This is a genomic window from Lysobacter antibioticus (genome assembly GCF_001442535.1).
GTDB lineage: Bacteria > Pseudomonadota > Gammaproteobacteria > Xanthomonadales > Xanthomonadaceae > Lysobacter > Lysobacter antibioticus.
In genome coordinates this window covers 2621199-2678869 of sequence record NZ_CP013141.1, presented here as the reverse complement: position 1 = coordinate 2678869, position 57671 = coordinate 2621199, and the positions used below count along the sequence as shown (strand labels likewise).

General features: G+C 66.9%; 33 protein-coding genes, 1 tRNA gene and 2 pseudogenes (2 of these 36 cut by a window edge). 13 read left to right on the top strand and 23 right to left on the bottom strand.

Annotated elements, in window-relative coordinates:
• The 4 genes in view from GLA29479_RS10805 to GLA29479_RS10790 are tightly spaced (at most 49 nt apart) and all read left to right on the top strand, a layout consistent with a single transcriptional unit that may run on beyond the window.
• Positions 1 to 1034: the 3' portion of an efflux RND transporter periplasmic adaptor subunit gene (locus GLA29479_RS10805; protein WP_057971565.1), read on the top strand. Its footprint begins 166 nt before the window's first position; 1034 of the gene's 1200 nt are visible here — the last part of the coding sequence; its start codon lies beyond the left edge, outside the window; its stop codon occupies positions 1032 to 1034.
• Positions 1031 to 4159, top strand: a complete 3129-nt coding sequence (locus GLA29479_RS10800; protein WP_057971564.1) for a multidrug efflux RND transporter permease subunit — start codon at positions 1031 to 1033, stop codon at positions 4157 to 4159. The genes GLA29479_RS10805 and GLA29479_RS10800 overlap by 4 nt, the downstream gene beginning before the upstream one ends.
• A gap of 49 nt (positions 4160 to 4208) precedes the next feature.
• Complete coding sequence (locus GLA29479_RS10795; RefSeq protein ID WP_057971563.1) at positions 4209 to 4925, top strand: heavy metal response regulator transcription factor; 717 nt, start codon at positions 4209 to 4211, stop codon at positions 4923 to 4925.
• Positions 4922 to 6316 carry a heavy metal sensor histidine kinase gene (locus GLA29479_RS10790; RefSeq protein ID WP_057918562.1) on the top strand — a complete coding sequence of 465 codons (1395 nt, stop codon included), beginning with the start codon at positions 4922 to 4924 and terminating at the stop codon, positions 6314 to 6316. Before GLA29479_RS10795 ends, GLA29479_RS10790 begins: the two co-directional genes overlap by 4 nt.
• A 358-nt stretch (positions 6317 to 6674) precedes the next feature.
• On the opposite strand, the gene rnk is transcribed toward GLA29479_RS10790, so the two are convergent.
• Complete coding sequence (gene rnk, locus GLA29479_RS10785) at positions 6675 to 7112, bottom strand: nucleoside diphosphate kinase regulator (RefSeq protein ID WP_057971562.1); 438 nt, start codon at positions 7110 to 7112, stop codon at positions 6675 to 6677.
• A 406-nt stretch (positions 7113 to 7518) separates the two neighbouring features.
• On the opposite strand from rnk, the gene GLA29479_RS10780 reads away from it, so the two are divergent.
• The 3 genes from GLA29479_RS10780 to idi all read left to right on the top strand — a co-directional run bounded on the left by GLA29479_RS10780 (position 7519) and on the right by idi (position 9300).
• Positions 7519 to 7603, top strand: a tRNA-Leu gene (locus GLA29479_RS10780).
• A 600-nt stretch (positions 7604 to 8203) separates the two neighbouring features.
• A complete protein-coding gene (locus GLA29479_RS10775; RefSeq protein ID WP_057971561.1) occupies positions 8204 to 8545 on the top strand; it encodes a hypothetical protein in 342 nt (113 codons plus the stop codon).
• A gap of 215 nt (positions 8546 to 8760) precedes the next feature.
• Entirely contained in the window at positions 8761 to 9300 is a 540-nt protein-coding gene (idi, locus tag GLA29479_RS10770; protein ID WP_057971560.1) for an isopentenyl-diphosphate Delta-isomerase, read from the top strand.
• A 39-nt stretch (positions 9301 to 9339) separates the two neighbouring features.
• Here idi and pip read toward each other — a convergent pair whose 3' ends face one another.
• From pip to GLA29479_RS10755, 3 genes are all read right to left on the bottom strand, one after another.
• Positions 9340 to 10293, bottom strand: a complete 954-nt coding sequence (gene pip / locus GLA29479_RS10765) for a prolyl aminopeptidase (RefSeq protein WP_057971559.1) — start codon at positions 10291 to 10293, stop codon at positions 9340 to 9342.
• 1436 nt (positions 10294 to 11729) lie between these two features.
• On the bottom strand, positions 11730 to 12236 hold the full coding sequence (locus tag GLA29479_RS10760; protein ID WP_057971558.1) for a hypothetical protein: 507 nt from the start codon (positions 12234 to 12236) through the stop codon (positions 11730 to 11732).
• A 94-nt stretch (positions 12237 to 12330) separates the two neighbouring features.
• Positions 12331 to 15024, bottom strand: a complete 2694-nt coding sequence (locus GLA29479_RS10755) for a PKD domain-containing protein (protein WP_169795643.1) — start codon at positions 15022 to 15024, stop codon at positions 12331 to 12333.
• A 910-nt stretch (positions 15025 to 15934) separates the two neighbouring features.
• Here GLA29479_RS10755 and GLA29479_RS10750 point away from each other — a divergent pair.
• The gene (locus GLA29479_RS10750; protein WP_057971556.1) at positions 15935 to 17596 is read left to right on the top strand and encodes a multicopper oxidase family protein; all 1662 of its coding nucleotides are present in this window, start codon (positions 15935 to 15937) and stop codon (positions 17594 to 17596) included.
• Between the two features lie 58 nt (positions 17597 to 17654).
• Entirely contained in the window at positions 17655 to 18395 is a 741-nt protein-coding gene (locus GLA29479_RS10745; protein WP_057971555.1) for an FKBP-type peptidyl-prolyl cis-trans isomerase N-terminal domain-containing protein, read from the top strand.
• 54 nt (positions 18396 to 18449) lie between these two features.
• Here the strand turns inward: GLA29479_RS10745 and GLA29479_RS10740 are convergent, their stop codons facing one another.
• The 3 genes and pseudogenes from GLA29479_RS10740 to GLA29479_RS26110 form a co-directional block, all read right to left on the bottom strand.
• Positions 18450 to 19604: a metallophosphoesterase gene (locus tag GLA29479_RS10740; RefSeq protein ID WP_082638526.1), complete on the bottom strand. Its 1155-nt coding sequence runs from the start codon at positions 19602 to 19604 to the stop codon at positions 18450 to 18452.
• 903 nt (positions 19605 to 20507) lie between these two features.
• Positions 20508 to 22151, bottom strand: a pseudogene (locus tag GLA29479_RS26115) (TonB-dependent receptor); the annotation flags it as partial.
• 636 nt (positions 22152 to 22787) lie between these two features.
• Positions 22788 to 23702: pseudogene (locus GLA29479_RS26110) on the bottom strand (TonB-dependent receptor plug domain-containing protein); the annotation flags it as partial.
• A 165-nt stretch (positions 23703 to 23867) separates the two neighbouring features.
• On the opposite strand from GLA29479_RS26110, the gene GLA29479_RS10730 reads away from it, so the two are divergent.
• Positions 23868 to 24419 (top strand): RNA polymerase sigma factor, encoded by a 552-nt coding sequence (locus GLA29479_RS10730; RefSeq protein WP_057918551.1) that lies wholly within the window; start codon positions 23868 to 23870, stop codon positions 24417 to 24419.
• Positions 24416 to 25444, top strand: a complete 1029-nt coding sequence (locus GLA29479_RS10725) for a FecR family protein (protein WP_057971553.1) — start codon at positions 24416 to 24418, stop codon at positions 25442 to 25444. Before GLA29479_RS10730 ends, GLA29479_RS10725 begins: the two co-directional genes overlap by 4 nt.
• An 854-nt stretch (positions 25445 to 26298) precedes the next feature.
• On the opposite strand, the gene GLA29479_RS10720 is transcribed toward GLA29479_RS10725, so the two are convergent.
• From GLA29479_RS10720 to GLA29479_RS10705, 4 genes are all read right to left on the bottom strand, one after another.
• Positions 26299 to 26520 carry a hypothetical protein gene (locus GLA29479_RS10720; RefSeq protein ID WP_057971552.1) on the bottom strand — a complete coding sequence of 74 codons (222 nt, stop codon included), beginning with the start codon at positions 26518 to 26520 and terminating at the stop codon, positions 26299 to 26301.
• Positions 26517 to 35261: a GH36-type glycosyl hydrolase domain-containing protein gene (locus GLA29479_RS10715; RefSeq protein ID WP_144436450.1), complete on the bottom strand. Its 8745-nt coding sequence runs from the start codon at positions 35259 to 35261 to the stop codon at positions 26517 to 26519. Before GLA29479_RS10715 ends, GLA29479_RS10720 begins: the two co-directional genes overlap by 4 nt.
• 970 nt (positions 35262 to 36231) lie before the next feature.
• Positions 36232 to 36579, bottom strand: a complete 348-nt coding sequence (locus GLA29479_RS10710) for an antibiotic biosynthesis monooxygenase family protein (RefSeq protein ID WP_057971551.1) — start codon at positions 36577 to 36579, stop codon at positions 36232 to 36234.
• Positions 36576 to 36920 (bottom strand): NIPSNAP family protein, encoded by a 345-nt coding sequence (locus GLA29479_RS10705; protein WP_057918547.1) that lies wholly within the window; start codon positions 36918 to 36920, stop codon positions 36576 to 36578. The genes GLA29479_RS10710 and GLA29479_RS10705 overlap by 4 nt, the downstream gene beginning before the upstream one ends.
• Before the next feature lie 103 nt (positions 36921 to 37023).
• Here GLA29479_RS10705 and GLA29479_RS10700 point away from each other — a divergent pair, with 103 nt between their 5' ends.
• Positions 37024 to 37713: an ArsR/SmtB family transcription factor gene (locus GLA29479_RS10700; RefSeq protein ID WP_057973157.1), complete on the top strand. Its 690-nt coding sequence runs from the start codon at positions 37024 to 37026 to the stop codon at positions 37711 to 37713.
• A gap of 28 nt (positions 37714 to 37741) precedes the next feature.
• Here GLA29479_RS10700 and GLA29479_RS10695 read toward each other — a convergent pair whose 3' ends face one another.
• The 12 genes from GLA29479_RS10695 to GLA29479_RS10640 form a co-directional block, all read right to left on the bottom strand.
• Positions 37742 to 38524 carry a YdcF family protein gene (locus tag GLA29479_RS10695; RefSeq protein ID WP_057918545.1) on the bottom strand — a complete coding sequence of 261 codons (783 nt, stop codon included), beginning with the start codon at positions 38522 to 38524 and terminating at the stop codon, positions 37742 to 37744.
• A gap of 11 nt (positions 38525 to 38535) precedes the next feature.
• Complete coding sequence (locus GLA29479_RS10690) at positions 38536 to 39789, bottom strand: glycosyltransferase family 4 protein (RefSeq protein ID WP_057971550.1); 1254 nt, start codon at positions 39787 to 39789, stop codon at positions 38536 to 38538.
• Between the two features lie 6 nt (positions 39790 to 39795).
• On the bottom strand, positions 39796 to 41448 hold the full coding sequence (locus GLA29479_RS10685; RefSeq protein WP_057918543.1) for a heparinase II/III family protein: 1653 nt from the start codon (positions 41446 to 41448) through the stop codon (positions 39796 to 39798).
• A gap of 43 nt (positions 41449 to 41491) precedes the next feature.
• Positions 41492 to 43645 (bottom strand): bi-domain-containing oxidoreductase, encoded by a 2154-nt coding sequence (locus GLA29479_RS10680; RefSeq protein ID WP_057971549.1) that lies wholly within the window; start codon positions 43643 to 43645, stop codon positions 41492 to 41494.
• Between the two features lie 115 nt (positions 43646 to 43760).
• Positions 43761 to 44858 carry a glycosyltransferase family protein gene (locus GLA29479_RS10675; RefSeq protein ID WP_057918541.1) on the bottom strand — a complete coding sequence of 366 codons (1098 nt, stop codon included), beginning with the start codon at positions 44856 to 44858 and terminating at the stop codon, positions 43761 to 43763.
• Positions 44855 to 46186, bottom strand: a complete 1332-nt coding sequence (locus GLA29479_RS10670) for a hypothetical protein (protein ID WP_057971548.1) — start codon at positions 46184 to 46186, stop codon at positions 44855 to 44857. Before GLA29479_RS10670 ends, GLA29479_RS10675 begins: the two co-directional genes overlap by 4 nt.
• 71 nt (positions 46187 to 46257) lie before the next feature.
• Positions 46258 to 46848 (bottom strand): acyltransferase, encoded by a 591-nt coding sequence (locus GLA29479_RS10665; RefSeq protein ID WP_057918539.1) that lies wholly within the window; start codon positions 46846 to 46848, stop codon positions 46258 to 46260.
• Positions 46845 to 48134 carry an oligosaccharide flippase family protein gene (locus GLA29479_RS10660; RefSeq protein WP_057971547.1) on the bottom strand — a complete coding sequence of 430 codons (1290 nt, stop codon included), beginning with the start codon at positions 48132 to 48134 and terminating at the stop codon, positions 46845 to 46847. Before GLA29479_RS10660 ends, GLA29479_RS10665 begins: the two co-directional genes overlap by 4 nt.
• Positions 48135 to 48168: 34 nt before the next feature.
• The gene (wecC, locus tag GLA29479_RS10655; RefSeq protein ID WP_057971546.1) at positions 48169 to 49425 is read right to left on the bottom strand and encodes a UDP-N-acetyl-D-mannosamine dehydrogenase; all 1257 of its coding nucleotides are present in this window, start codon (positions 49423 to 49425) and stop codon (positions 48169 to 48171) included.
• 166 nt (positions 49426 to 49591) lie between these two features.
• Entirely contained in the window at positions 49592 to 51856 is a 2265-nt protein-coding gene (wecB, locus tag GLA29479_RS26065; RefSeq protein WP_169795641.1) for a non-hydrolyzing UDP-N-acetylglucosamine 2-epimerase, read from the bottom strand.
• A 1114-nt stretch (positions 51857 to 52970) separates the two neighbouring features.
• The gene (locus tag GLA29479_RS10645; protein WP_057918536.1) at positions 52971 to 55196 is read right to left on the bottom strand and encodes a polysaccharide biosynthesis tyrosine autokinase; all 2226 of its coding nucleotides are present in this window, start codon (positions 55194 to 55196) and stop codon (positions 52971 to 52973) included.
• A 36-nt stretch (positions 55197 to 55232) separates the two neighbouring features.
• On the bottom strand, positions 55233 to 55667 hold the full coding sequence (locus tag GLA29479_RS10640; RefSeq protein ID WP_057918535.1) for a low molecular weight protein-tyrosine-phosphatase: 435 nt from the start codon (positions 55665 to 55667) through the stop codon (positions 55233 to 55235).
• A gap of 1067 nt (positions 55668 to 56734) precedes the next feature.
• Here GLA29479_RS10640 and GLA29479_RS10635 point away from each other — a divergent pair.
• Positions 56735 to 57671: the 5' portion of a polysaccharide biosynthesis/export family protein gene (locus tag GLA29479_RS10635; RefSeq protein ID WP_057918534.1), read on the top strand. It continues 170 nt past the right edge of the window; 937 of the gene's 1107 nt are visible here — the first part of the coding sequence; it begins with the start codon at positions 56735 to 56737; the stop codon falls past the right edge of the window.

The following is a 57671-nucleotide window of genomic DNA, read 5'->3' as shown; positions in this document are numbered from 1 at the left end:
GGGTCGAGCGCCGCGACGTGCCGCATTGGCAGGAGACCATCGGCACGGTGACCTCCCTGCAGAGCACGGTGCTGCGCCCGCAGGTCGATGGCGTGCTGACCCAGGTGCTGTTCCGCGAAGGCCAGCAGGTCAAGCGCGGGCAGTTGCTCGCGCGCATCGACGACCGCAGCATCGCCGCGAATCTCGACGGCGCCCAGGCCGCGCTGGCGCGCGATGCGGCGCAGTTGCGCGCGGCGAAATCCGACCTCGACCGGTTCCGCCAGTTGTCCGGCAGCCAGTTGATCGCGCGCCAGATGCTGGAGCAGCAGGCCGCCTCGGTGCAGCAGTTGCAGGCCACCGCGCAGGCCAACCAGGCGGCGATCGACGCTACTCGCGTGCAGTTGTCGCATACCCGCATCTTGTCGCCGATCGACGGCCGCGTCGGCCTGCGCCGCGTCGATCCGGGCAATGTCGTGCGCGCCGGCGACGACGACGGCCTGGTCACGGTGCAGCAGGTCGATCCGATCTCGGTGATGTTCACCCTGCCGCAGGACCAGTTGCCGGGCCTGCGCCAGGCCCAGGCCGCCGGCGCGGTCGAGGTGCAGGCGCTCGACCGCGACGCCGGCCTGGTGTTGGCGCAAGGCGAGTTGAGCGTGATCGACAACCAGATCGACGACGCCACCGGCACGGTGCGCATCCGCGCGGTGTTCAAGAATTCGCAGGACCGCCTGTGGCCCGGGCAACTGGTCAGCGTGCGCGTGCGCACCGGCACCAGCGCGGCCGCGACCGTGGTCGCGAGCGAAGCGGTGCAACGCGGCGCCGACGACAGCTTCGTCTACCGCGTCGAGGCCGGCAACAAGGTCGCGCTGGTGCCGGTGCGGATCGAGTACCAGGACGACAAACTCGCCGTGGTCAGCGGCCTGCAGGCCGGCGACGTGGTGGTGCGCGACGGCCAGTCGCGACTCAAGCCCGGCATGACCGTGGCGCCGACCGCGCCGAGCGTACGCGCCGCGCCGGGCAACGCCGTGGCGGCGCGCGTGGCGGGGGCGCCGTGAGCGGTCGCGTTTCGATCTCCGGCTGGTTCGTCCGCCATCCGGTCGCGACCACGCTGCTGACCGCGGCGGTGCTGTTGCTCGGCCTGTTCGCCTTGCCGCGGCTGCCGGTGGCGCCATTGCCGCAGGCCGAGTTCCCGACCATCCGCATCGATGCCTCGCTGCCCGGCGCCAGCGCCGAGACCATGGCCTCGGCGGTGGCGACGCCGCTGGAGACGCAGCTGACCTCGGTGCCGGGCATCAGCGAGATGACCTCGACCAGCGCCCTGGGCAGCACCTCCATCACCTTGCAGTTCGCGCTCGACAAGAGCATCGACACCGCCGCCCAGGAAGTGCAGGCGGCGCTCAACAACGTCTCCGGGCGCCTGCCGCGCGACATGCCGAGCCTGCCGCGCTGGACCAAGATCAATCCCGCCGACAGCCCGATCCTGATCCTGAGCATGCACTCGCCGCTGATGCCGCTGAGCGAGCTCAGCGATATCGCCGAGACCCGCTTCGCGCGCAGCCTGAGTCAGGTCGACGGCGTGTCGGAGGTCTTCATCGCCGGCCAGGTGCGGCCGGCCATGCGCATCCAGGCCGCGCCCGAGCGTCTGGCCGCGATCGGCCTGACCCTGGCGGACCTGCGCAACGTCGCCCAGAGCGCCAGCGTCAACCAGGCCAAGGGCGCGGTGGTCGGCGCGCGGCGCATGTCGACCCTGGAAACCAACGACCAGTTGTTCAAGGCCGAGGACTACGAGCGCCTGGTGGTGACCTACCGCAACGGCGCGCCGGTGCGCCTGGGCGACGTCGCCCGGATCAGTTTCGGCGGCGAGAACGACTACGTGCGCGCCTGGCCGAACGGCAAGGACGGGGTGATGCTGGTGGTGTTTCGCCAGCCCGGCGCCAACATCATCAAGACCACCGACGCGGTGCTCGAAGCGCTGCCGCGGTTGCGCGCCAATCTGCCGGCGAGCGTCGAGGTCGAAGTCTTCAACGACCGCACCCGCACCATTCGCGCTTCGTTGCACGACGTCGAGCTGACCCTGGTCCTGACCGTGCTGCTGGTGGTCGTGGTGATGGGCCTGTTCCTGCGCGAACTTTCCGCCACCCTGATCGTCGGCGCGGTGCTGGTGGTGGCCCTGGTGGCCACGTTCGCGGCGATGTACGCCCTGGGTTTCACTCTCAACAACCTCACGTTGGTGGCGCTGGTGATCGCGGTGGGTTTCGTCGTCGACGACGCCATCGTCGTGGTCGAGAACATTCACCGTCATCGCGAAGCCGGCATGCCGATGCTGCAGGCGGCGCTGCAGGGCGCCAGCGAGATCGGCTTCACCGTGGTGACCATCGGCGTGTCGCTGATCGCCGCCTTCATCCCCTTGTTGTTCATGGGGGGCGTGGTCGGGCGCCTGTTCGCCGAGTTCGCGCTGACCGTGACCGTGGCGATCCTGATCTCGATCGTGGCCTCGCTGACCTTGGCGCCGATGCTGGCCTCGCGCTTCATGCGCAAGTCCTCCGGCCATGCCGATGCCGCCGGCACCTGGTCGGGACGGTTGCTCGCCGGCTACGACCGCAGCCTGCAATGGGCGCTGGCCCATCAACGTCTGATGCTGGCCGGTTTCGGCCTGACCGTGGCGATCGCGGTCGCCTCCTATGCCCTGATCCCGAAAGGCTTCTTTCCCTCGCAGGACACCGCCTTCGTGTTCGCCACCACCGAGGCCGCGCAGGACATTTCCTACGAGGATATGGTCGCCAAGCACAAGCAACTGGCGCAGCTCGCCGCGCAGGACCCGGCCTTGCAGAGCTGGGGCCATTCGGTCGGCGCCACCGCCGGCAGCTCGACCATGTCCAACGGCCGGTTCTGGTTCGTGCTCAAGGACCGCGGCGACCGCGACGTGTCCGCCGACGAGTTCATCGACCGCATGCGCAGCAAGCTGTCGCAGGTGCCGGGCATCACGATCTTCATGCGTTCGGCGCAGGACATCAACATCGGCGCCGGGCCCTCGCGCACTCAGTACCTGTACGCCCTGCGCGGCGCCGACAGCGCCGAACTGGGACAGTGGGCCGACCGCCTGACCCAGCGCCTGGCGGCGCTGCCGGAGCTGCGCGATGTGTCCAACGACCAGAAGATCGGCGCCAGCATCGTGCGTCTGGCGATCGACCGCACCGCCGCGGCGCGTTTCGGCCTCAGCGCCCAGGATATCGACAACGCGCTGTACGACGCCTACGGCCAGCGCCAGATCAACGAATTCCAGACCGAGACCAACCAATACCGGGTGATCCTCGAAATCGACCCGCGCATGCGCGACAGCATCGACAGCCTGGCTTACTTCCATCTGCGTTCGGCCACCACCGGCGAGATGGTGCCGCTGTCGGCGGTGGCGCGGGTCGAGCCGCCCGGCAACGGGCCCTTGTCGATCAGCCACAACGGCCTGTCGCCGGCGGTCAACATCTCCTTCAACCTCGCCACCGGCGTCGCTCTCGGCGATGCGGTCGCCGCGCTCGAGCGGGCCCGCGCCGAGATCGGCGTGCCGAGCAGCGTCAGCGGCAATTTCCAGGGCTCGGCGCAGGCCTTCCAGGACTCGCTGGCGACCCAGCCGTTGCTGATCCTGGCCGCCTTGCTCGCGGTCTACATCATCCTCGGCGTGCTCTACGAGAGCTTCGTCCACCCGCTGACGATCCTGTCGACCCTGCCGTCGGCCGGCATCGGCGCGGTCTTGCTGCTATGGGTGTGGCGCCTGGATTTCTCGATCATGGCCCTGATCGGCATCGTGTTGCTGATCGGCATCGTCAAGAAGAACGGCATTTTGCTGGTCGACTTCGCCCTGGATGCGCAACGCCGGCGCGGCCTGTCGCCGACCGCGGCGATCCACGAGGCCTGCCTGACCCGGTTCCGCCCGATCATGATGACCACCCTGGCGGCCTTGCTCGGCGCGATCCCGCTGATGATCGGCTTCGGCACCGGCGCGGAGCTGCGCCAGCCGCTCGGCGTGGCGGTGGTCGGCGGCCTGTTGATCAGCCAGGTCCTGACCCTGTACAGCACGCCGGTGATCTATCTGGCGCTGGACCGGCTGTTCCTGCGCCGTCGCCGCGAGGCGGCGCAGGCGGCCTCGCCTGGGCCGGCCGACCCGGCCGCAGCGGCGACGGCCTGAGCGGCGGTACGATGTCGGCCCAGGTACTGCCCGCAAGCTCGGTGTCGCGATGAAGCTGCTGATCGTCGAAGACGAAGTCAAGACCGCCGATTACCTGCGCGACGGCCTGGCCGAGCAGGGCTGGGCGGTCGACGTCGCCCGCGACGGAGTGTCCGGCCTGCACCTGGCGCGCGAGCTCGATTACGACGTGATCGTGCTCGATGTGATGCTGCCCGGCATGGACGGCTTCGCGGTGCTGCGCGAGCTGCGCACGCGCAAGCAGACGCCGGTGATCATGCTGACCGCGCGCGACCGCATCGACGACCGCGTCCACGGTCTCGGCGCCGGCGCCGACGATTACCTGGTCAAGCCGTTCTCTTTCATCGAGTTGTTGGCGCGCCTGCAGGCGCTGGTGCGGCGCGGCCGTCAGCAGGAGCCGACCGAGCTGCAGATCGGCGATCTGTCGATCAACCTGATCGCGCGCCGCGCTCATCGCGACGGCTGCCGCCTCGACCTGACCGGCAAGGAATTCGCCTTGCTGGCCCTGCTGGCGCAGCGCCGCGGCCAGATCCTGTCGAAGACGGTGATTGCCGCGCAGGTCTGGGACATCAATTTCGACAGCCACACCAACGTGGTCGAGGTCGCGATCAAGCGCCTTCGCACCAAGATCGACGGCCCCTTCCGCGACAAGTTGCTGCACACCGTGCGCGGCATGGGCTACGTGCTGGAGGCGCGCGAGGGCGAGCAGGGCGAAGGACCGTCGCCGCCGGGGCGGGCATCGGCATGAGGCCTTTCAGCGACATCTCCATCGCCCAGCGCCTGGCGGCGATGTTCGCGCTTGCCGCGCTGTTGGTGTTCACCCTGGTCGGCGTCACCCTGTACCAGGTGCTGGAAAACCAGATCGTGCGTTACCAGCGCGCCGAGCTGGAGACCAAGCTGCGTTCGGTCGCCGGCAGCGTCGCCATGTGCGACAATCGCGCGCGTTGGTACAAGGTGCAGGATAAGGTCGAGAACCTGACCTCCAGCGATCGCAGCATCCGCATCTGGGCCTGGAGCGGCGATGCCGGTTTCCGCATCGGCAGCGGCGAGCCGGAGGTGGACGTGCCGCGCAAGGGCGACCACGGCATGGGCCGCCTGTGGCTGGGCGGCCACTCGGCGCCGTACCGCACCCTCAACGAATTGATTCCCGCGCATGGCGAACGGCCGGCGGTGCGGCTGTGGATCGGCATCGATTCCTGGCCTTACGTGTCGGCCTTGCGCTCGTTCGTGCTGGCGCTGGTGGTGCTCGGCGTGGTCGGCACCGCCGTGGTGGCCTTGCTCGGCCACTGGATCGCGCGGGTCGGCCTGCGGCCCTTGCAGCGTTTGTCGAGCCAGGCGCAGGCGCTGAGCCCGAGCAACCTTTCGCAACGTCTGCAGCCGGCGCAGTTGCCGCCCGAGCTCGGCCATCTGACCGGCGCCTTCAATGGCGCCCTCGACCGGCTCGAAGGCGCCTACACGCGCCTGGACGCGTTCAACGCCGACGTCGCCCACGAGTTGCGCACGCCGCTGACCAATCTGATGGGCCAGACCCAGGTAGCGCTGTCGCGCCCGCGCGAAGCCGCCCAGCTCGAGGACGTGCTGCAGTCGAACCTGGAAGAACTCGAACGCATGCGCTGCATCGTCAACGACATGCTGTTCCTGTCGCGCGCCGACCAGGGCGATATCGCCCTGGACCGGGTCTGCGTGGCGCTCGCCGACGAAGTCGCCAAGACCGGCGAGTTCCTCGAATATCTGCTGGAAGAAGCCGGTATGCGCCTGCGCATCGACGGCACCGCCGACGCCTGGATCGACACCGCGCTGTTCCGCCGCGCCATGACCAACCTGCTGCATAACGCCGTGCAGCACGCGACCCCGGGCTCGGAGATCGTGGTCGAGCTCGGCAACGGCGGCGAAGGCGCCCGCGTCGCGGTGCGCAACCAGGGCTCCTCGGTGGCCTCCGAGCATCTGGTGCGCATGTTCGATCGTTTCTATCGCGTCGACGCCGCGCGCGAACACCGCGGCGAACGCCACCACGGCCTGGGCCTGTCGATCGTCAAGGCGATTGCGGTCCTGCACGGCGGGGAAGTATTCGCCAACAGCGAAGAGGGCGCGACGACGGTGGGCTTCAGCCTCGCTGCGCCGGCGTCCTGCGCCGTCTGAGCCGGCGCGGTGCAGGGCAGGAGCGGCGCAAGCCGCGACCGCGTGGTTTCAGGCCGCCGCGTATGCAACGACGGCCGCCGTTCACGTAGCCGTTTTTCTGCCTGTCGTTGATAGCTCGCCGTCGCTGCGGTGTCGCGGTCGCGGCTCGCGCCGCTCCTACCCCTTTGCGACGCCGCTCCTGGGTAGGAGCGGCGCAAGCCGCGACCGCGGGGTTTCAGATCGCCGCGAACCTGTCGAGGACCGTCGCCCTCGCGGCCGGCGTCCTGCCGGCCGCCGATGGATCGCAAGTTGCCGCGGTATCGCAGCGACGATGGACGACCGCAGCAAATCCTTGTGGGCGCTGCTCCTGAGGCCCCGCTCAGCGGTGCAGATCGCCCGCGGCTTCGGGCTGGTAGCGCAGGGCGAGCACGCGCAGTCGTGCGCTGCGGCCGCCGGGCAGGGGCCAATCGATGCGGGCACCGACCGACAGGCCGAGCAGGGCGGTGCCGATCGGCGCCAGGATCGAGATGCGCTCGAAGCTGCCGTCGGCGTCGCGCGGATACACCAGGGTGACTTCGCGTTCTTCGCCGTTGCTCTCGTCGACGAAGCGGATCACCGAATTCATGGTGATGATGTCGGCCGGCATCTGCGCCGGTTCGACGAGGTCGGCGCGGTCGAGTTCGCGGCGCAGGCCGCGGGTGTCGAGGGCGGCGGCGATCGGCTGTTCCAGCAGGGCTTCGAGCCGGTCGCAGTCCAGGCGCGACAGGGTCAGCGGAGGAGGTAGCCCGGAGGGATGGGGCAGGTGGTTCGGGTTCATGGGTGGATCTCCAAAGCAAGAACGGGCGACGCACGATGCGCCGCCCGCGGTTCAGGATGTTCGCGGACCTTAGCCCGGCGGCGAGGGGGCATCAAGCCGCAGGCGCGGCCATGCAGCGCCGCTGCGCGGTCCCAACGCGGCTGGATCGGATGGAACCGGGCATCGGCAATGGAGCACAGCAAGCGGAGCGTTCAGCGCCGTTCGCCGGGGCTCGCGGCGGAGCGACTTCGTCGCCGCGCGGATGGCGCGGGCCTTGCGCTGCAGTCCTCGCGAGCGCGATGGCTCGGGCGCGGCCTTCCCGACCTTGCCTTAAATGCTGGTTGAAATAAGTTGTGACAAAACCGTTGACAGCCGACCCGCCGCAACGCAACATACGCGCCCCGCAGTACTGAACGTGTTGCGGCAGGCCCAGGTGGCGGAATTGGTAGACGCACTAGTTTCAGGTACTAGCGGGTAAAACCGTGGAGGTTCGAGTCCTCTCCTGGGCACCACTACATCGATCATCGCAGTCGGCACCGATGCGACGATCCAACGAAGAACCCCGCCCCGGCGGGGTTTTTTGTTGCCCGGGTTTTTACCCGAGGAGCCGTCGCGACGACCCGTCGGCCCCCGCCGGTGCGGTGGCGCCGCCCCTCATTCATCCTGCCGCGGCCGCGAGGCCTGACCGGTCCGGACCAGAGCCGCCGTATTCGTCCACATAAGTCGCCGCCTGCGAGCGTTCGGGCCGGCTGGCCGACCCACGGGTTTCGGGTGTTTGGGCGGGATCGGGCCCGCTGCCGGCGCGGAGTGGCCGGATGGTGGTATTCGGTGCGGCCCGGCGACGGGGTGCCAGGAGATCCGCCCCTGCCAGCCGGGCCGTCGTGGCCCTTGCGACAGGGCTCGGCGATAATCTTTGCAGGGGCCGGCCTTTGCCTGGCCCAGGCTCATCGGCTAGTCTTCGCCTCGAAGCTCAAGCCGTGAAGGCTGCGGCGGCAAGGGGAAGCGTAGGGCCCCGGGGGCCGATTCGAGGGTTTCGACCGCGAATCCAGGCGAGGGGAGCGACGCGCCGGTCTGCAATACAGGAAATCGAGTTCACACTAAGGAGAGGTCTCATGAAAAAGCTTTGTCTGTCGATCGTGTTGCTGATGGCGTCCTCGAGCGTCTTCGCCAACGAGTTCATTCCGTACTACGGCAACAACCCGTTCTTGTTCTGCAAGATCGGCGTGCCGCAGGACTGCTGGAGGCCGGTCAATCCCGCCACCGGCGACTACCAAGTCGTCAACCGCAAGTGCTTTAACCCCTATTCGGCCAATCTGTTCGCACGTGTGTGCAAGCAAGCGTTTCTCGACGGAAAGTTGGGTGATGCCGACTTAGGCGGCGAACCGCCGGCCCCGACCACCGACAACAAGGGCGCCAGCTCGACCAGCCGCGACCCGGCCCGCATCGACAAGTAAGCCGGCCGCGACATCGGCCGAACGCAGCGGCCCCGCCTCGGCGGGGCCGTTTGTTTTTGCGGATCCGCAACCCGCCGCAGGCACCTCGCTGCGACCGTGCCCGACGATGCCGCGCTGTGCCGATTCGGCCGGTTTCATGCCCCGCCCGTGATTGAGCGCACGTACCCGAACGCGGGGGCTGGCATAGTCGCGCTCATGCAGCGAACGAGAGCGATATGAACGAGATGCTCATCCTGGTCGACGACCAAGACCAGGCCATCGGCGTCGGCGAGAAGATGCAGGTGCACCGGCAAGGGCTGCTGCACCGCGCGTTCTCGGTGTTCGTGTTCGATGCCCAGGGGCGCTGGCTGCTGCAGCGTCGCGCCGACGGCAAATACCACTCCGGCGGTTTGTGGAGCAACAGCTGTTGCGGCCATCCGCGCGAAGGCGAGGCCACCGATGCCGCAGCACGGCGCCGCCTGCGCGAGGAGATGGGTTTCGAGTGCGAGCTCAGGCACGTGGCCCGCATCACCTACCGTCTCGACGTCTCCGACGGCCTGGTCGAACACGAGTACGACCACGTCTTTGTCGGCCGCTACGACGGCCGGCCGCAGCCCGACCCCGCGGAAGCTTCCGACTGGGCCTGGAAGCCCCTGCCGGAACTGTGGGATGCATTGGCCGGACAACCGCAGGAGTTCAGCCGCTGGCTGCGCCATATCGCCGAGCAGACCGGGCGCGCCGAGTTCGAACGCTGGCAAAGCCTGGCGACGCGATAACGCCGCCGGCTTTGCGGTCCTGCTTGCCGCCGACGGGCCTCAGCCGTAGCGATCGGCCAGCGCGTCGGTCGCGCTCACCAGCACGTCGACGATCGCCGGATCGGCGGCGCTGTGGCCGGCCAGGACCACGCGGAAATCGGCCTCGGGCCAGGCACAGGCGAGGTCGTAGGCGCTCTTGACCGGGCAGATGATGTCGTAGCGCCCGTGCACGATGGTCGCGGGGATGTGACGGATGCGCGCCACCCCCTGCAGCAACTGGTCCGGTTCCAGAAACACCCGGTTACGGAAGTAGTGCGCCTCGGCGCGCGCGACGCTGATCGCCGCATGCGGCTCCTCGAAGTTGCCGACCTCGTCGGGGTCGTGGACCAGCGTGGTGCTGCCGCCTTCCCAATAGCTCCAGGCCTGCGCCGCGGCCAGGCGCACCGCCTCGTCGTCGCTGTCGAGCCGGCGCCAATAGGCCTCGGTCATGTCGTCGCGTTCCTGCGGCGGAATATGCTCGAGATAGCGCGTCCAGCGCTCCGGGAAAATCCAGCGCGCGCCGCCGTCGAGTTCGTTGAACCAGCGCAACTCGCCGGTGCTGCCGAGGAAGATGCCGCGCAAGACCAGGCCGAGCGCACGCTCGGGGTGGCTCTGCGCATAGGCCAGCGCCAGGGTCGAACCCCAGGAACCGCCGAATACGACCCAGCGCTCGATGCCGAAATGCTCGCGGATCGCTTCGATGTCGGCGACCAGATGCCAGGTCGTGTTGTCGCGCAGTTCGGCGTGTGGCGTGGATCGGCCGGAGCCGCGCTGGTCGAACAGCACGATGCGATAGCGCTTGGGGTCGAAGAAGCGGCGGTGGTACGGCGAGACGCCGGCGCCGGGGCCGCCGTGCAGAAAGATCACCGGCAGGCCGTCGGGATTGCCGCATTCCTCGATATGCAGCTCGTGCAGCTCGTCGACCGCGAGGCGATGAGTGCGGTAAGGCTCGATTTCCGGATACAGCTCGCGCACGGACGGTCTCCTGCAGGGAATCGCCCGAGCATAGCGCCAGGGTTCCGTGCGCGTCATCAGTCGTGAAGCGTTCGCCGCAATTTTGACCGATCGGGTACGGCGTGGCGGGGGATCGCGGCGCGATCTGCATCGAGGGGCGAGATCGGGGAGTGGTGGTTGCGGCGTCGTGGTCTGGGCTTCAAAGGGTAGGAGCGGCGCGAGCCGCGACCGCGCTCTGTCAGCCTCGCGGCGTATCCGTAAAGCAATATCGGGATCAAACGCATGAAGCTTCCACTCGTGTAGGAGCGACGTGAGTCGCGACCGTGTTGTTTCGGTCTCGCGATCTATCCATCAGGCAAGCTGAAGCAAGTGCAAAGCTTCCGTCCGCTGGCGCGGCCGGGTTACTTTCTTTTGCTAAGCCCAAAAGTCCGCCTGGATCCCTTCGGTCAAAGGTAACCAAAGAGCGGGCTCTCCTTGCAAGGGCACAGGCCACGAGTGCGATGCCCGCGCCGGGATTTTTCGATAGGACATCCTTGTCCTATCGAAAAACGGCGCACGTCCTGTGCGCCGCCCTCCGGGGCTCCGATCGCATCGCGAGATCGGAGCTGCGCCAAGCTTTCACAGCAACAGCAACAGCAACAGCAACAGCAACGGGTGCGGGTTCGTGCCTGCTCTTGGGTAGGAGCGGCGCGAGCCGCGACCACACTGCGCCGGTCTCGCGATGTATCCATCAAGCAAGATCAAGCAAGAGCAAAGCTTCCGTCCGCTATCGCGGCCGGGTTACTTTCTTTTGCTGGCCCAAAAGAAAAGTAACCAAAGAAAAGGGCTTTCCTTGACGAAGCTCCCCTGCGAGTACGCAGCTCGCGCCGGGATTTTCCGATAAGACATCCTTGTCTTATCGGAAAACGGCGCACGTCCTGTGCGCCGCCCTCCGGGTCTACGGTCGCATCGCGAGATCGGAGCTGCGCCAAGCTTTCACGGCAACAGCAACAGCAACAGCAACAGCAACCGCCTGGCTACGATTGCTGTTGCTGTTGCGGTTGCCGTAAAGATGTTGCTGTTGCTGTTGCTGTTGCTGTGCGTCGCCTCGCACTAGCGAAGGCAATAGAAGACCCAGAGGGCGGCCCGCAGGGATGCGGGCCGTTTTTCATCGGGACAGGGATGTCCCGTATGAAAAATCCCTGCGTCGGCATCGAACGTGCGGGCCTGTGATTCAAAGAAAAGCAACTTCTTTGGTTACCTTTCTTTTGTTGCTTATGACAAAAGAAAGTAACCCGCCGCTTTAGTGGCGGAAGCTTTTGGCGTTTGATCCAGATCCAGATCCAGATCCAGATCCAGATCCAGATCCAGATCCAGATCTTGGTCTTGCTTGAGCGTTGCGCCGCAAGACCATCACAGCGCGGTCGCGGCTCGCGCCGCTCCTACCCTGGAGCCCCGGGACTCCAATCGACGCAAGCCTAATGAACGAAGAATCCATCCTGCACCACCGGCCCATCATCGACCGACACTTCGACGCGGTAGTTGCCCAACTTCCATCCCATCGGCTCGGCGACACGGAAATCGTCGACGCCGGCGCCGTTGAAGGTCACCGGCTTGGCTTCTTCATTGAAGACCTTGCCCGCCGGGTCGATCCAGCGCACCTTCAAGCGGCCGGGGACGCGCGCCTGCGGGTCGCGGGTCGCGGTCTTGATCGTCACCACCACGGTGTCGCCGGTGGTGAAGGTCTTCTGCCGTTTGGGCAGGTCCTGCGGCCGCATCGGCGCGCTGCCGAGTTCGACACCGGTGATCGATACCGCCGGCGAGGTCGATACCGCCATGACCGTATTGTCCTTGCGCGGCACGGCGGCCGGCGAGGGTGCCGCGGCTCGGCCTTGCGGCGCGGCGTCCTGGCGTTCGCAAGCGGCCAGCAAACAGGCCGCGACGATGAGGGATGCGATGGCCAGGCGGTAAGCGTTGTGGTTCATTCGAGTCTCTCTGTCGCGAGGACGCAGGCGACGTCGCCTGCGTCGGTCGAGCATAGAACGGCCCGGATCGCCGGCGGCGACCCGGGCCTGCGCTTTACTGCGTCGTGCCGATGAGATCGAAGGGTAGCTCCTGGGCGACGTCCGGCGCGGAGGACGGGTTGCCGACATCGATCAGGGAACTCCAGGTGCCGGCCGACACATCGTACTGGCGGGCGTTGGCGCCGGAGCGGCCGCGCGCGCCGACTACGGTCATCGGCGGAGCGAAGTGCGCGCCGGCGCTGCTGTCGGTGCTGCCCCACACGAGCCAGTAACTGCCTGCGCTGAAGAAGCCGTTGCCCGCGCAAGCTGCCGGCATGCTCAGGCGGTTGCGCCAGACCTTGCGTGTGGTGACGGTGGCGCTGCCGGGGGACGGATACAAGCTGTTGCCGGTGCGATAGATCCGCGCATCGGTTGAGGACGCCTGCACGTTGCTGCTGGTGCTGCCGCATAGCAAGGTGCTGCCCGCGTCGCCGGGCCGGCCGCGCCAGACCTGCAACACGCCCGCGGTGAACGGCGAGCCGGAGCCGCTGTAGCTGGTCTTGTAGGCGTAGACGTCGACCGAGGACAGGGTCCAGCTCTGCCCGCTCGGCACCACGAAATCGTCGGCCAGACGATACGTCGCGTTGCTGACGGCGTAACCGGTGGTGGTGTTGCTTTCGGCGGTGTTGCCGGTGTCGTTCTGCAACTCGCTCCAGGTCGTGCCCGAGGGCGCGGCGGTGCCGTCCTTGGCGGTGGCGCCGGTGCTGAGGCCGCCGTTGCTCCAGACCACGCCGCCGGACGGGCCGCTGGCAAAGCTACCGGTCAGCGACACTCCGGAAATCGCCGCATAGGCCTTGATCATTACGTGATAAGTGCCGGCCTGGGCGGTGGCGATCGAGCAGGTTTCGGCGTTGCTGCTGCCGTCCGACTTGCAGTCGTAGCTGGCGGTGGTCGGCTTCGCGCCGAACTTCACGTACAGGTCGGCATCGCCGCTGCCGTCGGCGGTGACGAACTTCAGGCCGGTCGCTCCGGTCGGGACCGCCAAGGTCCAGAACTGCTCGCTGTCCTTGGCGCCGGCGATGCCGGTCGCCGGCACGCCGTTGCTGAGTACGTTGCCGGTCGGCGCGGCGGTCACGGTCACCGACTTGCTTACGGTGTGGCTCGCGCCGTCGTCGTCGGTCGCCTTCAGCGACACGGTATAGGTGCCGGTTGCCGCATAGGTATGCGAAGGACTGGTGGTGGTCGAGGTGATGCCGTCGCCGAAATTCCATTCGCGTGCGGCGATGCTGCCGTCCGAATCGGTCGAGGCATCGGTGAACACCGCGGTCAGGTTGGAAGTAGTGAAGGTGAAGGCCGCGATCGGATTGGCGTTGCCCGGTGCCACGACCGTGACCGACTTGGTCACGCTGTGGGTGGCGCCGCCGTTGTCGGTGACCGTCAGCGACACCGAGTAGGTGCCGGCGCTGGCGTAGGCATGGCTGGGGTTGGTCGCGGTCGAGCTGCTGCCGTCGCCGAAATTCCATGCGCGCGAGGCGATGCTGCCGTCGCTGTCGCTGGAGGCATCGGTGAAGTTGGCGGTCAGGCCGTTGGTCGCCGAATTGAAGTTCGCCACCGGCGGCAGGTTGCCGGTCTGCGCCTTGTTGCAGGTGCCGGAGAAATTGTCGGTCCAGGTCTTGCCGGCCACGGGCACGAAGTCGCCGGTATAGCCGGTAGCGGTCAGGGTCAGCTTGAGCACGCCCCAGGTGTGGGCCTGGCTGGCCTGCAACAGCGTATGGCTGCCGCTGAGCGAGTAGAAGTCGCGTCCGCCGGTGCCGACCAGAATCTGGCGCAGGCCGTCGGTCTTGGCGGTGCCGCTGCCGTCCATCTTTCCGTAGCGCTGATAGTTATGGTCGTGGCCGACCATCACCAGGTCGGCCTTGGCCGCATACAGGCGGTCGTAGATCGGTTTCACCGAGCTATAGCCGTCGTAATTGCCGCGGCTGATCAGCGGATGATGAAAATATGCCGCGGTGCAGGGCTTGGTGTTGGCGGCCAGGTCGTTGCTCAGCCAGGTCAGCTGGGCGGAGGCGACGCTGCCGCCGGACATGGTGTTGAGGGCGATGAAGTGCCAGTCGCCGACGTCGTAGCTGTAATAGCCCTTGCTGCGATCCCCGGCCGGGCCGGTCGCTTGGTCCATGCCGTTGTAATAGTCGAAGTAGCCCTTTGCGCCGGTGGTTTGATAGTCGTGGTTGCCGGGCGTGGGCCGGGTCAGGCCTTTGAAGCGACCCCAGCGCGAGTGGTAGAGGTTGTTGTATTCCGACAGGGTGCCGCTGCCGTAGGCGTTGTCGCCGGCGGTGAACACTGCGGTCGGATTGATCGCCACGATCAGGTCCGAGGTTTTGCCGCAGTCGGCCGGCGAGCTGTCGCAGATGTCGCCCGCGCCGGCCACGGTGACCGTGGTCAGGCTGAGGTCCTTGGTGCCGAAATCGTAGCTGTCGACGGTGTAGCGGCTGTCGGGGTGGCCGAAGTAGGGCTCGATGACCACGCACTCGCCGCGAAAGGCGCGGGAGTGGAAGGCGCGGTCGTTCCAGTGGTCGCCCTGGAAGACGTAGCGGTCGCCGCCGGAACTGGTGATCTTGAGCGAGTCGTAGCCCTGCAGTACCAGTTCCTTGAAGCCGACCCGGACCCATTTCGCGCCGACTTCGCAGACGCGATTGCCGGGCGAGGCCAACAGCGCCGAGCGCGTGGTCGGCACGCGTTTGGTGACGACGTCGTCTTCGCTGAGTTGCACAGTCCGCTGCGCCGCGAACGCGGATTGGGATCCGATCAAGCTTCCGAACAACAACAACGCGCCGAGCGTGATTCGCCGGCGAAAACCGCTTGCACCTGGGGTGGCCATCAGAGTCTCCTCTTAGCTTCCGTGTTTGAAGGGAAGTCGCCCGCGCATCGGTGGCCGGGCGCTGAAGTGATCGCCCGATCCGCACGCACAGGCCTGTGTCGTCGTCAGGCCTGGTTTCGGCGACCCGTGTGGGTTGTTGCGGAGAAATGCGTTGGCCGACGACTCGGCCGACGCAGTGGGGCGCTGGTTCCCGCGCGAAGCGCGATGGGCTGGCCGGATGCCGCAGGCGGCAGCGGCGAGAGAAGGGCCGGGCGGTCGAAAGCGTGACGGACGAAGACGCGTCGAACAGAAGAATGCCGCACGACAAGGTGTCGGACATCGATGACATCAGTATGTCGGGCGAACCGCTGCCGGATCGGCGGAGTCGGCGAAGCGCTCCTGGCGTCGGCTGCGACCACGGCGGCGCCTGACTGCGGACGAGCGGCCTCGCCGCCATTCATGGACATGGTGGTTGCCTCGCATCGAATGACTGAAGTGCACCCCTGTTGAGATGCAGACGGCACGGCTTGCCGATACCTCAGTCGCGAACAGCCGGATTTCTCATGATCTTTGGTTATTTGACTCGGCCGCATCGAGGATGAAACAAACGCTGCGAATCAAGGGGTTTTAGCGCGCATCGCCGATTATGAAATCGTGATGTATGCCCGTAATTCGTGCTGACTGAGATGCAGCGGAGACTCGATTCTGCGCGATGTGCGGGTCGTGCTTCCTGCGATCGATCAGCGACGGACGAGTCCGTGCACCGACGAATGCATCGGCAGCGCGACTCGTAGAAGCATCGCTAACGAGGGTGTCCCGCTCCATGGTCAACACGAATCGTCGCAAGTGGGTGTTGGGTCTGTCGGCGGCGGCCGCGGCGGCGGTCGCACTGCCGTATGCGCTGTCGCAACGCGCTCGCCGCTTGCCGCACGCGGCGCATGCCGATGCCGATGCGCGGGCCACTGAGGCGGCGACGCCATCGGCGCAGGCACCGTTCCGGCAACCGCTGCGCATTCCCGGTGCGACCGGCCTGCTCGCCGAAACCCGTCTGTCGGCGCCGCTGGTGTTGGCCGCGACGGAAGCGGCGTTTCCGATCTTCGACGGCGCGCCGACCCGGATCTGGCATTACGCCCATGCCGCGCGCGCGGGCGTCGGCATCAACCCCTTGTTGCGCATCGACCGCGGCGCGGAGTTGGACGTGAGCCTGGACAACCGCCTCGGCGAAGACACCACGATCCACTGGCACGGCCTGAGCGTCGACGAAGCCAACGACGGCAGCGGCCTGCATCCGGTCGCTCCCGGCGCCGGCAAGCGCTATCGCTTCCGGGTCGCCGATCGCGCCGGCCTGTACTGGTACCACGCCCATCCGCACGGGCGTACCGGCGCGCAGTTGCAGCACGGCCTGGCCGGCCTGCTGCGCGTGGACGACGACGAAGAGCGCGCACTGGCCGCGAGCCTCGGTCTGCCCTGGGGCGTGCGCGACCTGCCGTTGATGATTTCCGACAAGCAAGTCGACGCCGACAACGCCATCATCTATCGGCAAGGCGCCGACGACTGGATCGGTAACCGGCTACTGGTCAACTGGACCCCTGAACCCTTCCTCGACGTGCTGCAGGCGCTGTATCGCTTCCGTATCGCCAACGTCGCCAACGCGCGCATGCTGCGGCTCGCTTTCGAGCATCGCGGGCAATCGCTGCCGTTTCATCTGATCGGCAGCGACGGCGGATTGCTGGCGCGGCCGTGGACGGTCGACGACGTGTTCCTGGCGCCGGCGCAACGCATCGACGTGCTGGTGGATTTCAGCGCAGTCGCCGCCGGCGAACGCGTGCTGCTGCGCAGCCTGGAGTACCTGGCGATGGAGAACGAAGACGAGTCCGGTGCGTTCGCGCCCGACCCGATGGGCGAGCACCCCGGCGCCGCGGCGATGGGCGAGGCCTTCGACCTCATGCAGTTCTGCATCGCCGGTTGCAGCGAAACCACGCCAAAGCCGGCCAAACGTCCGCCGGCGAAGTTGCCCGAACGCCTAAGCGACCTGGCGCCGCCGCCGGATACGGCCGGCTGGTCGGTGCGTCCGATCCGCCTGAGCATGAATCAGGAGGGCAGCTGGTTCATCAATGACTGGAACATGCACACGGTCGGCCATGAGCCGATGTTCCGGATCAAGCGCGGCAGCCGCGAGGTCTGGGAGATACGCAACAACATGACCAGCATGCCGCACCCCATCCACGTGCACGGCTTCCGCTTCCGGGTGGTCTCGCGCAGCATCAGCCCGCCCGACATCCGCGGCCGCGCCGTCGCTGCCCACGGGCTCAATCCGCAGGACACCGGCTGGAACGACACCGTGGTGATCTGGCCCGGCGAGATCGTCCGCATCGCCATCGACTTCGCCCAGCAGCTGTCGGGCACGCATCGCTACATGATCCATTGCCACAACCTCGAGCACGAGGACATGGGCATGATGGTCGCCTTCGCGGTGACCGACTGAGGGCAGCAGCCCGGCCTATCGACCGTCTCTGAGCTCATCGCCAGGAGAGTGCCGCACCATGAACCGCTCCGCCCACGCCATCGTTCTGTGTCTCGTGTTGTCGCCCGCAGCCTGTCGCTCCGATACCGAGCAAACCGCGGCCGCAGCCGCGAAGCGGACCGCAGCGACCGTGCCGGCCGCCATCGACGGCCCGCGCGGCCAAGTCAGCTACATGGTCGGTCTCGACATGGCCAAGCGGCTTGCACCGATCAAGGACGAGGTCGACATCGACACCGTCGTGATCGCACTGCGGGCGGCCCATGCCGGCGCACCGCCGCGCCTGGACGAGGCGCAGATCGCCAAGGTGCGCAGCGGCTTCGTCGAGCACCTGCAGCGCAAGCGCCAGGCCGGCCAGCAGGCGCTGGCGCAGAAGAATCTGGCCGAGGGCGACCGCTACCTGGCCGATAACCGCAAGCAAGCGGGCGTGGTCACGACCGCGTCGGGCCTGCAATATCGCATCGAGCGCCCCGGCCGCGGCGCCAGGCCGGCCGCCGACGGCACGGTGCGGGTCAACTACGTGGGGCGTCTGCTCGACGGCAGCGAGTTCGAGAGCACCTACGCTACCGATCACCCGGCCGAGTTCCCGCTCAACCAGATCATGCCGGGCCTGCGAGAAGGGCTGATGCTGATGTCGCCAGGCGCTAAACACCGTTTCTGGGTGCCGGCCCGACTCGGCTACGGCGAGACCGGCGTGCCCGGCCAGATCGAACCGAACGCGACCTTGGTGTTCGATCTGGAATTGCTCGAGATCGCGCGTTGAGCGCGGCTCACCGCCACGCGGGCGACGAGCATCGTCCGCGTGGTCACCGTTCGTTCAATCGGAGAGGGGCTCGCCGGCGGTCAGCGGCAGACGCTTGCCCTCGGGCGTGCCGCGGCTGAACTTGCCGCGTTCGATCAGCAACAGCTCGCCGTACTGGCCGTTCTTGATGCTGCTGTCGATCGCGATCACGCGGCCGTCGAAATAGCTGCCGATGCGCTTATGCGAGGTATGGCCGACGACGATGCGGCCGACGCCGAGGCGCGCGGCGATCGCATCGACCTGATCCTGGGTCAGGGCCGGGTCGATGAAGTAGCCGCGGTACCAGATCGGGCTGGTCTTGCCGTTGTAGAGCGGCAGCAGCGACGGTTCCTGCTGCCAGACCGATTTGGGCGTGCCGAGGGTGGCGCGATAACGGTCGTTGATCTGCGCCCGGCTCAGACCGGATTCGAAATAGCTCGCGGCGATGCCGCCGTGCACGAACAACAGGTCGTTGACCTGGCCGATCACCGACTTGCTGCGCAGCCAGCGGCCGAGCACCGTGTCGGGGCCGTACAGTTCGACATAGGAACGGCCGAGCAGGCCGGCGTTGCGCTGGTAACCCTCGTTGACGTAGCGCAGGTCGTTGGCCAGCACCATGACCTCGTGATTGCCGAGCAGCAGATGCACCGCGCCGCCGGCCGCCCGCGCCTGCTGTTCCAGGCCGTACAGCAGCCACAGCGCCTGGTTGACCTTGGGGCCGCGGTCGAACACATCGCCGGCGATGACCAAATGGCCGCGCCCATAACGCCAGCGCAGCTTGCGGTCGACGATGCCGTTGCTCTGCAGCAGTTGGACCATCAGCTCGTACTGGCCGTGCACGTCCGAGAGCGCGGCGATGCGTTCGACGCCCTGCGGCGAGACTTCTGTTTCGGCTTCGGCCGGTGTGCGTACCGAGACCGCCGGTTGGCCGCATTGCGCAGGCACCGCGACCGGCCAGCGCAGCGCCGGGAACAAGCGTTCGACCGGCTTGCCGTCGCAGACCCAGCGCGCTTCGATGCGATCGGACGTGTAGCGCAGATAGGGCCCGTCGTCGAATGCCGAGGCGCTGGGCGTCGGGGTCGTCTCGGTGGCCGCTGGCGAGCGCTCATGGCCTGCGGCGAGGGCGCCCGTGGCCGAGAGGCACAGGGTCAGCAAGACGGACCGGGAGGCAAGGCAGGATAGTCGGATCATCGCAGGGGCTCGTGTAATGGCCTGATCGGCATTGTCGCTGTTTGAGGGTAGGAGGGGATGCAGGCCGAGGCCCAGGCGCGGGCAAGCATCGCACCGCCTTCGTCATTGAGCGAAGCCCTAAACGATCGCGGGGTAGGAGCGGCGCAAGCCGCGACCGCGCAGGCAGGACTGCCCGCGCCGGCAGCCGCAGATGCGCGGTCGCGGCTTGCGCCGCTCCTACCCAGAAGCAACATCGCAGAGACTGTAACCGCCGTTGCCATAAGGTTGCTGTTGCTGTTGCTGTTGCTGTGCGTCGCCTCGACCTCGCGAAGGCCATAGAAGACCCGGAGGGCGGCTCGCATGGATGCGGGCCGTTTTTCATCGGGACAGGGATGTCCCGTATGAAAAATCCCCGCGTATGCACCGCTCGTGCGGGCTGGTGATTCAAAAGAAAAGCATTTTTCTTTGGTTAGCTTTCTTTTGTTGCTTATGACAAAAGAAAGTAACCCGCCGCTTTAGTGGCGGAAGCTTTTGGCGTTTGATCTTGCTTCCGGCTAAGAGCCTAAAAGCCAGTGCAGAGCTTCCGCCCCCTAAAGGGTGCGGGTAACTTTCTTTTGGCCAAAGCCCCAAAAGTCCGTCTGGATTCCCTTCGGTCAAAAGTCACCAAAGAAAAGTGCTTTTCCTTGACGAAGCTCCCCTGCGAGCACGCAGCTTGCGCCGGGATTTTCCGATAAGACGTCCCTGTCTTATCGGAAAACGGCGCACGTCCTGTGCGCCGCCCTCCGGGTCTCCACTTGACCGGCAAAGCAGCAAAGCAGCAAAGCAGATCAAAATCTGGGGCAACGGCAACGGCAACGGTGATCCGTTGCCAAGCTTCGGCGATGGAGCGCTTACGTCGCCGCTGCCGTCAGCCTGCGATCCCAATCAACGGAACCGATACTCGTACTCGAACGCGAACTCGCGGCCGATCGGGCTGTAGGCATCGTAGAAATACGGAAACGAGGTGTTGGTCTCGTCGTCCGGATGGGTGCTGTTGAACAGGTTGTTGACGTAGAACTTGACCGTGGCCTTGTCGGTGATGCGCTTGCCGATGTTGGCGTTCCAGAGGAAATACACGCCAGTGCGGCCGAGGCCGTTCGCCTTCGGCAGGCTGCCGTAGCGAGTCATGAACAGACTCGACGACCAGTCGCCGGCGCGCCAGCTCGCACCCGCCCGCAGGCGGCTGCGGAAGTCGAGGTTGTCCGGATCGTCGCGCCAGTCGCTCTCGATCGGGTCGGTGGCGAACACCTGGCGTTCGGACTTGAGCGTGTGCGACCAGCTCAGGTCGAAACGGTAGTCGCCGTAACGCTCGGTCTTGAGCCGCCAGTTGACGCTGGCGTCGATGCCGGTGACGCGGCGATAAGACTGATTGAGCGGCGCCGACTTGACCTCGGCGATGCGGTCGATGGCTTCACTGCCTTCCGGGCGCCGCGTCACCAGGGCGGTGATGTTGCGGCAATAGCCAGAGTCGGGCCCGAACGCGAACGGCTGGCCGTTGAGCTGCTTGCCGGTGCGGCAGCCGGCTTCGCCTTCGAGGATGCTGGTCGGGCTGAGCCGTTCGATCGCGCCGTCGAGTTCGATGCTCCAGTAGTCGGCGGTGACCGAGAGGCCGTCGAAGACGTCCCAGACCGCGCCGACGCTCCAGGACTTGCCGGTTTCCTCTTCCAGGTTCGGGTCGCCTTCGCTGAGGCTGAAGACGTTATAGCTATAGCCCGAGCAGCCCGGATTGGCGCCGGCGGCGATGCAGCGCCAGGGGTCGACCGCATTGCCGAAGCTGCCGCTGCCTTCACTGAAGACCCAGTGCAGGTCCGGCGCCTTGAAGCTGGTGGCGTAGGCGCCGCGGATCAGCAGGTTATCGGTGGGACGCCATTCCAGGCCGGCGTTCCAGGTCTTGGCATCGTCGACCGCGGTGATGTCGTCGTACTTGTCGAAGCGGCCGGCCAGGCTGCCCTTGAGCGTGCTCAGGATCGGGATGCTGAACTCCACGCCGGCGGCATAGCGGTCGCGTTCGCCGCCACCGTTGGTGCCGGTGAGGTTGTAGAGCTGGACCACGCCGGGCTGCACGCGCGCATCGCTGGACAGGTCGTAGCCTTGCGAGCTCGCTTCCAGCACCGTGGCGACGCCGACCGGGCCGGCCGGTAACTCGAACAGATCGCCGGTGAGCACGAAGCTGGCGGTGTTGACCCAGGACTCGGCCTCGTATTTGGCGAGGGTGGAGATCGACTCGTATTCCTCCGGCGTCATCGGTCGGTACCAGCGCGGCAGGTTCAAGCGATAGATCGGCACGCCATTGGGGCGGGTACCCAGTTGCTTGCCGAAGAAATAATCGTTGACCAGGTTGCCGACCATGCGCCGGCGGGTGCGTTCGAACTGGTACTCGGCGCGGCTGACGGTGGCATCCCAATCCCAGCCGTCGCCGATCTTGCCGCGCAGGCCGAGCGCGACGTCGAGCGAGCGTTCGCGGTAGTGCTGGTTCATCTGCTCGACGCCGCCGAGATCGACCGGGGTCAGCAAACGCGTGGGCGCGATCACCGCGTTGAACTGCGGGTCGTAGAAGTCGCCGCGACGGCCGACGCCGTCGGTATGCGGACCGGTAATGCTCTCGAAGCCGCCGAGCGACTCGACCCGCGAGCGCCAGGCCTGCACCGAACCCCAGCCCTGCAGGTCGTCGGAGAAATCCCAGGTGCCGAACACGTAACCGGCGAGTTCGTTCTTGCCCTTGCTCAGGTGCTGGTAAGTGACGTCCTTCCAGGTGCCGCAGGCATCGCCGAGGCTCTGCACGTTGCCGGAGCTGATGCGCTTGTAGGTGTGGCGTTGGAACTCGTCGCCCCAGCGTTCGCAGGTGCCGGCCGGCGGCGCGATCAAGGGGCTGCTGCTACTGCTGCTGCCTCGGCGGATGCGCAGACCGGCGTCGGGCTGCACGCCGAGCCGTGGGTCCGGGCTCGGGTTGGCGCGCAGGTCCCAGTCGTCGCGCTGGAAGCCGTACAACAGTTCTTGGTCGTAGGCCTGGAAGGCGTAGGTGACGCCCCAGCGCTCGCCGGTCTTGCCGCCGGTCCATTGCAGGTCGAAGCGGTCGCGTCCGCCCATCGTGCTGCTGCCGGCGCGCAGCTTGACCTCGTCGCCCTGGTAATTGCGCTTGAGCACGATGTTGACCACGCCCGAGACCGCATCGGCGCCGTAGATGGCGGAAGCGCCGCCGGCGAGTATTTCGATGCGCTCGACCGCGCCCGACGGAATGTTGCCGAAGTTCTGGAAGTTGCTGCGGCCTTCGTACGGGAAGGGATAGTCGGCGGCGCGGCGGCCGTCGATCAGCAACAGCGAACGGCCGGGGCCCAGGCCGCGCAGATTGAGCGGATGGGCGTTGGCGGAGAAGCCGCCCGACAGTTCGGTCTCGACCGCGCCGTTGGCCATCACCAGGGTTTCCAGCGCCTCGAACACGGTGGCGTGGCCTTCGCGTTCCATCTGCTCGGCGGTGATCACGGTGACCGGCGAAGGGCCTTCGATCTCGGCGCGCTTGATGCGCGAGCCGGTGACCTGGATCGCCGCCAGTTCGGTCGGATCGGGTTCCGCCTTGGCCTTGGCCGCCGGTTCGCGCGAGCTCGTCGGCTTGGCCTTGGGCGGCGCCGGTTCGCGCGCGGTCACTATCGCGATGACGCCGCTCTGGGTGACGCGGAAGCTGAGGCCGCTGCCGGCGAGCAAGCGAGTGATCGCCTCGCGGGTGGTGTAACGGCCCGACAGCGCCGGTGCGATGCGGCCGCGCACCAAGTCCGGTGGAACCAGGATCTGCGCGTCCGACGAGGACGCGACCTGGTTGAGCGCCGAAGCCAGCGACTGGCTCGGCAAGGCGTAGTGATGCGCGCTGTCCCGCGTCTGTTGGGCGAGCGCCGGCGCCGCGGCGACCAGGGCCGACAGACCGAGCGCCAGGCTCAGCGCGACCGACAACGGGCGCCGGGCGCAATGCCTGTACGTGTTCGTCTTCAGTGTATGTCCCGGATCGGCCCCCACCGATTCCTTTTTGTTCGAGTCCGTACCGTTCGACCGACGGCCTTGTGTTGCGCGACGCTGTGAAACGATCCCCATTGCAACGCTCCCCGATGAGTGACTACGACTCGATCCTTCGACTGTTGTCCTTTCCCCACCGATGCAGACGCAGCTTGCCACGGATCCCTCACTCGCCTTTCGGCAGGCTTGCCGGCGGCCGGCCGGTGCCGTAGCGTCCGCTTGTCCGATAGCGGGGGAGGGGCCATGAACAGCGGCGAAGCCGGCGATACGCTGGGTGCTTGCGATGCCTCGTGCGCCGCCGATCTGCCGCTGCTGATCGCCCGTTACCGCCCGGCGCTGGTGCGTTATTTTTCGCGTCATCTGCAATCGGCCGACGACGCCGAGGACCTGGCCCAGGAAGCCCTGGTGCGCCTGGTGCGGATGCCGTCGCTGAGCGGCGTGCTCAACGTCGAGGCCTTCTTGTTGCAGATCGCCTCGAACCTGTTGCGCGACCGCTTCCGCCGCGACAAGAGCCATCAGGTGCTCCAGCACGTGTCGATCGACGAGGTCGCCAAGGACTGGCCGAGTGAGGACCCGCACGGCGAATGCGTCTACGAAGGTAACCGCCGGCTGCAGGCGTTCCTGGCGGCGCTGGACGAGTTGTCGCCGCGCTGCCGCCAGGTGTTCCTGCTGCAGCGCTACGAAGGCCTGACTTATAGCGCCATCGCCAAACGTTTGGAGATCAGTGTGAGCGCAGTGGAGAAAAACATGATGCGCGCCTTGCTGCATTTCGATACGCGTCTGGGAGGCTCGTGAAACCGCCGCGTCTGAGCGTGATCGAGGGCGGCGACCCGTTCCGCCGCCAGGCCGCGACTTGGTTCGCGCGCCTGCGCGCAGACGACGTCGCCGAAAGCGACCGTCAGGGCTGGCAGCGCTGGATGGCCGCCGATGCGCGCCATCGCGCCGCCTACGAGCGTATCGAGCGGCTGTGGTCGGCGGCGGGCGAGCATGCCCAGCATCCGCAGATCGCCGAACGCCTGCGCGATGCGACGGCGGAGGCGCCGACGGCACCGAAGCGTGGCAGCCGTGAGCCTGTGGCCTGGGCGCGCTATGCGCTGGGCGCCGGCGCGCTCGCCGCGGTGGTGGCCCTGGCCGCGGTGGTGCCGCGCTGGCTGCAGCGGCCGGTCGTGGAGACCGTCTACCTCACCCAAGTCGGCGAAAGCCGCACCATCGCCCTCGACGACGGTTCGCGCGTGAGCATGGACACCGACAGCCGCCTGGTCGTCGATTTCTCCGGCGACCAGCGGCGCATCGTCCTCGACCATGGTCGCGCCTATTTCCGCGTGGCCAAGGCGAAGCGGCCGTTCCTGGTGCATACCGAGGACGGCAGCGTGCGTGCGGTCGGCACCGAGTTCGAGGTGTACCGGCGCAACGACACGACCGAGGTGGCCCTGGTCGAAGGCCGGGTCGCCTTGTTGGCGGCGCCGACCGCCGATGCCGGACAGGCTGCGCTCGGCACGCTCGACCCCGGCCAGAAGGCGAGTTTCCGCAAGCACCAGCCGCTGCACCGATTGGCACCGGCGGCGCCGGGCGCCTTACCGACCTGGCTGTCGGGCAAGCTGGTATTCGAAGACCAGGCTTTGTCGGCTGCGGTCGACGAGTTCAACCGCTACAGCCGCCGGCGCATGGTCTTGAGCGGCGAGCAGGTCGCGCGGTTGCGCGTCAGCGGCGTGTTCCGCAGCGACGACCCGCATGCGTTCGTCGAGGCCCTGGAGGAGTTGTACCCGGTCGCGGTGGACGAGTCCTCCGGTGGCGATATCGTCATTGCCGCGCGGCGTTGAGCGGGGGTAGGGGCGCCGTATTGCCCCTCAGCTGGATGCATGATGGTTTTTGGGCGGTTTCGGCGCGAGACCGAAGCCGCGCGGTCGCGACTTGCGTCGCTCCTACCCGAGCAGCAACGTTGCTGTTGTTGCTGTGCGCCGTTTCGAACTGGCGAAGGCAATCGAAGACCCGGAGGGCGGCGCGCAGGGATGCGCGCCGTTTTTCATCGGGACAGGGATGTCCCGTATGAAAAAGCCCTGCGTATGCATCGCTCATGCGGGCCTGTGATTCAAAGAAAAGCATTTTTCTTTGGTTACCTTTCTTTTGTTGCTTATGACAAAAGAAAGTAACCCGCCGCTTTAGTGGCGGAAGCTTTTGGCGTTTGATCTTGCTTTTATAGAAGCCACACGCAACAGCAGAGCTACTTTTGCAGGCGCGACGTGAGTCGCGACCGGTCTCGCGAGGTTCCTAACAAGCAAGAGCAAAGCTTCCGTCCGCTGACGCGGCCGGGTTACTTTCTTTTGCTAAGCCCAAAAGTCCGTCTGGATTCCCTTCGGTCAAAGGTAACCAAAGAAAAGGGCTCTCCTTGCAAGGGCACAGGCCACAAGTGCGATGCCTGCGCCGGGATTTTTCGATAGGACATCCTTGTCCTATCGAAAAACGCCGCACGTCCTGTGCGGCGCCCTCCGGGTCTCCACTTGACCGGTAAAGCGGCAAAGCAGATCAAAATCTCGGCAACGGCAACGGCAACGGCAACGGCAACGGCAACGGCAACGGCAACGGCAACGGCAACGGCAACGGCAAGGACAAGGGCAAGGGCAAGGGCAAGGGCAAGGCTGGGGCAAGGGCAAGGCTGGGGCAGTCCCACGAAACTTCAGGGCGACCCGTCAGGGCGCAGCCCATGCCTCGCCAACATCTCCTTGATCCGTCGCTCCGCATAAGCGCGATCGGCCGGATCGGCGTCGACCATCAACTCGTCGACGAGGGCCCTGAACTGCGGCCAGAACTGCGCCGGGTGACGCAGCGATTCCAGCCAAGGCGGCAGCATCTGCGCCAGGCGCTCAAGTCCGGCATCCAGCTGCGCCCGGGTCTTCATGGCTGCGGCCGCGGCCAGGTCACGTCGACGTGGTGGATGCTTCGCTCGCCGAGCAGGGGGAACTGCAGGCCATCCTGGACGACACCATCCAATTGCAATTGCGCAGCGCCGCCATCGGCGTCGACCTGGCGCACGTGGATCCGGTACAGGCTGTCGCCATAGCGGAACTGGATCCGGTATTCCGGCCAATCGGCCGGAATGCAGGGTTTCAGGCGCATCGTGTCGCCGTGGCGCTGCAGGCCGAGCAGCGATTCGGTGAGCAAGCGGTACATCCAGCCCGCCGAACCGGTGTACCAGGTCCAACCGCCGCGGCCGGTGTGCGGGTCGACGCCGTAGACGTCGGCAGCGAGCACGTAGGGTTCGACCTTGTAGACGGCGGTGGCTTCGGCGTTCCCGGTGTGGTGGATGGGGTTGATCATGCGCGCCAGCTCCCAGGCCCGCGCGCTGTCGCCGAGTTCGGCGAAGGCCATCGCCGCCCACACCGCGGCATGGGTGTACTGGCCGCCGTTCTCGCGCACGCCGGGCACGTAGCCGCGGATGTAGCCGGGGTCCTTGCTGGTCTTGTCGAACGGCGGCTGCAGCAACTGGATCAGGCCGGCGTCGCGCCGCACCAGGTATTGGTCCAGCGATTCCATCGCCTGGCGCGCGCGTTCGGGATCGGCCGCGCCCGACAACACCGACCAACTCTGCGAGATCGAATCGATCCGGCATTCGTCGCTGTGCACCGAGCCCAGCGGCGTGCCGTCGTCGAACCAGGCGCGCCTATACCAGTCGCCGTCCCAGGCATGGGTTTCCAGATTCCCTTGCAGCCGCTGCGCGGATTCGACGCAGTAGTCGGCGAAGGCAGCGTCGCCGCGCTCGCGCGCGACCGGTTCGAAGCGGTTCAAGGTGTCGAACAGGAAGAACCCCAGCCACACGCTTTCGCCCTTGCCGGCGTCGCCGACGCGGTTCATGCCGTCGTTCCAGTCGCCGCTGCCGATCAGCGGCAGGCCGCGTTCGCCGAGCAACTCGGTGCCGCGCTTGAGCGCCAGCACGCAATGGTCGTAGAACGATTGCTGGCGGGCCGACACCAGCGGCAGGTCGTAGTAGGACTCTTCGTCGGCGTTGACCGGGCGGCCCTCGACGAAACGCACGCGCTCGTCGAGCACGCTGCGATCGCCGGTGACCTGCAGATAACGGCAGGCGGCCAGCGGCAGCCACAGGTAATCGTCCGAGCAGCGCGTGCGCACGCCGCGGCCGAGCGGCGGATGCCACCAGTGCAGCACGTCGCCCTGCGGGAACTGGTGCGCCGCACTCAACAGCAGGTGTTCGCGGGTCAGCGCCGGCATCGCGTGCACGGTCGCCATCGTGTCCTGCAACTGGTCGCGGAAGCCGAACGCACCGCCGGACTGGTAATAGCCGCTGCGCGCGACGTAACGGCAGGCCAAGGCCTGGTAGGGCAGCCAGCCGTTGGCGAGTGCGTCCACGCTCGGGTCGGGGGTCTCGACCCGGACCGCGGCGAGGGTGTGCATCCAATGGATGCGCACCGCATCCAGAGCGTCGTGGGCGGCGCCGCTGCCCTTGCTGGCTTGGGCGAGTTGGACGGCGGCGGCATAGTCGGCGCCGATGCCGAGGCGGAACACCGTCTCGAAACTCTCGTCGGCGGCCAGCGCGATCGGCACCTGCAGCGCCGCGCACGGGTCCAGCCCGACCCCGAGTTTGCCCGACAGGCGTTGCTTGAGCAGCGCCGCCGGTTGCCCGAGGTTGCCGTTGCGGCCGAGGAATTCGGTGCGGTCGGCGGTGAAGCTGGGTTGCTCGCCGTCGACGTCGAAGAAGGCGACCCGGCCGTCGAACTCGGTGTTGTAGGGATTGCGCGCGGTCAGCACGCCGCTGGCGCCGTCGAGTTCGCTGACCACGTGCATCTGCGATTTGACCCGGATGTCGCCGAGCACCCATTCGACGTAGCCGGTGGTCGACAGGCGCCGTGCGCGGCCGGACAGGTTGCGCAGTTTGAGCACCGAGTACTTGATCGGCTGATCGAGCGCCACGTAGATCCACAGCTCGCTGGCGATGCCGTCCTCGATATGCTCGTAGACACTGTAGCCGAAACCGTGGCGGGTACGGTAGGCGCCGTTGCCGCGCCGCGGCAGCGGCATCGGCGACCAGATCCGGCCGCTGTCCTCGTCGCGCAGATAGAAGGCTTCGCCGCCGGTGTCGGCGACGGGGTCGTTGTGCCAGGGGGTGAGGCGGAACTCGTGCGCGTTCTCGAACCAGGTGTAGCCGGGCGCGCTTTCGCTGACCACGGTGCCGAGCTGCGCGTTGGCCATCACGTTCGACCAGGGGGCCGGGGTCGGTGCGCCTTCGCGCAACACCACGACGTACTCGCGGCTGTCGGCGGCGAACGCGCCGGTGCCGTTATCGAACACGAAGGCCTCGGTGACCGCTTCGAACGGCCACGGGTCTTCGCCGGTTTCGGCGCGCGGCGGCGGCAGGCCCGGCAACGCCGCCGGGTGCGCCGCTGTCGTTTCGTCCATCGGCTCGGGCTCATCGGGCGGACCGTCGGGCAACAGCAAGGGAATCTCGCGCTCGGGCGGCACGTGGCGGCTGACCTGCGCGGCGAGGGTACCGCGTTTGTCGCTGATGATCACCCGCGACACCGCCTGCAGCAGGATGCGGTCTTCCTGCGACATCTGCTGGCTCGGGCGCACGAAGATGCCGCCGGGCCGGTCGAGCACGTTGCCCTCGGGACCGGCCGAGACCAGGCCGAGGATCTGCTCCTGCAGTTGCTGTCGGTAGCCGCCTTGTTCTTCGTTCCAGATCACCAGGTCGACGTTGAGCCCCTTCAAGCGCCAATACGCATGCGCCTGCACCATCTGCCGGACCAGTTCGATGTTGCCGGCCTCGGCGATCTGCAGCAGCACGATCGGCAAGTCGCCGGAGATCGAGTGGCCCCACAGTCCCGACTGCCCACGCCGGTTCTGCAGCAGCACCGCGTTGTCGGCGCGCAGGAACGGATGCGCATACACCATCAGCCCGGCCAAGCGTTCGTATAGCTGGGCATCGGCCTGGGAGGCGTTGATCTGGCGCCGCACCACCTGGCTGTGGGTCCAGGCCAGGTCGAACACGCGATCGGCGAGGCGCCGGTCGCGGTATTTGTCGATGAGGCGGCTGCAGGCCGCGCGATCGACGCCCACGCCCGTGACCATGTCGACGATGACGTTCTGCTCGGGCGCGAGCACGATGCGGGTGCGGATCGCGACGATCGGGTCGAGCACCGAGCCGACCGAATCCGACAGCGCCTCGGTCGCGGTGAGGGCCTGCGGCGTGCGCGGCGTGTTGCCGCGGCCGAGGAAGCGCGAGCGGTCGGTTTCGTAGGAGATCGTCTGGATGTCGGCATCGTGCACCGCCACCAGGTGGAACATCCACGGCGGCACTTCGTCGTGCGAACGCGGCCGCCGCGTGCACAGCAGCGCCTGCTTGTCGCGGGCGACCTCGGTCTGCACGAACAGATTGCTGAAGGCCGGATGCAGCTCGTCCGACAGCGACGAGGCCAGCACGACTTCGGCGTAGGTGGTGATTTCGATGGTGCGGGTGTGGCGCGAGCGGTTGCCGATGCGCAGGCGGCGCAGCTCGATGTCGTCCTCGGCGGAGATGGCGATTTCCAGGTGAGTCTCGTAGCGGCGCTTGCGCCCGCGGTACTCGGCCTTGGCGTCGGAGAAGATCGCTTCGTAGTGATCCACCGGCACGCAGGTGGGTTGATAGGTTGCCGACCAGAATTCGCCGCTGTCCACGTCGCGCAGATAACAGAACGAGCCCCAGTGATCGCGCGTGCCGTCTTCGCGCCAACGCGTCACCGCCATGTCGCCGAGGCGGTTGTAGCCGCTGCCGGCGCTGGTCAGCAGGCTGTGGTAGCGGCCGTTGGACAGCATCTGCACCGCCGGCCGGCCGGTGCTCGGATTGGCGAATATCCGCAGTTGGGTCTCGCTGGCGGCGGGCGCGGCGCGCGCGCCGCTGGCTTCGGCTTCGTGCGGATGGAACACGCCGGTGCGCGGAATGCGTTCCTGCAGCAGCAACAGCGTCGCCTGGAACTCGGCATCGGCGACGAAGCGCTTCTGCATCGGCTGGTCGCGCAGCAGATAGTCCAGCGACAGGAAGGCCATGCCCTGGTGGTGGGCCATGAACGAGCGGACGACCGCATGCTCCTGACCGCGCGGCACCCGCGTCGGGGTGTAGTCGATGGCTTCGTACAAGCCGTAGTGGCCGGCGAAGCCCAGCTCGGTCAGGCGCTGCAGGTTCTGGCACGCTGCTTCCGGCAACACCATCAAGGCCATGGTGCTGGCGTAGGGCGCGATGACCAGGTCCTGGCCGAGGCCGCGCTTGAGCCCGAGGCCGGGCACGCCGAACGCGCGGTACTGATAGTTCATCCGCGTATCGACCGTGTTGTAGCCCGATTCGGAGATGCCCCAGGGCACGTCGCGCTGCCGGCCGTAGCGGATCTGCGCCAGCACCGCGTGTTGCGCGGTCTGGTCGAGCAGGGTGTCGGGATAGCTCGGCATCACCAACTGCGGCATGAGGTACTCGAACATCGAGCCGCTCCACGACAGCAAGGTGGCGCCGCTGTCGATCTCGGTCAGCAGCCGGCCGAGGGCGAACCAAGTCTCCTGCGGCAGCTGGCCCTGGGCGATGGCGACGAAGCTGCACAGGCGCGCCTCGGAGGCGAGCAGGTCGTAATAGCCGGCGTCCAGGCGCCGTTCCTCGACGTTGTAGCCGATCGACAGCAGATGGCGGCCGCGGTCGTAGAGGAATTCGTACTCCATCAGCGATAACTGCCCGGCGATATGCGCCAGGCGTTCGAGTTCGTGCACGCGCTTGCGGGCGCGGTCGCGCGCAAGCCGGTCCTGCGAGAGCACCTGCAGAGCGCGCAGGGTCGGAATGCGCTCGATGAGATCGGCCTCGGAAGGCCGGCTCTGTCCTTCCTCCGGGGTGCCGAGCCCGGGCGCGAAGTACAGCAGCTCGTCTTGTGCGGCGCGGCAGGCGGCCGACAGCATCGCCGGCCAGTGCGGCGTCGATGCATCCTGCGCCGGTTCTCCGGGCGGCGGCAGCGAGGACTCGATCGCGAGCGCTCGCGACGACAGCCCCGCCAGCACGCGTTCGGCTTCCGGCAGCGACGCCGGCGGCTGCGCGCGGATGGCGTCGACGCGTTCGCGGAACGCGCTCAGGGCTTGCTCGAGCGGGGCGTCGATACGACCGGCTGCGCGCAAGGTTTCTTCGAGCACGCCGAAGGTATCGGCCAGGCCGTCGAAGGTATGCCGCGCCAACACCGGCTCGTCGATCAACGCCAGCAGGCCTTGGCGCAGAGTCAGCAGGTGCGCGGCGAGATTGCCGCTGTCGACGGTGGACACATAGCGCGGCGGCAGCGGCAGCAGGGTTTCGGTGTCGTACCAGTTGTAGAAATGGCCGCGATGGCGCGGCAGGGTTTCCATGGTGGTCAGCGCCAGGCGGGTGCGCTCGATCAACCCGCCGGCCTGCAGATAGCCGAAGTCGTAGGCGCCGAGGTTGGCGAGCAGCGACAGGCCGATGTTGGTCGGGGAGGTGCGCCGCGCCACCACCAGGCTCGGATGCTCCTGGATGTTGTCCGGAGGCAGCCAATGATCCTCGGCGCGGATGTGGATCTCGAAGAAGGCCCAAGTGCGGCGTGCCAGTCGGCCGAGGAATTTCAGTTGGGTCTGCGACAGACTCGCACGACGCTGCCTCGGCGGCCGTCCCAGCCAGGCCATCAGCGGCGGCGACAGCAGCCACAGCAGCAGGACCGGGGCGGCGACCCACAGCGATGCCGGGTTGATGCGCGACAACGCGGCTGCGACGGCGAGCGCGAACGCAGGCGCGAACCACATGCTGCGCAGCTCCGCGCCGATGCCGCTGCCGAGATTGCGCTCGACTTCGCTCGACGGGTTCCATTGCAGCAGGTGGCGGCGACTGATCGCCATCCGCCATACGCTGCGGGCGATCGCACCCAGACTGAAGAAAGCTTCGTACGGCAGGCAGGCCAGATTGACCGCGGCGCGCTGCATCTGTCGCGCGATCGAGCTGACCACCTGCATCAGATGGGTTTCCAGCGCCATGTCGACGGGGCGGGTGGCCAAGTCCCAGCAAGCCAGGGCGAAGGTGGGCACCAGCCACAGGCTGAGCAGCCACAGCGTCCAGGCCAGGGGGTGCGGCAATATCGCCCAGCCGGCGACCAGCAGCGCGGTGGCGGCGGCCGGCACCAGGCTGCGGCGCAGGTTGTCGAGCAATTTTCCGCGCGACAGCCATGACAGCGGATTGGCTTCGTAGCCGCCCTGCATCCGCGGCACCCAGGGCAACAGCCAGGGCAGCAACTGCCAATCGCCGCGGATCCAGCGATAGCGGCGCTTCACGTCGGCGGCATAGCGCGAGGGGTAGTCCTCGAACAGGCGCACGTCGCTGATCAGGCCGGCGCGCGCATAGCAGCCTTCGAGCAGGTCGTGGCTGAGCACGCGGTTTTCCGGGAAGCGGCCTTCCAGGGCGTACTCGAACGCGTCGACGTCGTAGATGCCCTTGCCGACGAACGAGCCTTCGCCGAACAGATCCTGATATACGTCGGAGACCGTGCGCGTATACGGATCGATGCCGGCTTCGCTGCCGTACATGCGCGCATAACGCGAGCCGCGGCGTTCGCTCATGCCGGTGCCCACGCTGGGCTGCAGGATGCCGTAGCCGCGCATCACCCGCCGCCGGCGTTCGTCGAAGCGGGCCTGGTTGAGCGGATGGGCGAGGGTGCCGATGAACTCGCGAGCCGCATCCCGGGGCAGGCGGGTGTCGGTGTCCAGGGTGATCACGTAGCGGATGTTGGCGAGCACCTCGGTGTTGCCGCTCACCGCCATGAAGGCTTCGCGCGCACCGCCGCGCAACAGGCGGTTGAGCGCGGCGAGCTTGCCGCGTTTGCGCTCGTAGCCCATCCATTTGCCTTCCAGCGGGTTCCATGTGCGGGGGCGATGGAGCAGGAAGAACAGGTCGCCGCTTTCCGGGGCGTAGCGCGCATTGAGTTGTTCGATCTGGCGCGAGGCATGCGCCAGCAGGGCCGCATCGCCGGGCAAGTCCTGTTGGTCGGCGTCGAGGAAGTCGGTCAGCAGGGCGAAATGCAGGTAGGCATCGCGGTTGGCCAGGAACCTGACTTCGAGCCCTTCGACCAGGGCGTCGATCGCATCGACGCTGCCGATCATGCTCGGCACCACCACCAGGCTGCGCGAGCTCGACGGCAGGCCCTTGGAGAAATCCAGGCGCGGCAGCGGCTTCGGCGCGACCAGCACGGTCGCGATCCAGTTGACCAGGGTGATGCCCAGTTCGCTGAAAGCCAGCAGGCTGAGCGCCGCGAACAGGCACAAGGCCACCGCCGGAAGCGGCGCCGCATACAGTTCGGACAACAAGCCGTAGCCGAACAGCGCGGCGATCGCCGCGATCGGCAGCAGATACACCGACAGGGGCATCCTGCGCGAGCGCAGCCGCACCGGCTTGCGCGCATCCGGCGAGGCGGCGACCGCGGCCTTGATCTCGCTGGTGCCGTCGTCGATCAGGTAATAGCCGACGTGGGCCTTGCCGTCGTCGACCTCGCCGGAATCGCGCGCCAGGCGCAGGGCCAGGCGCGCCACGTCGATTTCGCTGACGCCGCTTTGACGCGCGATCTTCTCGACCACGTGCCGGTACATGTCGCGGGTGTTGAAATCCATCTTCGCGTAGACGCCGATCGGATCCTCGCGCAGGGTGCGGTCGACCAGGCTCATGGTTTCGACGAACTCGCGCCAATCCATGTTGGCCAGGAAGCGCAGGCTGCCGATGCTATTGCTGATCGAGACCTGGTCGGCGGCCTGCTGTTGGCTTTCGGCGCGCACCAGTTCTTCCACGCCGTGAGCGCTGTCGGCCAGCCACTGCTCGATCCAGCTCATCGGCATGGCCAGGACCGCGCTGCGGCCGTGCAGGCCGCGGGTCAGCTCGGCCACGAAAGCGCCCGACATCGGCGGGCTCGAGCGCGCCATGTCGGCCACCACCAGCACCACGTTCTTCGGGTTGGCGTCGGCGGTGTCGTTGAGCAGCTCGGCCCACTCGGCCGCGCGGCGATGATCGGCGCCGTCGCGCATCACCCGCACGGCCATGCGGCGCAGGTTCTCGATCAAGGCCAGGCGCAGCATGATCGGAATCGCCCACAGCTCGCCGAGCTTGAGCGGCGTCACCGTTTGATAGGCGGCGACGAAGCGGGTCATGGTTTCGGCGTCGATGCGGCCGTCGCCGTGGGCGATGGCTTCCATCGCCAGGTCGTAGACCCGCGGCAGGCCGGCCGACGGGCCTTGGCTCAAGGTCGGCAGCTCGCGGCTATAGCCCTTGGGCAGATGGCGGCGCGCGGTGCGGATCTGTTCTTCGATCAGGTAGTAGTTGTCGAGCAACCATTCGCCCGCCGGAGTGATGCGGACCTCGTCCTGGACCATCTGGGTGAGCAGGGTGCTGGCGGAGTCGAGGATGCCTTCGTTCGCGCGCAAGCGGCCCAGCAACAAGTCCGAACCCGTGCGCGCCCGCACCCGATGCGCATGCGCGAGGGATTTGCCGTGCCGTTCCATCTGCTCGGCGCTGAACAACTGGGAGCGTAAAGGTTGCTCCGCTTGCCACGGCTTGCTCGTCGCCGCACGTCCCCATCGCCACAGCCGTCGGCGCAAGCGCAACCACTGACTGAATATTCGCCATACATTGGGCATGCAAGATCCCAGGCACTTCAGCCTCAAGGCCGGGATCATTGCATTTACGTGGGCAGGCGATTGTGAAGTCGCGATGCACGCGGCCAATACGCTGTGCTCACGGGCTCGCGGCTAGCCCTCGGCGGAAATGTGCGGGCGATCGCGGTAGCGAATGCGCGAAAGGCGGTCGAGGTGGCAGTGCCGCGACCGGTCTGCGAGGGGCGATGCCGGTCCGGGGCGCGCCGCGATGATTCGAGATGCGGTCGTTGCCACGGTCCTTGGCGGCGCTTTGGCTGGCTGGGTAGGGGCCGTCGTAGGCGGCGATCGACATCCGGGGAATGGATCTATTCCGGAGGTTCGGCGCGAGAGCGAAGCCGCGTGGTCGCGACTCGCGTCGCTCCTACACGGGATGGTGTCGTCGCACTTGGCTGTGGCTGTGCGCCGCTCCGCACTCGCGAAGGCGATAGAAGACCCGGAGGGCGGCCCGCATGGATGCGGGCCGTTTTTCATCGGGACAGGGATGTCCCGTATGAAAAAGCCCAGCGGAGGCACCGCTCGTGCGGGCTGGTGATTCAAAGAAAAGCATTTTTCTTTGGTTACCTTTCTTTTGTTGCTTATGACAAAAGAAAGTAACCCGCCGCTTTAGTGGCGGAAGCTTTTAGCGTTTGATCTTGCTTCGCAAGAAGCCACAAGCCACAAGCAAGTGCAAAGCTTCCGTCCGCTGACGCGGCCGGGTTACTTTCTTTTGCTAAGCCCAAAAGAAAGCTAACCAAAGAAAAGGGCTCTCCTTGCAAGGGCACAAGCCACGAGTTCGATGCCCGCGCCGGGATTTTCCGATAAGACGTCCCTGTCTTATCGGAAAACGCCGCACGTCCTGTGCGGCGCCCTCCGGGTCTCCACTTGACCGGTAAAGCGGCAAAGCAGATCAAAATCTCGGCAACGGCAACGGCAACGGCAACGGCAACGGCAACGGCTAAAGCAGAGGTTGCGATTAGTCGCTGTGCCCCAGGCGCGAGTCCTCGGGCGCCTGCGCGCGATCGTACAGGCCGTAGTCGCGCACGACCGCGGCCACGCGCAAACGATAATCGGCGAAGATCGAACGCCGGCCGGCCTCCTGGATCTGCCGATGCAGTTCGAGGTTGCGCCATTGCCGCACCGCATCCTCGTCGCGCCAGAACGACAGCGACAACAGCTTGCCGGGCTGGCTCAGGCTCTGGAAACGCTCGATCGAGACGAAACCATCGATCTGCGCGAGCAAGGGCCGCAAGCGTTCGGCCGCGTCTAGGTAGTCCGATTGCCGGTGCGGCTGCGGCAGAGCTTCGAAGATCACGGCGATCATGCCGATGCCTGCGTCGCGGCCGAGAGGCGGAATGCGGCATCGACGATCTCCAGCCAACTGCGCTCTTCGCGCAGGATGAAGCGGTGTTCGCGGGCGAAGGCGAAGTTGTCGCGGCCTTCGGCATCGGTCTTGAGGCGGGCGCGGTAGGCCTCGTAGTCGGCCAGGCTGTCGAACGCGATCAGCCCCCAGGCGATATCGTTGCTGCCTTCGTGCGGCAGGAAGTAGCCGAGCAGGTCGCCGCCGCAACGCGGGATGATGCGGCCCCAGGCTTCGGCGTAGCGGCGGAAAGCGTCGAGCTGGAAGGGGTCGATCTGGTATCGGATCATGCAGGCGATGCGCATCGTTCGGCTCCGGTGGCGGTGCCGGCACCATAACGATTGCCGTCGGGGCGATGCTTCGCTCAGTATCGAAGTATTCCCGCCGGGCGTGATGCAGGATCGCCGCATGGACATTTCCGCCAACCTCAACCGGGTCGCCGCGCTGATCGGCGACCGCGCCCGCGTCGACATCCTGACCGCGCTCATGGCCGGCCGCGCCCTGACCGCGACCGAACTGGCCGAGGCCGCCGGCGTGGCCCGCCCGACCGCCAGCGCGCATCTGTCGGCACTGACCGAAGCGCGCCTGCTCAGCGTCGAGAAGCAGGGGCGCCATCGTTACTTCCGCATCGCCGACGACGATGTGGTGCGGCTGCTCGAGGATCTGATGCGGGTGGCGTACCGGATCTCGGATGCGCCGGTTAGCGTCGGGCCGAGCGACCTGGCACTGCGCAAGGCGCGGGTCTGCTACGACCACCTCGCCGGCGAGTGGGGCGTGCGCGTGCACGATAGCTTCGTGCGCCGCGGCTTCCTGCATCTGGGCGACGACGACCTGCAGCTCACCGAGCGCGGCCGCGGTTTCGTCGCCGACGCCGGGATCGCGCTCGACGCCTTGCCGCGCACACGCCGCCCCTTGTGCCGCGCCTGCCTGGATTGGAGCGAACGCCGTCATCACCTCGCCGGCGTGCTCGGCGCGGCCTTGCTGGATCGTTTCATCGCCCAGGGCTGGCTGCGCCGCATCCAGTATTCGCGCGCCTTGAAGGTGACCGCGCGAGGGCAACGCGGCCTGGCGGCGTTCGTGGAAGACGCTGCGCCCTAGCGAGCAGCCCGGCTCGACTTAGCCCGGCTCAGCTTTCGACGCCGAGCCGCGCGGCGAGCAGACCGGCATATTCCTTGAACGCCTCGCCGCTGCGGCGCAGGGCGCGGCGGGTCGGCCACCACGGCGAGGCGGCGCCGTGCTTGGGGGCAGGCTCGAAATCTTTCTCCGCCGAGGGCAGCGGCAGCACCTGCAGGCCTTGCCGCTCGAACAGTGCCCGCGCGCGGCTCATGTGCAGGGACGAGGTCACCAGCGCGACCGTTCGCCATCCGTGCGTCCGCGCCGAATGCGCGCTGTTGCGAGCGTTGTCGCCGGTGCTGCGGCTGCGCTCGTCGAGCACCAGCGCGCGCTCGGGTACGCCGAGCTTGCGCATCGCCGCGGCCATCTCGCGGGCTTCGCTGACGCCGTGGGTGCGTGAGGTCGGGCCGCCGCTGAGCAGGACCCACGGCGCGCGGCCATCGTGCCAGGCGCGTGCGCCCAGGGCCACGCGGTTGCCGGCGAGGCGCGGGTCGTTGGGATCGCCCTGTTCGAACCAGGCGACGCTGCCGATGCCGCCGCCGAGCACCACGATCGCATCGACCGTCGGCATGCTTTGTGCGGACTGCGGCGGATAACGCAGCGCCAGGCTATTGCGCAGCGCGTTGGAGGCCGCGGGCAGCGACCATAGCAACGACCAAGCGAGACTGACGCCGATCAAGGCCAGCGCGCTGCGGCGCCGGCGCAGGGCGAAGGCCAGCAAGGCCAGCACCAGCAGGCAGCACGACAGGTGCAGCGGTTCCAGCGGCCATGCCAACCATCGACCGACGCCGGTCATGGCCGCAGGCCTTACTTCGCCACCCGCGCCAGATCCGCGGTGTCGTCGTCGAGCAGTCGCGCCAGGGCGTCGGTCATCAACGCGGCCTGGCGGTCGCGCGAGTACGAGGGTGCCGCGGCCAGGCTGGAATCGCGCAGGCGGCGCATGCGGCCGGGGTCTTCGACCAGGGCCAGGATCGCCGCGGCCATGGCCTCGGCGTCTTCCGGCGGCACGCATACACCGCAGTCGGTGGTCTCGACGATACGGGTGGCTTCGCCGCGCGGCAGCGACATCAGCGCGGGGATGCCCATGCCCATGCCTTCGAACAGCTTGGACGGAATCACCCCGGAGAACACCGGGTTGTTGCGCAGCGGGATCAGCGAGATGTCGCACAGACTCCACAGCTTCGGCATCATCTCCTTGGGCTGGCGCGGAATCATGCGCACGTTACTGAGCCCGCGCTCGGCGACCAGGCGCTCGACGCGCGCGCGTTCGGCGCCGCTGCCGGCGAAGAAGAAGGCGATGCGCGGATCGTGCTGCAGCCGTTCGGCAGCGTCGACGACCTTCTCCAGGCCATGGGCCATGCCGTGGGTGCCGAGGTAGCCGACCACGAAACGTCCGTCCAGGTCGTACTGCCGGCTCAGGGCCTCGTCGCGCGCGGCCGACGCGTAGCGTTGCAGGTCGACGCCGTTGAGCACGACGTGGATCTTGTCGGCGGCGATGCCGCGTTGAATGAGTTCTTCGCGGAAGGTGTGGGTGACCGGCACGATCGCATCGGCGCTGCGGTACAGGAACATCTCCAGGCGTTCCAGCGCGCGCACCGCGGCGCTGCGCTTCATCGCGCCGACCGCGGTGATCGAGGCCGGCCACAGATCGCGCAGCTCGAACACGAACGGCCGCCGGCGCAGGCGCGCCAAGGCCCAGCCGCCGAGCGCGCAGAAGAACTGCGGCGAGGTCGCCACGACCACGTCGTGGCGCGGCTCGAACAGGCCGGCGACGACCGAGGCGGCCATGAAGCTCAAATAGTCGAGGGTGCGCTTGACGAAGCCTTCGTTGGCGGTGATGTAGGTCTTGACCCGGACCACGCGGATGCCGTCGACGGTCTCGACGCTGCGCCAGGCATTGCGGTAGCCGTCGAACAGCTTGCCTTCGGGGAAATTCGGCGCGCAGGTGATCACCGTCACTTCGTGGCCGGCGCGCACCCAGCGCACCGCGTGCTCGTAGGTGCGCGTGGCCGGCGCATTGCCCTCGGGCGGGAAATTGTCCGACAGAAACAGAATGCGCATGAGAACTCAGCAATCCCAATGGAACGTGGTGGTCAGCGCGCCGGCCTCGGGGGGCAGGGCGATTTCGATGACGTCGCAGGCCTCGCTCAGGCCGAAGCCGGCGTGATAGGTGCTGCGGGCCGCGGCGGTGGTTGCGTTGGCCGGTTCGACTTGCCAGCGCACGGCGCTGGATTCGTCCAGGCGCAGCTGTGGGCCATCGAGGCGGACGTCGGGCATGAGCCGGAAGCGGGCGACGGCGCGTTCGAATTCGCCTTCGATGCGGTCTTCGACACGCAGCGAGCCGGCTTGCAGCATCCAGCGCCGGCGATGCAGCGGCCGGCCCTTCAGGCGCCGGTAGCCGTCGTGGGCGGCGCTGAGCCACAGCCCCTCGTCGTTGCGGCCGTGTTCGACCGCGAGCGGATGGGCACGGCGAGCGACGCGGAAACTGCTCCAGACCTCGGAGGAATCCTCATCGTCGATCTCGACCGTGTTGTGCGAGGCGGTGCCGCGCTGCCACAGGCGCTCGGCGCCGATGTCGTAGCGCGAGGTGCCGGCGTTGACCAGCACCCGGCGGCCGCCGAGCGAGAGCTCGAAGCTGAGCGTATCGGCGTGGGCATGGCCGGGCAGATAGGCCGGGCCGATCTCGCCGACGTCGGCGATCAGCACCGCGGGTCCGCATTGCAGCCGCACATAGCCCGACACCGGCAGCGCCTGCAGTGCATCGTCGGATGCCGGAGGCACCGCGACGCCGAGCAAACGCGCATAGGCCTGCAACTGCGCCAGGGTCGGGGCGATGCCGTGGGCGGCATCGTTGAAGAAGGCGATGCCGCCGTCGGGATGCGTCATCACCGCCAGCCAGCCGAGCATGCGGCTGGCGCGGTGGCGCCACAGCTCGACGTCGCGTTCGGGGAAGGCGCCCGGGAACAAGGTCGCCAACTGCACCAGGTCGAGCAAGTCCTCGAGCAGGATCGCGTGGTACATCGGACTGCGTTCGAAATGCCCGCCGTCGGCGAGGATCTGCTCGTCGATTTCAGCGCGCAGGCCGCGCAGGCCGACGCCGCGCCAGCGTTCGGCCTCGGCGCCGTCGAAGAAGGCGCCGGCGAACAGCAGCGCCTTGTAGTTCGCCCACAGATGGTTGCCGAGCAAGTGCCGTTCCAGGCGGCCGCGCAGATAACGCGCCTGCGTCGCCAGGCTGTTGAGCACGCTGCGGCGCAGCGCCGGGTCGGTGACGGTGTCGCCGGCGCAGCACCACTTGACCCAGTTGACGATGCGCAGCGACAGGCAATACGGCTCCCAGCCGTTGCCGGAAGCCGGCGGGTTCGCCGCGATCCACTGCCGGATCAGGTCGCGATGCCAGGCCAGGCGCGCCGCCGCGTCGTCGGCGTTGAGGTCGTCGAAGTAGTGCAGGTTGTACAGCCACAGCTTGGGCAGGGCGGTGCTGTTCCAGTCGTCGCCGGCGATCTCGTGCTCGTCGTTGAGGAAACGGAAGCGCTGCGCGCTCAGCATCGAGGCCGCGCGCGCGCAACCGCGCCAGCGATCGCGCACGACCGCCGGCGGCGGCGCCGGCGAATCGTCGATGCGCGGACGGTGCAGGCGATGCCAGGCGCGGCCGTAGATCTGCACCGCGCGCAGATGGCGCACCGTGTGCCACAGGCGCGGCACTCGCGACGACGAAGTCACGACCGTACTCCGCGCGAAGGGAGAATCAGGCGGCGCATGGCGTTCAGACCGAGGCGTCCAGTTCGATAGTGACCCGGGCCACCTCGAACACGTCTTCGGCCGGGATCGGCGCTGCGGCCTGGCCCTTGACCGCCTGGATGAAAGCAGCGGCGCACTGGGCCTGGCCCTTGTCCTGGCGCCACAGATTCATCTTCTTGAAACCCGGCCAGCCATAGCCGCGCAAACGGCGGAAGTTGTCCAACTGCAGCACACGGCCGGCGGTGAACACCTCCAGGCGCTCCTTCGGGAAGCTCTTGTCGCCGTTGGCGAGGTAATGCACGGTGCCGAACGAGCCGTCGGCGAAGCTCAGGGTGAAGCTGACCCGGTCGCTGCGGATGCCGGCGCCGGGGACGTTGCCGACCGCGGTGAGCTGGTGGCCGACGATCGGGGAGTCGGCGAGGAAGCGCAGCAGGTCGACGAAATGGCAGGCCTCGCCGATCAGGCGGCCGCCGCCGAGCTGGCTGTCCTGGGTCCAGTGATCGGCCGGGATCGCGCCGGCGTTGACCGTCATCACGAACGACTTGGGCTCGCGCACGCCGGCCAGCAAGCTGCGCATCTTCTGCACCTGCGGGGCGAAGCGGCGGTTGAAGCCGACCATCAGCACCGGCGGGCGGCCGTAGACCGAATGCTCGGCGTAGGCCTTCTCGATGGCCTGCAGCTCGTCCAGGGTCAGGCACAGCGGCTTTTCCACGAACACGTGCTTGCCGTGGCGCAGCGCCTTGAGGGTCAGCTCGGCATGGCTGCCGTGCTGGGTCGCGATCACCACCGAGCCCACGCCGTTCTCGCGCAGGGTCGCGTCGGTGTCGGTGCTGGCGTTGCGGAAACCGAACTTCTTGCCGAAATGGACGCTGCTGACGCCGCCGCTGGACACCACCGTGTGCAGTTCGGCGCCGGCCTTGGCGAAGGCCGGGATCAGCACGCGGCCGGCGTAGTTGCCGGCGCCGATGAAGGCGATGGCGTCGCCGCCCTTGCCGCTGTCGGAGCTCGCGGCCGGGGTTTTGACCGACAGCGGCACGGTGCGGCGCACCAGGGTTTCCGGAATCGCCTTGTCGCGGCCGTAGTCGAGGACGATGCCGAGCGAGGGCTCGTGGCCGCCGAGCAGGGCATAGGCCTGTTCGGCCTCGGCGATGGAGTAGCGATGGCTGATCAGCGGCGGCGCGTCGATCGCGCGGCTGGCCATCATGTCGAGCACGGCCTCGAAGTTGCGTTGTTCGGTCCAGCGTACGAAGGCGACCGGATAGTCGTTGCCGCGCTCCTCGTAGGACGGGTCGTAACGGCCCGGGCCGTACGAGCACGACACCTGGAACGACAGTTCCTTCTCGTAGAAATCGGCGCGCGACAGTTCCAGGCCGGTGACGCCGACCAGGACGATGCGGCCGCGCTTGCGGCACATGTGCGCGGCCTGCGAGACCGGTTCGTTGCTCTTGGTCGAGGCGGTGATCAGCACCGCGTCGACGCCGCGTCCGCGCGAGAACGCCTGCGCCGCGGCGAGCGGGTCTTCGCCCTTGGACAGGTCGACCGTCTCGGCGCCGTAGCTGCGCGCGATGGCGAGCTTGGAGCTGTCGAAGTCGATGCCGAGCACGCGGCAGCCGTGGGCACGCAGCAGTTGCACGGTGATCAGGCCGATCAGGCCCAGGCCGGTCACCACCACTGCTTCGCCGAGGCTCGGCTGGACCAGGCGGATGCCTTGCAGGGCGATCGCGCCGAGCACGGTGAAGGCCGCGGCCTCGTCGCCGACGCCGTCGGGAATCTTGACGCACAGGTTGGACGGCACCGCGACTACTTCGGCGTGCTTGCCGTTGGAGGCGATGCGGTCGCCGACCTCGAAACCGGTCACGCCGGCGCCGACGCCGATCACCGTGCCCACGTTGCAATAGCCCAGGGCCAGCGGCTGGTCGAGCTTGCTGCGCACTGCATCGACCGTGGTGGCCAGGCCGTCGGTGCGGATCTTCTCCAGCACCATGCGCACCTTGTCGGGTTGCTGGCGCGCCTTCTGCAGCATGTTGGCCTTGCCGAACTCGACCAGCATGCGCTCGGTGCCGGCCGACACCAGGGTGACGTGGGTGCGGATCAGCAGATGGCCGCGGCGCAGGGCGGGGGCGGGCACGTCGGCGATTTCGGTGCTGCCGTCGCGCAGGTTTTGCAGGACCTGTTGCATGGTGATTCCAGTACGTATCGAGAGGGGGGATGCTGCGCCGGCGGGGCCGCGCAGCCGATCGGTCGTCGCTGCGCTCAGGCGCCGGCGCAGGCCGGAAGCGGTGGCAAGGCGGAAATCATGGGGTCAGGCTCGCGCATTCGGCGATCACCCGCGCCATCGCCGTGTCCCAGGCCTCGTAGCGCAGGGTGCGCAGGCCGGCGCGGCGATGTTCGAGCAGGGCCGGTTGGTCGGCGATACGCAGCAGCTGTTCGCTGAGCTGGCGGCTGTCGCCGTAGTCGCACAGGAAACAGGCCTCGGCGTCTTCGAACGGCTGCGAGGTGCTGAGGCCGGGGTTGGTGAAGAACGGAATCTCCAGCGCGGCGCAATCGAACCACTTGTTCGGCTCGGCCAGACGGTTGATCTCCAAAGAGGGGTCGTAGAAAGCCAGCACCAGGTCGGCGCTGAGCAACAGCGCCAGCGCGTCCTCGTTGCTGACGATGCCGCGGTAGTGCGGCCCCAGCAGTTCGGCCAGGCGCTTGGCGTCGTCGCCGAGCAGGCGTCCGGCGGCGACGAACTCGATGCGGCCGGCGGTTTGTTCGACCGCTTCGCGCATCATCGTCGCGCCGCGTTCGGGCGAGATCAGGCCGCTGATCAGTACGCGCAGGCGGCCGCTCTTCGGCGGCAGTCCGGCGGCGAGGCTGCGCGCGCGCTCGATCACGTCGGTGTGCGGGGTGTTGCGGACGATGCGGATGTTGGCGGCGTCGCCGTCGACCGCGCGCGAGGCGCCCGGCAGCACGTGCAGCGAGGCGCGGCGGCCGACGAAGCCTTCGACCCATTCGATGATCCGCTTGACCGGCTTCGGCCAGGCGTAGCTCTTGGACAGCTTGTCGCGGTCGAGGAACACGTACTGGCAGCGGCGCACCGAGGCGACCAGGGCGCAGGGCAGGGCCGCGTCCAGGCGCGAGCAGAAGTAGATGCCGGCGCGCGGCTGCACGAACACGCGCAGGGTCAGCCAAGCGACCCACAGGGCGTAGCCGATCGCGTTGACCGCGCCGCCGCCCCAGGAACCGAAGCTCAGCAGCACTTTCACCCGCGGCAGTTCGGCGGCCTGCTTGTCGCGGCTCCAGATCCAGAACTCGTAGGGAATCGACGCGCTTTCGAGCACCTTCGACAGCTTGCTCAGGTACGGATTCTTCAGGTAGGGATTGCCCTGGCCGAGAATGATCGCGTTCATGCCGTCACCAGCCTGGTGCGGATCGGCCGGTTGCCGAGGTAGGACACCGCGAACAGCAGCAACACGGTGATGAAATATCGGCTCCAGCCGCCGAGCAGTTCCATATACAGAAATCCAATCGAGAACATGAAGATCGAGAAGCTGTAGATCACCACGCCGACCGGGGTGACCGTGCGCAGCCGCGAATAGGCGTTGCGTATCAAGGCCAGGCAGATGCCGTTGGCCGCGCCGAACAGGATCAGGCCGAGCATGCCGAAGTTCATGTAGCCCTCGGTCGGCAGGCCGGTGGTGTAGGAGGTCAGCTTTTCGCCGTCGAGGGTGTAGCTGCCGGGATAGATCATGTTGCGGAACGCCGGGCCGCCGCCGAAGGGCTTGTCGGGCCAGATCGCGCGCGGCACCGGATTGACCGCGGCGGCGAACAGGGTCTCGCCCCACAGCGGATGCCAGGCGTAATCGTGCTGGGCCAGCCAGATCAGGTTTTCGCTGTTGCCGAAGGCGCCGTTCAAACCGTAGACCAGCAACTCGGTCGGGTCTTGGCCGCTGAGTGCGGACGGGCCGGCGCTGTCGAGGGTGGTGCGGATCTTGGCCCAGGCCGAGAAACCCAAGGCCAGCGCCAGCATCACCGGCAACAGCATCAGCGCCTTGCGCAGGCGCCCCGGGAACATCGACAGCGAGGCGAACAGGATGATCGCGATCAGGCTGAAGACGAAGTTGCGGTTGCCCATCGCCACGAACGCCACCGCGATCACCAGCACCGTGGCCGAGATCGTGATCAGCCGCCACAGCGCAGGGCTGCGGCCGCGCTCTTTCTTCTCGGCCAGATAATTGGTGACCAAGATCGCGCCGTAGCAGATCGCGGCGAAGGCCAGCACCACCGCCGGGCCGAGGCCGCGCCGGATCACGATGCGGTCGCGCATGTAGTCGGCGAGGTCGTGGCTGGCGATGGTGCGCGCCAGGTACAGCACCGCCGCCATCGCCGGGATGCCGACCAGCACCAGCACGCGGCGGCGTTCGCGCGCGGTCAGGCTGCGCACCTTCGGCAGCGACGGCGTGGAGAACCCGCCCATCGCCAGGTAACCGCCGATGCCGGAGATGCAGAACATCACCGACAGCATCAGCGCCATGGCCTTGGCGTCGGTCGAGTAATAGAACGGGTAGGACTGGATGCCGCGCAATTCCTTGACCCACGGCATGAAGCCGTAGATGAAGGCCATGCCGAGCAGGAAGGCGTAGATCGGCTTGACGAACATACGGTCCATCCGCCCGCCGACGCGCAGGAACGTCACCAGGGTCAGGCTCGTGAAGAAGATGAAATAGAGAATCGCCAAGACGACGCCGTGATTGATCCGTCAGTGCTGCGGTGGAGGGAGGGGCGGGACTAACAAAGAAGGGGCCGGGCTCAGTGCGCGTTGCCGCGGTTGCGCCAGGAGCTGAGTTCGGGTTCGGGGTGCGGATGCGCGGTCTCGCGCACGGCGCTCGGCAGCAGATGCGGGTAGGTCTTGGCCAGGTAGTCGGTGACCGAGCCGACCACCTGCGCCGGGCTGCCCATGACGATGCTGAGCGGCGCGATCTTGCCGCGCACCACGCTGCCGGCGGCGACGATGCAGCCGGCGCCGATGTCGGCACCCGGCATGATGATCGAGCCGGTGCCGATGAAGCTGAAACGGCCGATCCGCACCGGTTTGACCCGGATCTCGGGTTTGTCGAAGCGGATGCCCAGCTCCTTGGCCACGGTGTTGATCGCCGCGTCGTGGGTCAGGATGCGCACGTTGCTGGAGATGGTGCAGCCTTCGCCGAGGGTGATCAGCGAATAGTCGGTGCCGTCGAACCAGATCTTGGCCGAAAGATAATTCGGCATGCCTTCGATATGCGCGCCTTCGGAACGCAGGAACCAGGTGAACAAGCGCGTCACCAGACCGGGCTTGATGAACCAGCCGATGCGGATGATCGACAGCACGACGGATTTCTTGAGCAGGCGCGATACGTTCATTGGGGGTTTCCAGGCAGCGCTTTGCGGAACTCGCCGCGGTTGCACAATGCGAAGGTCGACAACTGGGCGGTCGTGGCGACGACGTAGGCGATCGCCAGGCCGGTGGCGCCGCCGTGCAGGCGCAGGGCCAGCACGCTGGCGCCGAGCAGGGCGGCGGAGAACACCGCATTGCCGGCGAACAGCACGCCGGGCCGACCGTCGGCGGTGGCTTTGCGCATCAGGATGGTGGTCGGCGCCATCGCCACGGTCGACAGCAACAGCCATTGCAAGGGCACGATCGCGCCGGCGTAGGCCGGGGCGAAGCGATGGATCAAGGGCGGCGCCGCCACCGCGACCAGGCCGGCGACCGCGGCGGTGACCGTGACCAGCAGCAGGATCGAATGACGCAAGGCGGTGTTGGCCTCGTGCTTGTCGCCACGGGCCAGCGCCGCCGCCAGCAGCGGCAGGGTGGCGTTGGCGACCACGCCCATGCCGAACATCAGGATCGAACGCGCCTGGTTGCCGAGCGAGAAGTTGCCGAGGCTGGTGGCGCCGCCGGCGCTGCTCGACAGCATCACCATCGACAGCCAGATGCTCGGCATGGTCAGCAGGCCCGACACCGACGAGGGCAGGCCGAGCTTCCACAGCACGGTCCAGTCGCCTCGTTCGGTGGCGCGCAGCGACAGGCGATGGCCTTGCTCGCGGCGGTAGCGGCGCAGCGCATGTTCCTGGCCGAGCACGATCACGATCTGCGCGGCGATGTAGCCGTAGATCGCCCAGGCGATGTCGCGGCGCAAGGCCGCCAGCACGATCGCCAGGAACACCAGCGGCGCGCTGAGCAGGTTGGCCAGCGCCTGTTCCTTGACCTTGTGCAAGGCCAGGGCGACGCCGTTCTGGATCGCGGTGAGAAAGCCGGTCAGTACCAACAGCGCGGAGGCGGCATACACCGCGACCAGATCGTTGGAACCGCCGACCTTGACCGCCAGCGGATACGACAAGGCCAACAACAGCGCCGCGAACAGCAGAGACGCGAACAGCGCCGAACCGTAGGACACGGTCAGCGCCGTGGCGATGCGGCGCGGATCGGTGGCCGCGGCCTCGGCGACGATCTTGGTCGCCATCTGGCCCAGGCTCAACGCGCAGAAGGTGGTGAACAACAGCGCGGTGGTCTGGATCAGGGTGAACTGACCGAACGCGGTAGGCCCCAGCGAGTGCGCGGTGAACAGGATGCCGGCGAACACCGCGCCACGCGAGGCCATGGCGCTCAACGCCGACAGGCTGGCCGTGGTGATCAGTCGCCGCATCATCGTGGTCGAGTCCCGGTCGAGCGCCTTGCGGCGCTCAGGTCCAGATGCCCTTGGTGTCGATGATCTTCAGGTGCGCCGGCATCGACAACTCCTTGAAGGGTTTGTGATCGACCAGCAGCACGGCGATGTCGGCCTGCGCGCTCGCGGTCGGCAGATCCACCAGGATCACGTTCGGCGAGTTGAGCTTGTCCGGCAGCACCGAGATATGCGGCTCGACCGCGAGCACGCGGCCCGGGTGGCGGCTGGCCAGTTCGATGGCGATGTCGAGTGCCGGGCTTTCGCGCAGGTCGTCGATATCGGGCTTGAAGGCCAGGCCGAACACGGCGATGGTCAGGTCCTTGCCCTGTTTGCCGTCGGCCTGCGCCTGCTCGATCGCTTCCTCGACCTTGTTCATCACCCAGGCCGGCTTGCCGTTGTTGACCTCGCGCGCGGTGCGGATCAGGCGCGCTTCTTCCGGCGCGCTGTCGACGATGAACCAGGGGTCGACGGCGATGCAGTGGCCGCCGACGCCGGGACCCGGCTGCAGGATGTTGACGCGCGGATGGCGGTTGGCCAGGCGCACCAGGTCCCAGACGTTGATGCCGAGCTTGTCGCAGATGATCGACAACTCGTTGGCGAAGGCGATGTTGACGTCGCGGAAGGCGTTCTCGGTGAGCTTGCACATCTCCGCGGTGCGGGCGTTGGTGACCACGCATTCGCCGCGCACGAAGCTCTTGTACAGCTCGCAGGCGCGTTCCGAACAGCGCGGTGTCATGCCGCCGATGACGCGGTCGTTCTCGATCAACTCGCGCATGACGTGGCCCGGCAGCACGCGCTCGGGGCAGTAGGCGACGTTGACGTCGGCCTGTTCGCCGGCCTGCTGCGGGAAGCTCAGGTCCGGGCGCGCCGCGGCGAGCCAGTCGGCCAGGCGCTCGGTCGCGCCGACCGGCGAGGTCGATTCCAGCACCACCAGGTCGCCCTTCTTGAGCACCGGCGCCAAGGCCTTGCCGGCCGCTTCGATGTAGGCCAAGTCGGGCTCGTGGTCGCCCTTGAACGGCGTCGGCACGGCGATCAGGAAGGCATCGGCGGCCTCGGGCTGGGTCGAAGCGCGCAGGAAGCCGCCGGTGACCGCCGCGCGCACGGCGACGTCGAGTTCCGGTTCGACGATGTGGATTTCGCCCCGGTTGATGGTATCGACGGCATGGCGGTTGATGTCGACGCCGATCACCCGCTTGCGCGCCGCGGCGAACGCGGCGGCGGTGGGCAATCCGATGTAGCCAAGGCCGATGACCGAGACGGTTTCGAAACTCATGAAAGACTCCGTTGAGTGCCCGCGGGGGAGGGCGTTGCTGCTCGATTAAGAGACGTTGCGAAGAGGGGTGGTACGAAAGAGGAAATACGAATGAAGAACGGAGACGGACGGGCCGCCTCCGGTGCGTCTGCGGCGCGCAGGCGCAAGCCTGCCGCGCCTGCGGGCGTCAGGCCGCCAACTGCGAGGCCGTGGTCTTGAGGCCGGCCAGGGCTTCGACGATGCGCTGGCAAGCCTTGCCGTCGCCGTAGGGGTTATGGGCGATGCTCATGGCCTGGTACGCGGCGGGATCGTCGAGCAGGGCGGTGATGCCGTCGGCGATCGCCTTGCGGTCGGTGCCGACCAGCTTGACCGTGCCGGCGCCGACCGCTTCCGGACGCTCGGTAGTGTCGCGCATGACCAGCACCGGCTTGCCGAGCGACGGCGCTTCTTCCTGGATGCCGCCCGAGTCGGTCAGGATGATGTGCGCGGCATTCATCAGATAGACGAAGGGCAGATAGTCCAGCGGCTCGATCAGGTGGATCTGCGGCATGTCGCTGAGCAGGCGGTTGACCGGCTCGCGCACCTGCGGATTGAGGTGCACCGGATAGACGATGTCGACGTCCGGATGGCGCAGGGCGATGTCGCGCAAAGCGTGGCAGATGCGCTCGAAGCCGCCGCCGAAGCTTTCGCGGCGATGGCCGGTGACCAACACCACGCGGCGCTCCGGGCGCAGGAACGAGAACTGCGCCGACAACTCGGCGCGCAACGCCGGAGTGCGTTCGATGCGCTGCACCACTTGCTTGAGCGCGTCGATCACGGTGTTGCCGGTGATCTCGATGCGGTCGGTCGGGATGCCTTCGGCGCGCAGGTTGTCGCTCGACGACTCGGTCGGCGCGAAATGGATCGCGGCGAGGGCGCCGGTGAGCTTGCGGTTGGCTTCTTCCGGCCACGGCGAGTACAGATTGCCGGTGCGCAGGCCGGCTTCGACGTGGGCGACCGGAATCTGCTGGTAGTACGCGGCCAGGGTCGTGGCCATGGTGGTCGACGTGTCGCCGTGTACCAGCACCACGTCGGGCTTGAGCTCGGTCAGCACGCGCTTCATGCCGGTCAGGATCGCGGTGGTGACGTCGGTGAGATCCTGGCCCGGCTTCATGATCGCCAGGTCGTAGTCCGGCTGGATGTCGAACAGGGTCAAGACCTGATCGAGCATCTGCCGGTGCTGGCCGGTCACGCACACGCGCGCCTCGAAGCGCGGGTCGCCGGCGAGCAACAAGGCCAGCGGCGCCATCTTGATGGCTTCAGGACGCGTGCCGAACACGCACAGGGTCTTGATGCGGTAGGCCGACTGCGGCATCGCCGCGGTCGAGGCCAGCGCAGGCGCCAAGGCATTATCGTCGCCGAACAACTCGTTGCGGCCGAAACTCAAGGTCGAGGCCTCGGCGAGCGTGGACGGCGCCAATGCGGTTTCGCTTTCGGGCTGCCAGGCCGGCGCAGGCTGCGGCTTCCAGCCGTGCGTGGTCGCGGTGGTGTAGCCGCCGAGCAGGCCGAAGAACAGCAGCAGGTTCAGGCCGAGGCCGGCACCGCGCAAGGAGTAACCCAGTGCGGTCAGGGCGCAGGCGGCGGCGATCAGGATCAGCAAGGTGGCGCGCGGCGAACGGCCGGAGTCGAGCAGCATGTAATGCAGGTGCTGGCGATCGGGTTTGAACGGCGAGCGCCCCTGGCGCACGCGGCGGTACATCACCGCCAGGGTGTCGATCACCGGCAGGGCCACGCACCACAGCACGGCGGCAGCGTGGATGCGCGGGGTGCCGCGCTGGTTCATGTAGATCAGGCTCCAGGCGAGCACGTAGCCCAGCAGCATGCTGCCGGCGTCGCCCATGAAGATCTTGCGCCCGCGCCAGCCGCCGAGGTTGACGAACAGGTAAGGAATCAAGGCCGCGAACAGCACCGGCAGCAAAGGCAGGGCGCCTTGCGAGAGTAGGCCGGCGCGATCGAACAGCAGGATCGCGGCGATGCTGACCAGGGCCAGACTGCCGGCCAGGCCGTCGATGCCGTCGAGCATGTTGAAGGCATTGATCAAGCCGACTACGCCGATCACGGTCAGCGGAATGCCGAGGAGACCGAGGCGGATCGGACCGGTGCCGAAGACGTTGCCGACGTCGTTGAGGTAGAGGCCGCTGCCGGTGATCATCAGGCCGGTCGCCAGAACCTGCACGAACAGGCGCGAGCGAACGCTGAGGTCCTTGGCGTCGTCGATCGCGCCGACCACCACGATCAGCGCGGCGCTGCCGAGCAGCGAGAGCGCATAGCGATCGGCCAGACCGAGATAGACCGCGCCGGCGAGCAGGCCGGCGAAGAAACACAGGCCGCCGATGACCGGGATATGCCCCTGATGCCGCTTGCGCGCATTGGGCCGGTCGACCAGGCCGATGTGTTCGGCCAAGGGATGCATCGCGTACATCGCGATACAGGTGACGAATAGCGCGAGGGCGCACGCTATCGCAAATTTTTCATCCAGCATGACGATGAGTCCGGGGGTAGTCTTCGTTGACCTGGCCGACAATCGCCGCCCCCCACGGTGATCGTCCCTTTGGCGTTTCTAGTTGTTCTTGCGGTTGTTCGCGATGCCGCGACCGGTCGATGCCGGTCGATTCGAATAATGGTTTTCAAAAACAAAAATGGAATGACTGATCGACATGTCCGGCGGCCGTGGGTGCAGATGCGCTGTGCATCGCATGTCGCTGGGATCGCCTGCCTGCGGCGGCGTCCGGTTGCATGCGTGCTCGTGCGCGACTGCTTGCCTGTGTACTACACGGTGAGCTGCATACGTGCGCCTAGGTTGCCATCTCGAGTTCAGGAAATACTGTGAATCTGTAAGGGCTTTCACGGTGACGTGGTCCCGTCGCGAGCGAATCTCATGTTTCGTTCATTTGTCGTTCGCATTCGCGGCGAGTGAGCGAGCGTGATTCCGTTCTGGGTCGTGCTTCGCATGCGAACTGCGATGCGCGGTTACGCATTGCTTATGTCTTGCGTAAAAATATCCAATGGCCAAAAAGTGTCCATGCGTTGCCGTCGCTTTTCGTATCGTCGTTTTCCTCGGGAAAAGCGCTTTTTTCGGATCCGGCAACTGGGTTTCGCGGTGGCGGGCCGCGCCGGCTCCGATGTTCCATCGCCGCGGTCGGTCGGCTGTCCGCATGCGCTCCGTGCGCGAGCCGCGGTACGGATTCGTGCGGCGATCCCGCAGCGCCGACAGGCTGCTCCGCTTGCATGACGCTGCAATGTCATCGCTGCGGCGAATGAGCGGAAACGTTCGCCATGCATCGAACTGCGCCGACATTGCGACTGTGCCGCAGTGGTCGGTGGATCCAAATAGCGCTTGGGCATAAGCGAAAGCGCGCCGTGCATATGTACGGCGATCGAATGCCGTGCTTGATCCGGATCGCATCGCGCCTGCGATGGCATTCGCGAAACCGATGGCATTCGCAAGATCCGGTCGCAGCGAGCGCGGAGCGGCGCATCTTCGGCTTTCGCTGCGCCGGGGCGAACCTTGCGCAGCGGGCCGCCGATCAGCGTTCCGGTATCGGCTGGTATTCGTAACCGTAGGCGTAGGTGCTGTCATGGCGCTTCTCGACCGCATTGAGAATGGCGCCTCTGAGCTCGATACCGTTCTGCTCGAAGCGCTGCTTGGCGAGCGCCAGTTCCTTGGCGGAGTTGAAGCCGAAACGCGCGACCAGCAGGCTGGTGCCGGCGTAGCGGCCGATGATCGCCGCGTCGGTCACCGCCAGGATCGGCGGGGTGTCGATGACCACCAGGTCGTAGCGCTGCGACACCGTCTTCAACAGGGTGGCGAAGTTCGGGTGCATCAACAGTTCGGACGGATTCGGAGGCACCTGTCCGCGCGGAATGAAGTCCAGGCCGGGGATGGTCGAATGGCGCGTCGCGCCGGCGACGTCGACGCGGCCGACCAGCAGATCGGACAGGCCGTTCTGGTTGGTGTGGCCCATGACCCGATGCAGGGTGCCGCGGCGCAGGTCGGCGTCGATCAGCAACACGCGCTGGCCGCCCTGGCTGATGACGGTGGCCAGGTTGGTCGAGACGAAGGTCTTGCCGGCGCTCGGTCCCGAACCGCAGATCATCAGGATGTTGTTCTTGGCCTCCATCATGGCGAAGTGCAGGCCGGTGCGCAGGCTGCGCATGGCTTCGATCGCCAGGTCGTTGGGCGCGTCCAGCGACAACAGGTGCGGCTTGTCGTGGCGCTTGCCGTTGCTGCGCAACTGCTTGCCGAGGCTTTCGTGGTCGCGCTGGTACTGGCTCATCGGAATCGCGGCGTAGACCGGCAGGCCCAGCTGTTCGATTTCCTTGGCATCCTCGACGCCGCGGTTGAGCATCTGCCGCACCAGCACCCAGCCGATCGCCGCGAATGCGCCGAGGAAGGTGCCGATCAGCACCAACTGCAGGCGCTTGGGCTTGACCGGCTCGTTGACGTCGACCACCGAAGGGTCGATGACGCGGGCGTTGCCGACCGTGCCGGCGCGCGCGATGTCGAGCTGCTGCGCCTGGTTGAGCAGGTTGGTATAGGTGAGGGTGCTGACCTGCATGTCGCGGGTCAGGCGCAGTACTTCCTGCTGGGTTTCGGGCAGGGCGCTGATGCGGTCGCTCAGCTCCTTCTTGCGCGCTTCGATCTCGCCGAGCTGCTCCAGCAGGGCCCGGTAGGCCGGATGCTTGGGGGTGTAGCGGCGGCTGACTTCGGCCTGCTGCATCTTCAGCTGCGAGAGGCTGTTGTCGAGGGCGACGATCTGGTCGAGATAGGATTTGGTCTCGACCGTGATGTCGACGGTATGCGCTTGCGATTGATAGGCGTTGAGCGCCTGCTCGGCCTTTTCCAGGTCGCGGCGCACGTTCGGCAACTGGCCCTTGACGAATTCCAGGCTGTTGGCGGCTTCGGCGGAATTGCGCTCGACGTTCTGGCGCGTGTATTGGCGGGTGATGGCGTCGAGGGTCGCGGCGGCCTGGCCCGGATCGCCGAGCAGGTAGCTCAGCTGGATGATGCCCGAGTCCTTGGCGCGCTCGGTCGCGGTCAGGTTCTTCTGCAGGGCGGTGATGATCGCCAGGCTCGGCAGCTTGACCAGGTCGAAACGCATGCCCGGGTTGGCCGCCATCTCCTTGATCTGCAGCTTGACGCCGCCGCCGGCGGCGGGCTCGCCGACCTTGCCGGTCAGCAACAGGGTGTCGTCTTCGTCGTACAAGCGGTACGCGCCGGCGTTGTCGGCGACCAGGGTCAGCGGCAGGCCGAGCAACTCGTTGGAGACCTCGAACTGGAACACGTCGAGGCGCTCGCCGCCCCAGCCGTAGCTGCTCAGGCCGAACCAGGGCGAAGCGACTTCGCCGGGCGCGGACGGGATGAAGCGGCGCGCAAGCACGCCGCCGATCAGCGGAAACTGCCTGGGCTCGACCTGCACGTCGAGCTTGAGGTCTTCGACCGCCTTGCCGACCACCGCGCGCGAAGTCAGCAGCGCGATCTCGGTGACCGCCTGCGGCGCCGAGTCGGTCAGCACCTGCGAGACCGCATTGAGGCCGGGCAGGGTCGGGGTATTGGATTCGACCTGGATCATCGCGTTGGCCTGGTACACAGGCGCGGCGAGCAGGGCATAGGCGACGCTGAGGGCGAAACCGGCCGCGGTGACGGTGGCGATCAGCCACTTGTGGTCGATTAGCGTGCCGAGTAGCGCGGCCAGATCGATCTCATCGTTATCGTCCTGAGACGGACCAGGAGCCGCGGATGTTTTCGACATTGGGGTGAGACCTGCTGAAGAGTGGATCGTGTTATGTCAAAGATGGGCCGCCCAGCTACTCACCCCTGAGTTGATCAGCTGATAGGCCTGTTCGAAAGCGCTGCGCGGTTGCCGGTACGGGTCCGGAACCGCGGTGTCGTCCTGCCATTTGCCCAGCAGGTAGGTCTTGCCACGTGCGTGCGGCGCCAACTGCAGCAGCGCGTTTAGGTGTTTGCGCTCCATCGCCAGGATCAGGTCGGCCGAATCGATCATGGCGCGATCGATCTGCCGCGCCACGTGCGACTCGCCGTTCAAGCCGTGCTCGTTGAGCAGGACTTGCGCGGTGGCGTCGATCGGATGGCCGACCACCGCGGCCAGGCCCGCCGACTCGACGACGATGTTCTTGCCTTGCAGGCGGTGCCGCAGTAGTACTTCAGCGGTCGGACTTCGGCAGATGTTGCCGATGCAGACCATCAAAACCCGGTTGAACACGTGCTGTAGGTCTCACCTTGGATGGGCATCGGAACGGCCCGGGAAAGTTTTCGACCTCGCGTGCGCGATGCCGGCGGCTGCAGAATCAACAGGCCCGATGATGCGGTCGTTCGGGCCTTTCGTCCGGCTCCGTGCCGTCGGCGACTCGGCACACGCAACATGTTGCAGTGCGCCGAAAGTGACGGTGCGGAATGTAAGAGCTGATTCTTGCAGGGTCAACACGAAGCAAGCCCGCGACTTCAAAGACGTGACGCGAGTCACTTGGCGATTGCGCACGCCCGCAACGGATTCGCTTCGCGATACGGTGTTTTAACGAAATATTTTGACGAATTTGGATTTATCCGCATTGCGTTATCTGCATTGCGTTGCCGTCGATACGCCATCGTCGACGACGAATCGGTCGACGGCGCTTGCATGCGAAGCCGCTCTTCGGCGATGTCATGCCTATGCAACGGGCACCGCATCGGCGATGGAGGATCGGCGATGCGGTCACGTATCGCAACGCGAAACTTAAGCCTTCGCTGAACATGGCCGCTGCGATATGGCGTATGCGCAAGGCTCGCAAGGCCTTGCTGCAAGCGTTGCGGCCGCTTCGCGCCGTATCGCGCGCTCGCGAAAAACGTGATCAGGTACCGTTTGCCCGAATGCGCGTGAACGGCGAGGGGCCAATCGCCGCGCGCTGTCGCTATACTTCGGACAGGGGACTGCACTGCTAACGATCGTATCCGCTAGGAGCCCACGTCTCATGAAGTACCTCGCCCTTGTTGCCGCAGGCCACCGCGCCGATCCACCGGACCGCGCCCCTGGCTTCGCCTTCCGCAACGCATTGGGCCGCGCCGGATCGCCCGGGCCCTCCGTCCGTCGCAGCGCCGCAACCCGAACCGGGTGCGCGTGCCGGCGGCCATCGCGTTAATCGAGCCGGCAAGGTTCTCTGACGCGGCCACGTCGGCACCGGCCGACTCAACGACCCATCGACATCCATGAAGTCGGCCGTCCATCGACAGGCCGATGTACGAACCCGTCCGGCGCGGTATCCGCGCTCGCGACATCGAGAGACTGAATCGCATATGAGAAAGCTTTCTGGCTGGGTGGCGATCGCCGCCGCCGTCGTCGGACTCAACGGCTGCATGTGGGCCCCGGGCCAACACATGAGCCCGAAGCAGTTCGTGAGCGACGCGTCCATCGACGAGGACCACGTCGAGATCGTGCCGATCACGCCGAAGCTGCTGGCGATGGACAAGGCCGACGCGCCGGCCGCGGAAGTGCCGGCGGAGTTGCTGGGCTACAAGCCCGAGCCCTACCGCATCGGTGCCGGCGACACGCTGTACATCACCATCTGGGACCACCCCGAACTGACCTCGCCGGCCGGCACTCAGCAGCAGACTGCCGCCAATGGCCGCATGGTCGGGCCCGACGGCACCCTGTTCTATCCCTACATCGGCTCCCTGCAGGCGCAGGGCAAGACCATCGACGAACTGCGCACCTTGATCACCGCGAAGATCGCCCAGGTGATCGAAAGCCCGCAGGTCGACGTCAGCATCATCGATTACGGCAGCCAACGCGTGACCCTGCAGGGCGCGTTCGTGAAGACCGAGCGCCAGTCGATCACCGCCACGCCGCTGACCCTGTCGCAGGCGATCGGCAGCGCCACCATCGACCCCTTGCGCGCGGACCTGTCCGGCCTGGTGCTGACGCGCGCGGGCCAGCACTACCGGATCGATCTGGACGCGCTCAATCGCGGCAAGCAGATCGCGCCCGACATTTATCTGAGGGCCGGCGACCACATCTATCTGCCGTACAACGACCGCAAGGAAGTCTATGTGGTCGGCGAAGTGATCCGGCCGATGGCGATCAACTTCAAGACCAGCGACATGACCCTGTCGCAGGCGCTCGGGCGCACCGGCGGCCTCAATCCGTTGACCGCCAAGGGCGATGCGGTCTACGTCATCCGCGGCGTCGAGGACATGCAGAAGCAGCCGGCCAAGATCTATCACCTCAGCGCCA

What these genes read in the sequence shown, in the direction of transcription:
- GLA29479_RS10745 (WP_057971555.1), top strand. Translation starts at nt 17,655, where the DNA reads ATGAACCGCTCCGCCCACGCCATCGTTCTGTGTCTCGTGTTGTCGCCC.
- GLA29479_RS10715 (WP_144436450.1), bottom strand. Translation starts at nt 35,261, where the DNA reads ATGCCCAATGTATGGCGAATATTCAGTCAGTGGTTGCGCTTGCGCCGA.
- GLA29479_RS10710 (WP_057971551.1), bottom strand. Translation starts at nt 36,579, where the DNA reads ATGATCGCCGTGATCTTCGAAGCTCTGCCGCAGCCGCACCGGCAATCG.
- GLA29479_RS10775 (WP_057971561.1), top strand. Translation starts at nt 8,204, where the DNA reads ATGAAAAAGCTTTGTCTGTCGATCGTGTTGCTGATGGCGTCCTCGAGC.
- GLA29479_RS10705 (WP_057918547.1), bottom strand. Translation starts at nt 36,920, where the DNA reads ATGCGCATCGCCTGCATGATCCGATACCAGATCGACCCCTTCCAGCTC.
- GLA29479_RS10760 (WP_057971558.1), bottom strand. Translation starts at nt 12,236, where the DNA reads ATGAACCACAACGCTTACCGCCTGGCCATCGCATCCCTCATCGTCGCG.
- GLA29479_RS10695 (WP_057918545.1), bottom strand. Translation starts at nt 38,524, where the DNA reads ATGACCGGCGTCGGTCGATGGTTGGCATGGCCGCTGGAACCGCTGCAC.
- GLA29479_RS10730 (WP_057918551.1), top strand. Translation starts at nt 23,868, where the DNA reads ATGAACAGCGGCGAAGCCGGCGATACGCTGGGTGCTTGCGATGCCTCG.
- GLA29479_RS10795 (WP_057971563.1), top strand. Translation starts at nt 4,209, where the DNA reads ATGAAGCTGCTGATCGTCGAAGACGAAGTCAAGACCGCCGATTACCTG.
- GLA29479_RS10750 (WP_057971556.1), top strand. Translation starts at nt 15,935, where the DNA reads ATGGTCAACACGAATCGTCGCAAGTGGGTGTTGGGTCTGTCGGCGGCG.
- rnk (WP_057971562.1), bottom strand. Translation starts at nt 7,112, where the DNA reads ATGAACCCGAACCACCTGCCCCATCCCTCCGGGCTACCTCCTCCGCTG.
- GLA29479_RS10680 (WP_057971549.1), bottom strand. Translation starts at nt 43,645, where the DNA reads ATGCAACAGGTCCTGCAAAACCTGCGCGACGGCAGCACCGAAATCGCC.
- wecB (WP_169795641.1), bottom strand. Translation starts at nt 51,856, where the DNA reads ATGCATCCCTTGGCCGAACACATCGGCCTGGTCGACCGGCCCAATGCG.
- GLA29479_RS10700 (WP_057973157.1), top strand. Translation starts at nt 37,024, where the DNA reads ATGGACATTTCCGCCAACCTCAACCGGGTCGCCGCGCTGATCGGCGAC.
- GLA29479_RS10790 (WP_057918562.1), top strand. Translation starts at nt 4,922, where the DNA reads ATGAGGCCTTTCAGCGACATCTCCATCGCCCAGCGCCTGGCGGCGATG.
- GLA29479_RS10645 (WP_057918536.1), bottom strand. Translation starts at nt 55,196, where the DNA reads ATGTCGAAAACATCCGCGGCTCCTGGTCCGTCTCAGGACGATAACGAT.
- GLA29479_RS10740 (WP_082638526.1), bottom strand. Translation starts at nt 19,604, where the DNA reads ATGATCCGACTATCCTGCCTTGCCTCCCGGTCCGTCTTGCTGACCCTG.
- GLA29479_RS10720 (WP_057971552.1), bottom strand. Translation starts at nt 26,520, where the DNA reads ATGAAGACCCGGGCGCAGCTGGATGCCGGACTTGAGCGCCTGGCGCAG.
- GLA29479_RS10660 (WP_057971547.1), bottom strand. Translation starts at nt 48,134, where the DNA reads ATGATGCGGCGACTGATCACCACGGCCAGCCTGTCGGCGTTGAGCGCC.
- wecC (WP_057971546.1), bottom strand. Translation starts at nt 49,425, where the DNA reads ATGAGTTTCGAAACCGTCTCGGTCATCGGCCTTGGCTACATCGGATTG.
- GLA29479_RS10690 (WP_057971550.1), bottom strand. Translation starts at nt 39,789, where the DNA reads ATGCGCATTCTGTTTCTGTCGGACAATTTCCCGCCCGAGGGCAATGCG.
- idi (WP_057971560.1), top strand. Translation starts at nt 8,761, where the DNA reads ATGAACGAGATGCTCATCCTGGTCGACGACCAAGACCAGGCCATCGGC.
- GLA29479_RS10665 (WP_057918539.1), bottom strand. Translation starts at nt 46,848, where the DNA reads ATGAACGTATCGCGCCTGCTCAAGAAATCCGTCGTGCTGTCGATCATC.
- GLA29479_RS10675 (WP_057918541.1), bottom strand. Translation starts at nt 44,858, where the DNA reads ATGAACGCGATCATTCTCGGCCAGGGCAATCCCTACCTGAAGAATCCG.